Source organism: Streptomyces sp. NPDC058457 (assembly GCF_042720695.1).
Taxonomy (GTDB): Bacteria; Actinomycetota; Actinomycetes; order Streptomycetales; family Streptomycetaceae; genus Streptomyces.
Genome location: NZ_JBHXLU010000036.1, coordinates 57,672 through 100,378 on the forward strand (window position 1 = coordinate 57,672; position 42,707 = coordinate 100,378).

Consider the following 42,707-nt stretch of genomic DNA (forward strand, 5'->3'; position numbering starts at 1 on the left):
GAGCGCAGACCGGCGCAGGACGCCCACGGCGGACATGCCGCGCACCGTGGCCGAGACCGAACTGGGCCTGAGACGCGGCATGTTGCTCACCCACTGAACTCTTCCGGGCACGGCCGACCGCCCGAGCCCGGCACGCCCCCCGCCCGCCGACCGCCTCCGCGCCTCGCACCCCCTACCCCGGTTCGCCCGACTGTTCACTGGGTTCGTCATCCGGCCCATCCGCGATGCGGCCCACCGGCTCGCCAGGTCCACCCGGTGACGCCGCCATCAGGCCCGAGCGCAGGCCGGCCATTGCCGCCGGCGAGACGCGAAGCGGACATGAAGCGGGTATCGCCGGGGCATCTCGACGGCCGGCCTCGCCGCCAGCCCGCCCGTCTGAAGCACGACGCCGCCGCGGTCTCGGGCCGACGGCGAGGGGCACCGGGTGAGGCCCGAGGGCCTCCGTCAACGCACGCCCGCGTCGGCTTCCAAGTTGGACAGCTGGTCCGACGCGCTGAACAGGCTCGATGCCGGCGAAGATGCCGCCTGGATGGAGATGAGCAGGGGGGCGTCCCTCTTCATCCGACTCACTGGCGAGCGTGGCTGTCCGGAGGTGGTCGTAGCGGACGAGTCGGGATCCATGGTCACCGTGCGCGTGCCCATCGACCTGCCCGACGACTGGATCGCCGACCATCGACAGCGTCTGCACCAGCTGACGAAGTACTGGGTTCCACTGCTCTCAGCGTAGAAAGGCAAGCCGCCGTCGGCAGACATCCAAGGGTGAGGAAAGCCTCGGGGATGTCGTCCCCTATCTCCTGGCGGGTCCGCAGGCGGCGGAACCAGTGCAGGTGGGCTAAGTCGCGCTCCGCAACCCGGCGTTGGGTGCCCGATCCGGAGCCGTGCTCGGTGCCGCAGTGGGCGATCACTGGTCCTTCGCGCTGCGCGAGGCGATTCGGGCTGTGCCGTTGGGCGTGATGCTGCCGGTCCGGCTGTGCAACCGGGCGGATCGGCAACATCGATCAGGCGAGTCAGCCGGGGTTCTCGGGTAGTTGTCCGTCGACCAAGGCGTGGCCCAGGGCGGTGCGCAGGGATGTGGTCTCTCGGCCGGTTCGTCTGCTGACCACGAGGCCGGCCGCCCGCAGGAGCGCCAGGTGCTGCGATACCGCGCCGGGAGTGATGCCGAGCTGCTCGGCGAGTTCGCCCACCGTCGCCGGACGTTCGAGTATCTGGAGCAGGCGGGCGCGGTTACGCCCCAGCACTGCCTGGAGTGCATTGCCCGATGAGGTGCGGGAGCGCTGCCACAGTGAGCCGAAGCCCCGGGCCGGGTAGCAGAGCGCGATCCGGTGCGGGGTGTATCTCAGGTAGACGTCGGGCCACACGAACGCGGAGGGCACGAACACCAGGTCGCGGTCGTTCGCGGGACGGGCGGTTGCCCGCGCCGGGTCACCGATCACGATCGAGCCGGCGACCCACCGGACCGAGTCGTGCAGCCGGGGCACCACGTAGGAGACGCCGAACTCCACCAGCTGTGCGGCGCGCCATTCGACGTCGCCTTCCAGTACGCCCGCGAGCCGCGGCCATATCGGTGTGATCAAGGCATCGTGACAAGCCGCGAGCCGTTCGCCGAGTCTCCGGCAGGTGTCCTCGGGCCGCTCTGCGGCCGCACGGACGGCCGCGGGGAGTTCGTCGTCACCGAAGGCAGACTCGAGGGCCGCGCGCACCCGCACGGCCGGAGTGGCGATCACGGCGTCGATCTCGGTGGCGATGGACACCGAACGCAGACCCGGTGTGACGACCAGGAATTCCGGCACTTCGGGTCCTGAGGTCAGCAGCCAGAGAAGGAGCCGGAACCACCGGTCGCCCCGCAGGTTCGTGAGCTGTTCGTCGGCCCAGGCCGTCCACCGCCCGTAGACGGCTTGGCGCCGGTGGCGGGCGAGAACGCGGAGCCCGGACACCGTCTCCCACAGCGGCGACACCGAGAACCGCGTTCCCTCGGCGACCTGGCCGGTGAGAGCGACAGATTGCTGCTGTGCACCCGACTGTTCAGCCACAGATGAAATGTAGGGACGACCGATGCTCTTCGCGACCATGCCCCTATGGGGAAAACCGCTGTACGACCATCGGCCTGGCGCGACTTGCAGGGCATCGCCCTGGGCGCATCCAGCGCGGAGGGGTTGCTGCTCACCGCCTTGCCGGTGATGGCCGTGACCGTCACCACCGACCCCAGGAGCGTCTCGCTGGTGACGGTCGCGAGCCAGGCACCGTGGCTGATCCTTCCCTTGGCCGTCGGGGTGGCCATCGACCACGTCCGCAGGTCAACGCTGCTCGGTGTCGCTTTGGGCATGCAGACGGCCGGATACCTGGGCCTCGTGGTGGCCGTCCTCACCGACACCGCGTCACTGCCGGTACTGATGGCCGTGGCATGCGTGGTCGTCGCAGGTCAAGTGGTCGGCGAAGGCACACGCGGAACCCTGGTGCCGTGGGCGGTGGGACCGGCCGGCCTGGACGCCGCGAACGCGCGGCTGCTGTTCATCGACGTGGGGGTCGTGCGTTTTCTGATCCCACCGCTGGCCGGCTTCCTCGCGGTCTGGCGCCCGGCCTCCGTCGGCTGGGCGGCGTTGGCCGCCGCAGCGGCGACCATGCTGCTCACGAAGCGGCTGCAGGCCCCCGCTGCCCGGTCCGCTGCCCCGCGCCTGCGCCCGGTCCACGAAGTCCGGCTGGGCCTGCGCTGTCTTGTCGGCAACCGGCTGCTCCGGTCGATCACGATCGAGGTCCTGGCCGCGTCGTTCGCCTGGTTCATGGGATACGCGACGCTTGCGCTCTATGTCGAGCAGATCCTCCATCTCGACCGCTGGTGGTACGGCGTACTGCTGGCCTGTACGGCCGCGGGCTTCGCCGCCGCGGCCCCGTTATGCGCCCGTCTCGTCGCCCGGCTCGGCTATCCCACGGCGATGCGCGCCGCGATCGTCGGCGAGGTCACCTGCAAGCTGCTGCTCGGGGTGATCCCGGCCCACTGGGCCGCCGTGGGGACCGTGCTGGCCATTCACTCGTTCGCGACATTCGTCTGGAACGTCGGCTCGCAGTCGAGCAGGCAACGGTTCACACCACCGGAGCTGCTGGGGCGGGTGCTGACAAGCCATCGGGCCCTCTCGTGGGGCGTCGCACCGCTCGGCGCTGCAGCGGGCGGCATCATCGCGGCGGCATGGGGCTACGACACCGTGTGGGCCGCCGCGGCCACCGTCCAGGCCGTAGGCGCCGCGCTGGTGTGGCGATGCCTCTCGGCTCGCGCATTCGACGAGGCCCGCCTCAGCCCCCTGAGCGAGGACGACCGCGTCAAGAGCCCGTGATCATATCCGTTGGCACGTGAAGACCGCTGTGCACCAAAGCTGTTGTACGAGTACGTGGGCCGCCGAGGGCGTCATGGCGCGAGGCGGCGGATGAACTCGGGCCAGATGACCGGGTCGTGCCCCGGAACCAGCTCGTACCCCTTCTCCTCCGCCAGCCGCTTGAGATGCCGGATGGGTTCCAGGGTCGCCTCCGCGAGGACGCCGATCGACGTGCCGGCGGGGCGCTCCTCGACGATGTTCTCGGTCAGGTCGGCGGCGTCGCAGGCGAACACGTACCCGCCGCCGTCGGCGAGGTCCACCACGAAACTCTGATGGCCGGGGGTGTGTCCGGCGGTCAGGACTGCCGTGACGCCCGGTGCGATCTCCCGGTCGCCGTCGGCGAGCCGCCAGTCGATGCGGGGGTCGTCGAAGTCCACCCGGAAGATCGTCTCGCGCTCCACCCCGGGCCGTCCCGACAGCCCGAACTCCAGCTCGGCGCGCTGGATGTGCACGGGCACCCGGCCCGCGAAATGCTTCAGCCCACCGGCGTGGTCGGCGTGCAGATGACTGACGGCGACGGCCGTGATGTCCTCCATCGAGAGTCCGACGGCGGTCACCGCTTCCGGCAGCGGCTCACCGGGACCGGGAAGTTCCGGCTGGTAGGAGGGGGAGGGGTAGTAGCGCCGGCGCAGCGCGGGGTCGCGCAGCAGGGCCGTGTTGAATCCGGTGTCCAGCAGCAGCCACCCCTCCTCGGTCTCCAGCAGCACCCCCGGCACGGGCTCCCGCACCCGTTCCCCGTACGGCGCGCCGTGCACCGACACCGATCTGGGCAGGTCCTCCCAGCCGAGGAGAAGGGGCAGGACGCGCCGTACACCGCGTCGGGTCATAGTGCTCCGTCCGTCGTCGGGGAGTTCGGGGAGTTCGGGGATCCGGGGGATTCAGAGGTCGAGTTCGAGGAGGGGCGTGGCGGCGCGGCTGACGCAGATCATCATCGTCCTGGCGGTCGCCCGTTCCTCGGGCGCGAGCACCGAGTCCCGGTGGTCGGGGGTGCCCGCCAGGACGGGCGTCTCACAGCTGCCGCAGTAGCCCTCCTCGCAGGAGTAGGGCACGTCCGGCACTCGGTCCCGGACGACCTCCAGCACCGACCGGTCCGCAGGCACCGCCAGCCGCAGCCCCGACCGGCGCAGCACGACGTCGAACCGCCCCCGTTCCGTGTCCTGCGGCGCGTCGGCGGCCGGGCCGAACCGCTCGATGTGCAGGGGACGCGGCGGTACGGCCGTCCGGCACAGCTCGGCCACCGCGTCCAGCATCGCCGCGGGCCCGCACGCGTATACGGCGTGGCCGGGCGGGGCGGCGGCGAGTTCCGCGGCGAGGTCGGGCAGGCCCGCCTCGTCCTGGGGGACCAGCCGGACCTGGTCGCCGCCGAGCGCCGTCAGTTCCTCGGCGTAGACGAGCCGGGAGCGGTCCCGGGCGCCCAGGACGAGCCGCCACGGCAGATCACCGGCGGCCAGCGCCCGGGCCATCGGCAGCAGCGGGGTCACGCCGATGCCGCCGGCCAGCAGGAGGTACCCGGGGGCGGGGAGCAACGGGAACCGGTTGACCGGTCCGTCGACCGTCAGTTCCCGGCCGACGAGTGCCGTTCCGTGGAGCTCCCGGGAGCCGCCCCGGCTGTCCGGCGCGCGGCGCACGGCGACCGTCCAGACGGCGCGCTCCCGCGGATCCCCGCACAGCGAGTAGGAGCGCCGCAGGCCGGAGGGCAGGGTCAGCTCCACATGGGCGCCGGGCTCCCACGGGGGCAGCGGCAGCCCGTCCCGCCGGGTCAACCGCAGCTCGACGACGTCCTCGGCGATCCAGCGGACCTGGCGGACCAGAAGGCGCGCGGAGTCCCGAGCGCGCAGGTCAGAAGACACGGAAGTACTCCCGTTGTTCCCAGTCGGTGACCTCCTGGTCGAAGCGGGCGATCTCGGCCCGCTTGACGCTCGTGTAGTAGGCCACGAAGTCCTTGCTCAGCCGGTCGGTAAGCTCCCGGTCGCCGTCCAGCGCGTCGAGCGCCTCGCCGAGGGAGCGGGGCAACGGCTCCGCCCGGGTCGCGTACGGCTCGTCGGCCGCCGGACCCGGGTCCAGACCGCGCGCCACTCCGTCCAGACCGGCCGCGAGCTGGGAGGCGAGATAGAGATAGGGGTTGGCGGCCGGTTCCCCGATGCGGTTCTCCAGCCGGGAGGACGACGGACCGTCACCCAGCACCCGCACCATCGCGCCCCGGTTGTCCCGCCCCCACACCGCGCGGTCGGGCGCCAGCGACAGCGACCGGAATCGCTTGAAACCGTTGAGGGTGGGCGTCGACAGCGCGCTGGTGGCCCGCGCGTGGCGCAGCAGCCCGCCCAGGAAGGCGTTGCCGTACGGCGACAGCCCCGGCCCGCCGACGACAGGACCGGCACCGGCATCGGTCCCGGCCCGCGCATCGGCCTCCGGGGCGAAGACGCCCACGTCGCCGCGGACCATGCTCTGGTGCAGGTGCCAGCCGCTGGAGAACACCCCGGGCAGATGGGGCCGGCACATGAAGGTCGCGTGGTGGCCGTGGCGCGCGGCGACCTGCTTGACGGCGCTGCGCAGCAGCACCATCGCGTCCGCCGTGCCCAGTCCGTCGGCGGGCCGCAGGGTCAACTCGACCTGGCTCGGCCCGAACTCGACCTCCAGGGTGCGCAGCGGCAGCCCCAGCTCTTCGAGCGTGCCGCGCAACACGTCGAGCATCGGGTCGAGTTCGTCGTAGCGCAGCTCGCTCAGGTACTGGTAGCCGTGGTTGAGCATGCCCACCTCGGGTGCCGCGCCCGGCTGACCCAGGTCGGCCGCACCCAGTCTGGGATCGTCCAGCCGGAACAGGTGGAACTCCACCTCCAGGCCCGTGCGGTAGGTGAGCCCGTCCGCCTGCGCCAGCACCGAGCGCAGCAGCCCGCGCGTGCACAGCGGGACCGGGGCACCGGAGGTGAACCGCAGGTCGCACAGCAGCCAGCCGGTGCCCGGCGACCACGGCAGCATCCGGAAGGTGAGCGGGTCGGGCACCATCACCATGTCGGCCGCGCCGCGCAGTTCGGGCAGCCCGAGCGGGGTCTCCCGGGTGAACAGCGGGAACACGGTACGGCCCGAGGTGTCCTTGGCCAGCAGGGACGAGGCGATGCCGGTGCCCTCGCGCAGCACGGCGGGCACCTCGGAGGCGGTGACGGTCTTGCCGCGCAGCAGCCCGTGCTGGTCGGCGAAGACCACCCGCACCACCTTCAGCCCGCCGCCCGCGGCACGGTCGCGGATCTCCTCGGCGGCGGCCGACTGCCCGGCCGTCCACCCCGCGTGACGCTCGACGAAGTCCACCGCGGTCAGCCGTCCGTTCCGGCCGTCTGCGCCCAGCCGCTCTCGGCCCGCTGTTTCGCGGTCACGGCGGCCCAGTGCTCGGCCCAGCCCTCGGTGGGACCGATGCCGTCCAGGGTGACCGGACCGCGCAGTCCGGCCGCGCGCTCCGCGGGCAGCACCAGCGGCGGGTCCTCGCCCCGCTCGACGGCGGCTATCGCCTCGCCCAGCATGCGCCGGTACAGCACGATCGCCTTGTCGGAGCGGCCCAGGTGCTCGCGGGTGCGGTCCTGGATCGCGCCCTGGCCCTCCACCGCCCACTGGTCGTGCACGTTGATGTCGGTGCCGAGCCCGGTGTACGTCGTGGCCAGCTGCTCGACGGGGTCGTAGCCGTAGCCGTTGGAGCGGCCGAAGCGCGGGCGGTAGTCGGGCAGGGTGACCGCGTCGACCCGCTGCCGGCGCATCTCCGCACGGTCGACGGGGCTGCCGACGCTGGTGAACTGGGCGTACCAGTAGCAGGAGGTGTCGTCGATCGGCACATGCCACTGGGTGATCGCGGTCTCGGCGTCCAACGGGATGTGGAAGCCGTGCGGGAACACCTGGTGGGTGACCCGGACATGGGTGCGGCTGCCGTCCATCGGGCGGCCCTCGGTGTCGGTGCCGTCCAGCGTGCGCAGCGCCGTGATCCGGATGCCGTACGGGGTGCGGACGGCGTCGATGTCGGGGCGGCCGTACTCCCGCAGGATCTTCGTCATCGGCAGGTCGGTGCCCCGGGAGGCGGCCCGGAACTGCTTGCCGTAGCTCTCCGAGGGGTCCTCGTCCTGGAAGAAGCGGTGCAGGTACGAGGCGTGCGCGGGGTCGATGCCGACCTCCAGGGCCTGGAGCCAGTTGCACTCCAGCAGCCCCTTCCAGGCGAAGGTGTGGCCGGCGGGGGCCTCGAAGCAGTCCAGCGCGGGCAGTTCGGGCGGCTCGCCGGGGCCGAGGTAGCCCCAGATCACGCCGTTGATCTCGCGCACCGGGTAGCTGCCCAGCCGGACCCGGGCGGCGAGGTTGCCGCCGGCCGGTTCGGCCGGGGTGTCCAGACAGGTGCCGTCCCGGCCGAAGAGCCAGCCGTGGAAGCAGCAGCGCAGGCCGCCGTCCTCCAGCCGGCCCAGTGCCAGATCGGCTCCCCGGTGCGGACAGCCCCGGTCGACCAGACCGAGCTCACCGTCCCCGTCCCGGAACAGGACGAGGTCCTGCCCCAGCACCTTCGGGGCCACCAGGGGCCGTACGCCGTCGAGTTCCTCGCTCAGGGCGACGGGCTGCCAGTAGCGGCGCATCCAGGCCCCGGCGGGCGTGCCCGGGCCCGTCCTGGTGAGCCGCACGTTCTCTTCCTCGCGCATCTGACGCCTTTCTGTCCCGGTCACAGAGACCGTAGCGATGGAAGGATCCAGAAGGCCAATAATTGGATCCAATATTTACGTGGGCGTAACAGCTCTTCCGGCGGCGGACGTCGAGCACGCACGCCGCCGCCATGGCCGCGTCGGCGGACGCCATCAGCAGGCCCGCCGCGCCCCGTCCGTCGGCCGCCATCAGCGCGGCCAGCGGGAGCACGGCCAGGTGCGCGACGAGGAACGGGCCGCGCGGGGCCACCGGGTGACGGCAGAGCAGCACGCCCGCCGTCACCCAGGAGAACGAGCGGGCGAGTTCGATCCCCGGCCCGTCCAGCCCGTGCAGTGGCGGCAGGTGCCAGGCGTACGCCGACACCGCCCAGACCGCCGCCCCCAGCCGGGCCCCGCCGCGCTCCCCAGCGGACGGCGGCCCGGTCGCGGCGACGGCGCGCGCCAGCAGGACCGGTCCCAGCACCGCCAGCGACTCGAAGCGGACCATCGCCCACACATGCGCGTCCGTCCCGTCCGGCGCCCGCACCAGCAGCAGCGGGACGGCGAGCACGGCCGCGGCCGCCGCGGCGGTGAGCACACACCGCCCGGTCAGCCGCCGCGCCCCGGGCGTCAGCACGACCCGGAGGGCGGGCCACGACATGGCCAGCGTGACCGCGAGCACCGCACCCACCCGGCCGACGGCGACCGTCGGATCCGCCGAGCCGTACCCGGCGTCCACCGCCGCGTGCCCCGCGTGTCCGCCGCCGACCGAGGAGGCACCGGCGGTGTGAAGAGCCACGCCCGTCACGGCCAGCACCATGAGGGCGGCGAGCGGCTGGTGTGCCGGGGCCGTACGTACGGCGATCGACCGGTGCACCGGGAGCGCGAACGCGGTGGCCGACCGCTGTGCGTGGGCGGTGCGCGCGGTTGGTCGCAGGTGTGCCTGTGGCGGGTGTGCGGTGGGTCCGCGGTGCGCCGTGGGTGTGGTGACGGTGGTGGTCATCCGGAGCAGCAGTGCCCGCTGTCCGCGTCTGCCACGGTGGCCGGCGGGTGACAGGAGACCGGTGCCGGGACGTCCAGCGCGGGGTTGCGGTCGAAGAAACCGTCCGGCTCCAGCCGCAGCCTGGCCCGGGCCACCGGCATCACCGGCCACTCCTCGGGACGCGGGAAGTGGTGCGAGCCGACCGTCGCCCACAGCACCAGCTCCGTGCCGTCCAGCGAACGGTCCTCCTCCTGCCAGCGGTGCACCCCGTCCGCGCCGGGCTCGGCCTGATTGGGGTACTCGCCCGCCACGAACCGCCGCGCCGGGTCGTACTCCGTCGCCCACAGCTGCTTCGCCACGAACGGCGCCCGCCGCGCGCACACGCTGTCCGGACGCACCGGCAGCACCGCCGTGTTCTCCACATGCACCCGGTACGCGGTCGGCTCACCCATCCGGTTGCGCGCCCCGGTGCTCTCCACCCGCCAGTGCAGGGCCCGTGAGGGGTCCGTGGACCGCCCGCCCTCCGCCTCGCTGAGCACCGGCCGCAGCACGGTCCGCGCCGCGTTGCCGTACGGGTCGAGCGCCGGGTCGCTCTCGTGCTCGGCGGTCACCTCGACCAGCCGGTTGGCCGTCCCGTCCACCGCCATGTCCAGTCGTACGGCGAAGAAGTGCTGGTGGTTGGTGACCGCCACGTTCGGGGCCACCCGCCGGGCGTACGGCGTCTCCTCGTCCGCCGTGACACCGGTCGCGGACAGGATGCCGGTCATCTTGATCTCCAGCATGACCGAGCCGTCCTGGTACAGGGACCAGTAGAAGCCGTAGTCGTAGTTGGCGACCGTCGCGAACGCCGAGATGATCAGCCGGCGAGAGCGGCGCACCTCGGTGCGGCCGGTGCGCCCGTCGTGGTGCTTCCAGAGGATCCCGTCGTCCTCCTCGTGCATGCAGACCGCGTTGGGGATGACCCGGGGCACCCCGTCGCCGCCGAGCACCGCTGCGTCGAAGTAGTGGATGACACCGAGGCAGTCGCAGCCGAGGGCGAGGGAGTTGGTGAGCGGACCGGCGCCGTACTCGCCCCAGTCGAAGAAGTTCTTGCGGTACTGGGTGGAGGCGGTGTCGAAGTACGGCACGTACATCTCGTTGACCGAGGCCCGGCGGATCACCTCGCGCGGCCCCCTGCCGCCCGCGTCGAAGCTCAGGTCGTGCAGCACGAGGCCCTCGCGGTGGCTGAAGCCGACCCGTACCGACCAGCCCTGCCAGTCCACCCGCTGTCCGGTCACGGTGAAGCTCGGCCCTTCGGGCTGGACCACCTCCAGCGGCTTCAGACCCGCCCGCTCGGGCACGCTCCCGGCGCTGAACACGCCGGACTCCTCGGAGAGCGGGACGACGCCGTGGTCCTCGATGTACAGCACCTCCATCGACTCCATGTCGATGATCGGCACCACGCCCTGCACGGGCCGCGCGTAGCCGTTGTCGTCCTGCGACTCGCGGTGCCACACACTGCCCCAGGTCAGCCGGCGGCCCGGGGACTCGGGCGGCTCGAAGCCGCCGATCGACTCCGGGTCGACCATCACCAGCGACACGTCGTGGATGCCGCGCAGCGCGAGCACCTCCCGGAACCGCGGGTCCGCCCGGCACGCCGCGGCGGCCTGCCGGGCCTCCTCCGAGGAACAGCCGGGACTGCGCACGTCCAGCTCGCGCCAGGTCGTCGCACGCGGCTCCGCACCGAGTTCCAGGTCGACCTCGTACCCGAGGTGCGCGGAGGGGCAGATCACCACCGCGCGGGCCCGCCGGGCCTCGCCGGGGCGGGCGGTGCGCGCGTGGTGCTCGTCCAGGGCGACGCCCCAGAACCGGACGTCCTCGGTGACCCGGACGTCGGCCTTCAACACCTTTACAGCGACGGCCAGTTCGGCGGCGGACAACGGATCCAGCGGGTGGGGTGCGGCAGCCGACTCGGGGCGGGGAGCGAGGGTGCTCATACTGGGGTTCCTTCCGGGGCGTTGCCGGTGGTGCGGGCGGTGCGGGTAGTACGGGCGGTGCGAGGCGCGGCGGGCGTGGCGGCTGCGAGGTGGGCCGTGCCGCCGTCGGCGCGGGGATCGGAGGCGGCGTCCAGGCGGCCGTCGTGGGTGAGCCGGACCACCTGGACGTGTCCGGCCAGATCGCTCGGACCCGGTGCGACGACCACGGGAAGTCCCGGTGACACGGCGGGCGCCGACTCCGGTGCCGAACCGGGCTCGGCGAGCAGGGTCTGCTCCTCGAAGCCGATGTCCCGGGCGCCGATCACCCAGCGCGGGGCCGCCAGTACGGCGTCCGGGTCGGAGTCCGGGCCGGCCAGCGCGGGCAGGGTCTGGGCGAGGATCTGCGGCTGGGCCCGGCCGCCCTGGCAGCCGGCCGCCAGCAGCAGCGCGGGGGAGCGGCCGATCACCGGACACAGCGTGTGCGGCGGGCGCGCGCCCGGGCGCAGCAGGCCGGGATGTCCGGGCAGCAGACTGAACGCCGAGCCCCGGTTGTGCAGCACGATCCCGGTGCCCGGGTCGCACAGTCCGGAGCCGAAGGTCTGGTAGACGCTCTGGATCAGCGAGACCGCGAGCCCGGAGGCGTCCACGGCCGTCACCGCGACCGTGTCACCGGCCGGCCGGAACGACGGCCGGGGCGGGAGGGCGCCGGCCAGCGGCGCCGGGTCGAGCAGCCCGTCCAGGTCGAGCCGCTGCCCGTGCGGGTCACCGAGCAGCCGGTCGCGGGCGGCCGCGGCGTCCTGGCAACGGGCGGCCAGCACCCGGGTGCGCTCCACCCCGGAGCGGCCCGCGGCACCGGCCACCGCGGACAGCAGGGCGGGCAGCACGGCACCCTGACTGGGCGGGGGCGCGGCCCACCAGCGCACACCCACCGCCCCGGCTCCCACGAGCTCCACTTCCACCGGATCGGCGAACTCGGCCCGGTGTGCGGCCAGGTCGGCCGCGGTGAGCGGGCTGCCGAGGTCGTGCAGACCGGTGGCGAGGGTCTCGGCGACCGCGCCCCGGTAGAACGACGAGGGATCGGCGGCGAGTTCGTCGAGGACCTGCGCCAACCGGGGCTGGGGCAGCGGGTCGCCCTCCGTCACCGGGCGGCCGTCCGGACCGGTCAGCAGCGTGGACAGGCCCGGGTCGGCCTTGACGCGCGCCTCGTTGTCCCGTATCGCGCGTGCCAGTCCGGCCGAGACCGTCGCCCCCTCCGCGGCGAGCGCGGCGGCGTCCCGCAGTGCGGCGGCGAGCGCCCCCGGCATGCCGTACGCCTCGGCGAGCGCCGCCCAGCCCGCCACCACGCCCGGCACGGTGACGGTCTGCGGACCCTGGGCCGGCATCCGGGAGTCCGCCGCGCGCAGTGCCTCGACGTCGGTGCCCGCCGCGGCCGCCCCGACGGACAGCACCGCGCGCACGGTGCCGTCCGGCGCGTGGACCAGGGCGATCAGATCGCCGCCGAGAGAACACTGGTGCGGGTACACGACGGTCAGTGCGGCCGCGGCGGCCAGCGCCGCGTCCACCGCGTTGCCGCCGCGCCCGGCCGCCCGCCGGGCCGCGGTGAGCGCCGCGGGGTGCGGGGCGGCCAGGGCCAGTGCGCCGGCCGGGTTCACGCGGCGTCCCGGGGGAGCAGCAGAGTGCGCGAGGGGGCCGCCTCGGCGCCCTGGAGGGGCACGGGCAGCGACAGCATGTCGTAGACCCCGGCCGGGGTGTGCAGCAGGTCGACCACTTCCAGGATCAACACGTCGGCACCGCACAGCAGTTGGTGGGTCTCCCAGTGCGTGGTGTAGGCGACCGCCTCGATGCTGAGGTAGTCGATGCCCGCTGTGCGCACCCCCGCCTCGATCAGCCGTTCGGCGCCGTCCGGGGCCAGGCCGACCCACTGCCGGGCCTTCCACGGACTGCGCAGCACACCCGCCGAGTTGCTGGTGCGCAGCAGCACCCGCTCCTCCGTGCCGAGCCCCGCCGCGTCGAGGTCGGCCGCGGTGATCTGCTCCTTGACATGGGTCAGGTCCAGCACCCGGGCCGTACCGTTGAGGGCCGACAGGTCCAGCCGGTCCACGGTCTTCCCGCCGTCGACGAAGTGGGCAGGGGCGTCGATGTGCGTCCCGGTGTGCGCCCCGATGCGCCAGCGGCTGACGTTGGACGGATCGCCCGCCGTACGCGACTCGACGACCTCCACCTCGGGCCGCCGGCCCCAGTGCAGCATGCCGGGGTGGATCGGCACCGAGACATCGATGGCCTTGGTCACATCGAGATACATGACACGCTCCTATTGGATGCGGATAGTCTGTAAGTGGATCCAATGTCGATGAACAGTGGACGGCGGCGGCGTGGCAGACTGCTCCACCACCGCGCGGCTCCCGTCAGCCCCCGAGAAGGATGAGACCCACTCCGATGACGCCCCAGACCGACGAAGGCGCCCTCGTCGACGACATCGCTGCCCGTATCCGTGCGCGGATCATGGACGGGGAGCTCCCGATCGGGAAACCGCTGCGCCAGGCGGCGCTGGCCGCCGAGTTCGGGGTCAGCCGCACTCCGGTGCGCGAGGCGCTGCGCCAGCTGCAGAACGGCGGACTGATCGAGATGCAGCCGCACCGCGGCGCGGTGGTGCGGGTGCCGGCGCCCTGGGAGGTGCGTCAGGCCTACGAGGTGCGTGCCGAGCTGGAGGCCCTGGCCGCCCGGCGCGCGGCCGCCCGGATCACCGACAGTCAGCTCGCCGCGCTGCGCCGCCATAACGACGTACTGCGTGCGGCGGTGGAGGGCGCCGGTGCGTCCGGCGCCGGCGCCCCGGACACCACCCGGGCCAACGACTGCTTCCACACCGTGGTCTGCCAGGCGGCGGACAACCCCTGGCTGAGCCGGATGATCGACCGGATCAACGAGAGCTTCCCGCGCAACGTGTCCTCGCTGGCCCTGACCGGTGACGAACGCCACCGTCAGCTGAACGTCCGTCAGCACGACGCCGTCGTGGCCGCGTTGACCGACCGGGACGAGGACCGGGCGCAGGAGGCGATGCGCGAGCACGTCATCAGCGCCGGTGAACACCTGACCGCCTGGTACGAGCGCCGTTCCCAGACCGTCTTCCACGGCTGACCCGTACCCGTACCCGCACCCGCGCCCGCACCCGTCCTCGGCCCGGGCCGCCCCGGTGGCGGCCTTCACCGGGCACCGTCGGCGACCAGCCGCGCGGGGGAGAGGAAGTCCAGGTCCGGGCGCGGGAGTTCGCACACCAGGTCGGCCAAGGCGGCCCCGATCGCCGGGCCGAACTTGAAGCCGTGCCCCGAACAGGCCGAGGCCAGCAGCGCCTGCGGCACCCCGGGCACCTCACCGACCAGGAACCGTCGGTCCGGTGTCATGGTGTACAGACACGTCAGGCTCTCCGTGACCGGGCCCGCACCGGGCAGCACCCAGGCCACCGCCCTTGTCAGCAGGGCCAGTTCGTCGGCGGTCGCGGCGGGTCTGGCCGCATCCGGATCCCACGCGGGACCGGCGTCCAGGCCGGCCTTCAGCCCCCGGCGGTCGGCGGCCGGAAAACCGTAGAGCAGCCCCTCCGGCAGATCGACCGAGAAGCTGCCGAGCCCGCCGGGCCCGAGCGGCCCCGCCGGATCCGCGGCGAAGTACGCGTTCACGATCCGGGTGACCGTCAGGTGCGAGGCCAGCGACGGCACCAGGTACGGCGTCCACGGCCCGGCGCACAGCACCAGCCGCCGGGCCCGCACCTCCCCGGCCGTCGTCCGGACGACGACCCCGTCGCCGTCCGGACGCCAGCCCGTGACCCGCGTGCGGTCGGCGATCGTGGCCCCGGCCCGCTCCGCGAGGGCGAGCTGGGCGCGCAGGGTCGCGGGGGCGTCGATGATCCCGGCGGCCGGGTCGTGGACCGCCGTGAAGCCCTCGGGCAGCCGCAGCCCCGGGAAGATCCGGGCCGCGGCCGTCCGGTCCACAGTCCGGCAACCCGGACCGCGCAGCGGATCGGGCCGCTCCCCGGGGGCCGCGTAGAGCCCGCCGGTGACGTCCAACAGCCGGGTTCCGGCGGCCTGTTCCAGCTCGTCCCAGGCGCGGTAGGCGGTGTCCACCAGTCCGTCCCAGTCGGGGTGCGGATAGGCCCGGCGGATCATCCGGGTGGCGCCGTGCGAGGAGCCCCGGTCGTGCCCCGCCGCGAACTGCTCCATCCCGAGCACGTCCAGCCCCCGCTCGGCGAGCTGCCGCAGCGCCGCGCCGCCGTGCACACCGAGCCCGACCACCACGGCGTCCCGGCGGCCGCCCCCCGCCGCCCGGACGGGCGTGGTGCGCGGGCGGGGGGTGCGGGTCCGGGAAGTGTCCGCCGCAGTCCCCGTGGCATCGGTGGCCGACGCCGACGCCGTTCGGTCCCTCCCACCGGTGTCCGCCGCGATCTCCGCGATCGCCTCCACCAGGGCGTCCAGGTCGCCGTCGTCGGTGTACACGTGCACCGACGCCCGCACCACCTCGGCCAGTCCGCGCGGGTCCATGTCCCAGCGGCCGTGGTCGGCCGGTACGGCGATCAGGTACACCCGCCGCAGCGCCAGGCGCCGTTGGACCTCGCTCGCGTCGAGCCCCTGCACCACGAAGGTGACGATCGCCCCGCCCGCCGCCGGCGGGTCGGTGAGCCGTACCCCGGGGACCGCGCCGAGCCGCTCGCGCAGTCGTGCGGCGAGGGCGGAGAGGCGGGCGAAGACGGTCGCGGGGCCGAGTGCGTGCAGGCCGGCCAGGGCCGAGCCCAGGCCGAGCCGCAGCGCGTGGGCGGCCTCCCACAGCTCGAACCGCCGTGCGTCGGGGGCCAGTTCCCAGCTGCGCTCGGCCGTCCAGCGGGCCCCGCGGACATCCGGCGCCTGGGGTGCGAGCCGTTCCAGGAGCGGACGGCGTACCGCGAGCAGGCCCGTGCCGCGCGGACCGCGCAGGAACTTGCGGCCGGTGCCGATCAGCAGATCGCAGCCGAGGGCGGGCATGTCGACGGGCAGCTGTCCCAGCGACTGGGTGGCGTCCAGCAGGAACGGCACCCCGTGCTCGGCGCTCAGCGCGCCGATGCGGGCGGCCGGTTCGACAAGGCCCGACGAGGTCGGCACGTGCGCCGCGGTCACCAGCGCGGCGGGACCGGTGCGCAGCGCCCGCTCCAGGGCCTCCAGGTCGGTCGCGCCGTCGGGCCCGTTGGGCAGCACCTCCACCCGTACTCCCGTGTCGCGCTCGGCGGCCAGCAGGTGCAGGGCGCTGCTCACATAGCTGGAGCGGGCCGCGAGCACCCGGTCCCCGGGCCGCAGCCGCAGCGCCGACACGATGCGCTGCCAGCCTGCGGTGGCGCTCTCGACCAGGGCGATCTCGTCGGCGTCGACACCGAGCAGGCGGCCGGTACGGGTGTAGACGGCCGCCAGGTCGTCGGCGGCGAGCCGGGCGGCCTCGTAGCCGCCGTGCAGACTCTCGGCGCGCAGCTGGGCGATGACCGCCTCGACCGTGTCGGAGGCGAGGAGCGCGGCCCCGGCCGCGTTGAAGTGGTGTCCGGTCGCGCAGCCCGGGGTGCGGGCCCGTTCGGCGGCCACGTCGAATCCGGCGGGGGCCGGCGGCAGCGCCGTCACGGGGGCGCTCACAGCGCCATCGTGATGCTCTTGGGCTCGGTGAACCCGTCGACCGCCGCGTCGCCGAGATCCCTGCCCAGACCGGACTGCTTGCTGCCGCCGAACGCCACGGCGGGGTCGAACTCGTTGTAGGTGTTCACCCACACGGTGCCTGCCTGGAGCGCCGCCGCGGCGCGGTGCGCGCGCCCGAGGTCGGTGGTCCACACGCCCGCCGCGAGACCGTAGTCGCTGTCGTTGGCGAGCGCGATCGCCTCCTCCTCGGTGTCGAAGGGGAACACCGCGGCGACCGGTCCGAAGATCTCTTCGCGGGCGATCCGCATGTCGGGCGTGACGTCGGTGAACACCGTGGGCCGTACGAACCAGCCGGATCCTGGCAGGGGTTCGCCGCCGGTGGCCGCCTTCGCGCCCTCGGCGAGTCCGAGGTCCAGGTAGCCCATGACCCGGTCGAACTGCTCCTGGGAGACGAGCGGGCCGATGTTGATCCCGCCGGAGAGCCCGGGGCCGATCCGCAGCGCCTCGACGGCCGGCAGCATCCGGTCCAGGAACTCCGCCAGCACCGTGCGCTGCACCAGCAGCCGGCTGCCCGCCGTGCACATCTGTCCCGAGTGCCCGAACACGGCCCGTACGGCGGCCGGTACGGCGGCGTCCAGGTCGGCGTCGGCGAACACCATGTTGGCGGATTTGCCGCCCAGTTCGAGCGTGAGCCGCTTGACGGACGGCGCCGCCGCGGCCATGATCAGCCGCCCGACGTCGGTGGATCCGGTGAACGACACCTTGGCCACGTCGGGATGCGCGACCAGCTCCGCCCCGGTGCGTCCGTCGCCCGTCACCACGTTGACGACGCCTTCCGGCACACCGGCCTCCAGGCACAGCGCGGCCAGCCGCAACGCGGTCAGCGGGGTCTGCTCGGCGGGTTTGACGACCACGGTGCAGCCGGCGGCCAGCGCCGGGGCGAGCTTCCAGGCGGCGATCATGAAGGGGAAGTTCCAGGGGAGTACGGCGGCCACCACGCCCACCGGCTCCCGCACGCTGTACACGTGCCGGCCGGGCCCGGCGGGGTGCACCGTGCCGGTCAGCCGGGCCGGGGCGCCCGCGAAGTGCCGGATCGCCTGGAGACCCAGCTCCACGTCACCGCGGGCCCGCTCGATCGCCTTGCCGTTGTCCAGGGTGTCCAGGACCGCCAGCGCCTCGGCGTCCCGCTCCACCAGGTCCGCGAGCCGCAGCAGGACGTCCCGCCGGTCCCGGGGCGGCAGCGCGCGCCAGCGGCCGTCGCGGTGCGCCGCCGAGGCGGCGGCCACCGCCGCGGCCACGTCGGTGGCGTCCGCCTGGGCGATCGTGGTCAGCGGCTCGCGGGTGGCCGGGTCGAGGACCGGGATGCGCCGGTCCGAGGCGCCCGTGGTCCAGGTGCCGCCGATGAGCATGGGCTCGCAGGCGGGCAGCCTGGGCAGGGTGATGCTGGGGTCCAAGGGGGTTCTCCTTGTCGTTCGTGCAACGGGCGGCGCGGTTCCGCGGGCGCGATGGCTCAGGCGCGAGACCTCGGAGGCTCACGCCGGACGGCTCAGGCCGGATCGCCGGGCCGGTGGGCCGCGCTGGGCCAGGGCTCGCGCACGGCCGCCGAGACCGCGCGGGCGGTGGTGAGCACACAGCGGTCGAACTCCGCCCGCCCGTGGGCCGCGTTCGCCTCGGTGACGTCCCTGCCCCACACGCCGGTCTCGCTGACCTGGTCCATGCGGTAGTCCCAGAAGGAGTCGACGTCGACGTGCGAGGTGGCCCGCTCCATCCGTACCAGGTCGGGCGCCAGGTGCAGCATCACCGAGGTCTCGAAGTAGTTGGCGTGCATCAGCGCACGCCCGTACGTGACATGGCCGTCGACCTCGGGCCCCGGGTACATCGTCACGTACCCCAACGCCCGTACCCGGGCGTCCCGGTGACGCACCCTCAGTTTCTCGGCGGACACGTCGAGCGCGCCGTTGTTCCAGATGTGGCCGTTGAGCAGGACGAACTGCCGTACGCCGCTGGAGTACAGGGAGTCGATGACGTCCTCGACGACGGCGATCAGCGTCTCGGGACGCAGCGCCACCGTCCCGGCGAAGCCGCCGTGCGAGGCGGACACGCCGAAGGCCAGCGGCGGCAGCACCGGCACGCCGGTCAGCGCGGACACCCCCAGGGCGACCGCCTCGCAGATCCGGGTGTCCACGGCCAGCGGCAGATGGGGGCCGTGCTGTTCGGTGGCGCCCACCGGGATGATCACGGCGTCACCGCCGGCGACCGTGGTCCCGGCCTCCGGCCAGGTCAGCTCCTCCCACGGCAACGGCGTTCCGCTGCCGCCCAGTTGCGCGGCGAGCGCGGGCACGTCGAGCCCGGTGGGGACGCTCAGGCCGCCTGGCCCTGTGATGACGGACGGCATGTCTCTCCTGTCCTCGGGGATACGGGGGTCTGGTTCGCTGTCACCAGCGACGCCGGCTCTTCTCCGGCAGCAGGTCCAGCGCGCGTGCCGGGACGGGGCGGTCGCCGTCGACCGTGGTGATCCACACGACGGCGTCCGGGCTGTAGTCGCTGATGAGTTCGCGGCACACCCCGCACGGCGCGATGATCCGGAACTGTCCGGCGGGCTTGATCTGCACCGACACCACCGAGGTCACCGCCAGCGGCGCACCGGGCGCGAGCGCGCCGCGCGCGGTTCCCAGGGCGACGCCCTCCGCACAGACCGAACTGCGCCGGCAGGAGCCCTCGACATGGACGCCGGTGTGGATCCGGCCGTCCGCGGTGCGCAGCGCGGTGGCCACCTCGTGCCGGTCCCGCTGCCACACCCGCTCCAGCAACGCCTGTGCCACGGAAAGGAGTTCGGCGTCCTGCTCGGTCATCTCCGGCGGGACGGCCACGGGTGCGGCGGTCATGCGTCGAGCCCCAGCAGGCGGGCCATGTTGCCGCCCTCGACCAGCGCCCGGTCCTTCTCGTCCTCGATCGCCTTGGCGATCTTCATGCGCTCCAGGTCGAAGTCCGAGCCGGGCCACTCGCTGCCCATCAGGATCTGCCGGGGGCCGAGCCGGGCGTAGGCCCGCTTCACGTCGCTCATCAGCGTCGCGGACGTCTCCAGGTAGATGTGCGGCTGCCGTTCGGCCACGATGATCGCCTCCGGCACGTTCCACACCGCGCCCATGTGCGCGATGATCGTCGGCACCTCGGGGTGGTCCCGGGCGATCTCCTCGATGGCCAGCGGCGCGCAGAAGGCGTCGTCCAATGCGTTGACCAGCACCAGCAGCCCGCGCCTGGCGCAGGCCTCGAACACCGGGTCGAGGAGCCCGTGGTCGGCGACGTGGTAGCCGTGCAGACTCGGGTGCAGCTTCAGCCCCACCAGCCCGGCGTCGGCGATCCGGTCGATCTCCTCGATCGCGTCGTCCGCCTGCGGCAGCACCTGGCCGAAGCCGAAGAACCGGTCCGGGTGCGCGGCCACCAGCGAGGCGATGAAGTCGTTCTCGATGCGCTGCGCGAGCGAGCACACCATCGCCATGTCGACCCCGGCGGCGTCCATCCGGTCGAGGATGCGGCGCGGCTCGAAGGGCTTGTAGGGCGGCGGCGCCTCGCCCTTGCGGGCGCCCGTCAGGTAGTCGGAACGGCCGCGCACGTCCTGGGTGGTGTTGTAGGCGTCGATGATCAAAGCTGGTCCTCACTCACGGGCACGGGCCCCAGGGGCAGGTGGCAGCGGACGCGGCGGCCGGGTGCGATCTCGCGCAGTTCCGGGTGCCGGGTGCGGCAGAGGTCGGTGGCGAACGGACAGCGGGTCCGGAACAGACAGCCCTCCGGAGGGTCCGCGGGGTCCGGCAGTTCGCCCTCCAGGGGCTGCCGTTCGACCGGCGGTCCGGGCCGCAGCTCCGGCACGCTGGCCAGCAGCGCGGCGCTGTACGGATGGGCCGGGCCGGCGAAGAAGTCGTCCCGGGAAGCGGTCTCGATGATCTCGCCCAGGTACATCACGGCGACCCGGTCGGCGATGTGCCGCACCACACCGAGGTCGTGGGAGATGAACAGCATCGTCAGGCCCCGGTCGCGCACCAGGTCCGACAGCAGGTTCAGCACCTGGGCCTGGATGGACACGTCCAGCGCGGAGACCGCCTCGTCGGCCACCACGAACCGTGGCGAGGACGCCAGGGCCCGGGCGATGCCGATGCGCTGGCGCTGCCCGCCGGAGAACTCGTGCGGCTTGCGCCCGCCGGCCTCGGCCCCCAGCCCGACGAGTTCGAGGAGTTCGGCGACGGCACGTTCCGCCTCGGCGCGGCTCGCGCCCCGGGCGCGCAGCAGCGGCTCGGCGACGATGTCGGCGACGGTGCGGCGCGGGTTCAGCGAGCCGAAGGGGTCCTGGAACACCATCTGGAGCTCGGCCCGGGTCCGCTTCAGCGCCCGGCCGCGCAACCGGGTCAGATCGGTGCCGAGGAAGTCGATCCGGCCCGCCGACGGCTCCACCACGCGCAGCAGCGCCCGCCCGAGCGTGGACTTGCCGCACCCCGACTCACCGACCAGACCCAGCGTCTCGCCCTCGGCGATGTCCAGATCGACGTCCCGCAGCGCCCGCACCCGGCCACCGGCCCGGCCGGCGTACTCGACCCGCAGCCCGCGGGCGCTCATCAGGACCTCGCTCATACAGCGGCTCCCGCTGCCTGGGCCGCCCGAGCTCGCACCCGGGCCTCCGCGGTGAGCACACAGGCGTCCAGATGGGCCGGGCCGCCATGACGCCGCCGCAGCTCCGGACGGCTGTCGCAGCCGTCGTGGGCGAACGCGCAGCGCGGCCGGAAGCCGCAGCCGGGCGGCCGTCCGACACCGGCGGGCGGCGCGCCGGGGATGGCCGGCAGCCGCTCGGGCACCGGCCCGCGCAGCGGGGGCACCGAGCCGAGCAGGCCCATCGTGTACGGGTGCTGCGGGTCGAACAGCACCTCGTCACGGGTGCCCTGCTCCACGATCCGGCCCGCGTACATCACCGCCACCCGGTCCGCGACCTCCGCGACCACCCCCAGGTCGTGCGTGATCAGCAGGACGGACGTGCCGTGCTCGCGCTGCACCCGCTTCAGCAGCGCCAGCACCTGGGCCTGGATGGTCACGTCCAGCGCCGTGGTCGGCTCGTCCGCGATCAGCACCGCCGGGTCGTTGGCCAGCCCCATCGCGATCATCACGCGCTGACGCATGCCGCCGGAGAGCTGGTGGGGATAGGCGCGGGCGGCCCGCGCCGGGCCCGCGATGCCGACCTCGCCGAGCAGTTCGACGGCGCGGCTCGCGGCCGTGGCGCGCGGGACGTCACCATGGGCGCGGATCGTCTCCGCGACCTGCGCGCCCGCCCGGTGCAGCGGGTTGAGCGCGGCCAGCGCGTCCTGGAAGACCACCGCCACTTGCTTGCCGCGCACCCGGCGCAGCTCCCGCTCGGACGCCCCCACCAGCTCCCGGCCCCGGAAGGAGACGGATCCGTCGATGTGGGTGCGCGGACCGCGGTTCAGGCCGACCAGACTCATCGACAGCGCCGACTTGCCCGACCCGGACTCGCCGACCAGCGCGAGGATCTCGCCCCTGCGCAGCGTCAGGTCCACCCCGTCCACGGCGGGCAGCCGGCCCGCCGGCACGTCGAACCCCACCCGCAGCCCACGGACTTCGAGCACCGCCTCCGGAAGGGCCACGCCGTGCGCGCTTTCCGGCGTGGTCGAGTCATGCATGTCCTCCGGCGCTGTCGCGTCGTGCACGCCCTCCGGCGCGTTCATACGACACCGCCCACGGCCAGCGCCGCCCGGTGGATCAGCTCGGCGACCCGCTCGGGCCACACCAGGGTGGTGTAGTGGCTGCCCGGCACGTGCTCGACGGACGCCTTCATCCGCTCGGCCATGAAGTTCTGTATCTCGGGGCGCAGGGTGCGGTCGTCGTCGGCGACCAGGTACCAGCTGGGCAGCGACCGCCAGGCCGGGACCCCGGTCGCCTGGGTGAAGATCAGGTTCTCGGCCTTACGGCCCTCCGCCTCGACGACCGCCCGCTGCTCCTCCGACAGGTCCGGGCCGATCTCCGCCCAGAACTCCGCGCTCGGCTCGGACTTCCACTCGCCGTTCGGGCCGCGCCGCATGTACTTGGAGATCTCCGCGGGCTCGTAGCGCTCGACGATCCCGTTGACGGTCTCGCCCTCGTCCGGCCCGAACGCGGCGATGTACACCAGCCCCGCGACCCGCGGATCGCGTCCCACGTTCGTGATCACCGCGCCGCCGTAGGAGTGTCCGGCCAGCAGCACCGGGCCTTCGGTGCCCGCGAGCGCGGCCGTGGTCTCGGCGATGTCGTCGGCGAGCGAGGTCATCGGGTTGGTGACCGTGACCAGCCGGTGGCCGTGGGCGGCGAGCAGCGGCCGGACCGCCGACCAGGTGGTGGGCCGTCCGCCGGCACCGTGGACCAGCACGATGTCCATCGGGATCATCCTTTGCGTAGACGCGGGTCGAGGACCGTGTAGAGCAGGTCGACCGCGTGGTTGACGAGGGTGAACAGCAGGGCGATCGCGAGGGCCGCGCCCTGCACGACCGGGTAGTCGCGCTGCAGCACGCCCTGCACGAGCAGCCGTCCGACGCCCGGGTAGGAGAAGACGGTCTCGGTGACCACCGAACCGCCCAGCAGGGACCCGAACTGGAGCCCGAGGACGGTGACGATGGGCAGCCAGGCGTTGCGCAGCACGTGCCGGCGCACCACCGCGCCCTCGCCGAGGCCCTTCATCCGGGCGGTGCGCACGAAGTCGTCGCCGAGCACCTCCAGGACGGAGGCGCGCACGATCCGGGTGATGAACCCGGCCATCGACAGCGCGAGCGTCACCGCGGGCAGGATCAGGTGCTGGAACCACGGCCCCACCAGTTCGGGCCGGTCCTGGAGAATCGCGTCGAGCAGGACGAAGCCGGTGGTGGGCCGGTAGTCGAGGGTGCTGGGCAGCCGGCCGAGGACCGGCAGCCAGCGCAGCCACACGCCGAACACCACGATGGCGAGCACGCCGAGCGCGAACCAGGGCAGCGAGAAACTGACCGTCGCCACGGCCCGGGTCGAGGTGTCGATCCAGCTGCCCCGGCGCAGCGCCGCGACGACACCGGTGACGACGCCGAGCAACACCGCCACCGTCATGGCGGCCAGGGTGAGCTCCACGGTCGCGGGCAGCGCGTCGCCGAGCAGGCCGAGGACGCTGTTGGAGCCGTAGAACGAGGTACCGAGCCGCAGATGGACCAGGTCGTCGAGGAAGTGGCCGTACTGGGTGAGCAGTGGCTGGTCCAGGCCGAGGGCCTTGGTGACCCGTTCCTCGTTGGCGTCGAACTGTCCGGCGGAGGCGGTGTTGCCGCCCGCCGCGAGCGAGGTGGCCGGGGAGCCCGGCAGCAGCCGTATCGCCACGAACACCAGGGAGGCCAGCGCGAACAGCACGACGGGGATCACGGCCAGCCTGCGCAGGAACACCCAGGCCGCTCCCGTCGGCCGGGGCAGACGCACCCGGGTCAGCACCCCGGTGCCCGCGCTCATGCCGTCCCCCGTGGGTCGAGTGCGTCCCGCAGATCGTCGCCGGCGAAGTTGCAGGCCACGACGAACATCAGGGTGAGGGCCGCGGGCAGCACCACCAGCCGGGGAGCGGTGTACACGAACTCCTGCCCGGCCTGCACCATGTAGCCCCAGTCCGGCGTCGGCGGCTGGATGCCGAGGCCGAGGTAGGAGAGCCCGGCTGCGAACCCCGCCGCCACCGACAGCGTCATGACGACCTGGGCGAGCACCGGACCGCCGATGTTGGGGAGCACCTCGCGCAGCAGGATGCGGGGCGTCCCGGTGCCGCCGAGCCGGCAGGCCACGACGTAGTCCTTGGCGGCCTCGCGTGCGGTCAGGGTGCGGGCCAGCCGGGCCAGCCCCGGCGCCAGTGAGACACCGATGCCGAGGGTCAGACTGACCGTGCCCGGTCCGGCCGCCGCCACCAGCAGGATCACCAGCAGGATCGACGGGAAGGCCAGCGCCAGGTCCACGAGCCGCATCAGCGCCTGTTCGACCACACCGCCCGCGTAACCGGCGACCAGCCCGACCAGGGTGCCGACGCCGGCCGCGAGCGTGGTCGCCGCGAAGGACACCAGCAGCAGCGGGCGGGCCCCGTGCACCAGCCGGGCCAGTTCGTCCCGGCCCAGGTCGTCGGTGCCCAGGGGGTGCCCCGGCGCCCCGGGCGCCAGCAGCGCCGAGGAGGTCTGGCGCAGCGGGTCGGCCGTCACGAGCAGCGGCCCGAGCAGGGCGACCAGCACCGTGGCGGCCAGCAGCAGCCAGGCCAGCAGGGCGGGCCAGGAGCGGGCCACCCTGCGCCGGCGCAGCGCGCCCAGCAGCCGCCGTCCCGTCCCGTGCCGGACCGGGGAGGCCGCCGTACCCGGGGCCGCCGCCTCCACCGCCACGACCTCGACCGTGGCGCCGGCCTCAGACACTGGCCTTCTCCATGTAACAGCGGTGGTTGGCCAGCGCGTCGGTGTTCATGCCCTTCACGTCCGCACCGCTGACGACCAGGTTGCTGAAGCAGGCCAGCATCGACAGGACCATGTACTCCTCGGCCCACCGGCGCTGGATCTTCGTGTACGCGGCGGTGCGCTTCTTGGTGTCGGTGAGGTTCTTGGCCGTGTAGAGGTCGTCGGCCAGGGAGGCGGCACCCTTCAGGGTGTCCATCCCGGAGAGCTTGGAGCCGTAGATGCTGGTGGGGCTCGCCATCGCGCCGACCATGTCGTCGGGGTCCGGCACGTAGGTGTTGCGCTCCCAGATCATCAGGTCGTGGTAGGCGTCCTCGCCGTCCAGGAGCCGGCTGAAGTAGGTGGCCGGGTCCACCGAGGTGGTGGCCACCTTGAAGCCGACGTCGGTGAGGTTCTGGGCGATGATCTGGGCCGCCTTGGGGTGCCAGGAGTCGCTGGCGGCCATCAGCCGGATGGTGCGCCCCTTCGCGCCGGCCTCCTCGACCAGCCGCTTGGCCTGCGCGGTGTCCTGGGTGCTGAGGTCGGCGAGCGCGGTGTCGTAACCGCTCTGGGCCGGCGGGATGGCGTAGCCCCGGGGTTCGGCGCCGACGCCGTAGAACGCCTGCGCGAGGATGGCCTTGCGGTTGATGGCCAGGTTGATGGCCTTGCGCAACTTGAGCTCGGGGACCCGGCGGGCGTCGATCATCATGATGGCGTCGGCGTTGTGCGGGGTGTCGTACACCTTCACCGCGCTGTCCTTGCGCAACTGCGAGACGGCGGAGTACGGGGCGAACTGGGTCGCCGACACGTCGCCGCTGAGCAGCGAGCTGACGATGGTGGAGGGGTCCTGGACCTGGCGCAGCACCAGCCGGTCTATGGGGGGCTTGCCGAGCCGGAAGCCGTCGAAGGCCTTGAGCGTGATGGACTGCCCGGAGGTGGCGGTGGAGAAGGCGAACGGCCCGGTGCCCACGAGGTGCTTGCCGATGTCGGCGCCGTACTTGTCCAGTGCGGCCTTGGAGATGATCCGGCCGCCGATGTCGGACAGCTTGCCGAGCACGGTCCGGTCGGGCTTCTTGAGGACCATCTTCACGGTCATGTCGTCGGGCGCGGTGAGCGAGGCGACGTTGGCGCCCATGCTCGCCAGCGGGCGGGTCGCGCCCTTGGGCAGCGTCTTGTCCTCGGGGTCGAACTGGCGGCCGAGACTGGCGAGCACGTCGGCGGAGCTGAGCGTGGTCCCGTCGTGGAACTTCACCCCCTTGCGCAGGGTGAAGGTGTAGGTGAGCTTGTCGTCGGACACGGTCCACTTCTCCGCCAGGTCCGGTGTGGGCTCGTTGGTCTCGAAGGAGATGAACGTCAGACCGCGGCAGATGCAGTCGACGGCCATCCAGTCGCCCAGGGAGGTGTAGAAGGCCGGGTCGTTGACGGCGCTGGTGGCGTCGATGGCCAGCGTGAGTGTGCCGCCCTTGCCGCTGCCGCCCCCGTCCTGGGCCGCCGCGCCGCAAGCGGTGAGAAGGGCGGGCAGCCCGAACCCCACGCCCACGCCGAGCAGTCCGGCCCCCCGGAGCATCGTCCGGCGCGAGACGTCCCGCGACGCCATCGCCGACACCGATGACGGGGTGGCGGCGGCGGTCGAGGGCGATCCAGATGTTTGGTCCGGCATGGGGCCTCCTTGGGCACCGATCCTGAGAATGGATTAAATCTCCGCTGGATTGGATCCAAAAACATGCTCAGTGGCTCCCGATTCCCTCTCGTGTCCCTGGCGTTAAAGGCGTGTGAAGCGGAACCCCGAAGTACGGTCGGTCTCCCGGGGGTCGGTTCGAGCTGCCGGGCGAGGCGGTGGAGTTCGTCGCCCGGCAGGTAGAGGTGTCCGCGGAGAGCCGGGCGGGTGTGCCCGTGATCCCGGCCTCGTACCGCAACAACCTGTCAATCCCGGTTGGGCTACGGTCGATCACGATCGAGCTCGGCGGCCGACCGGGCGCCCGGCTGCGCCGACGTCTGCGGATGGCGTCGGGGTCGGGCCCGGCTGCTCGAACTGCTGCAAGCGCCGAGGGCGCAGGACTGCTCCCCGCAAGTGCTGGGAATGGAGGAGTTCGCCTTCCGCAAGCGCTGCGCCTACGGCACCATGCTGGTCGACGTCGGGGCCGGCCGCGTCCTTTGCCGGCCGTGTCGAACGCGCCCTGTCCTCAGGAACTGTGTGTGACAGTCATGGTGTCCCAGAACGAGCACTGGTGTTCCGCGGAGAACCGGGCGTCGTCGGTCAGGACACTCCTGCCCCCCGCCCGCAGCGACAGCGTCAACCCCTTGCCGCTGTGGTAGGCGGGCCAGGCGGCCTGCCGGGCGACGTGCGGCCGGCCGGTCTTCGCGAACGCGCCCCAGTACCGCGTCATCTCGCGGGCCAGCCGCCGTTCGTCGGCGTTGAACAGCGGGGCGATCGGCGTGCCGTTGTCGAAGCTGGGCCAGATGTAAGCGAGCTCCGCGGCGTGGCCGGCTCCCCAGACGTAACCGGGAATCTGCGTCAGGCCGGGCCCGGTCCGGTGGTCGAACTCGTACGAGTAGGTGGGGGTGTACCGCTCGAAGGTCCGCACGAGCGAGCGCTGCCCGCACCCGCCGATCCCGGCGATCATCCCCGAGTCGGTCATGATCGCGCCGACGAGGTACGCGGCGGTGTACGCGTCCGACGTCTCGGGCCAGGGATAGCGGGCGAGGACCTCGTCGGCACGGTCCCCGGCGACGCCCTGGACGAAGCCGACGTAGGCCTCCTTGCCCGCCCCTATGTAGCCCTGGGCGAAGGTACGGCCCTCGTCACGGTTGGCGCCGACGACCACGGGCACGCGGGCGAACCGCCCGCTGTCCACCGCCTCGCGTACGTTGACCGGGAACGTCGGCGTCCCGTCCACGAAGCTGGACGACAAGGTCGAGCTCGCATCGAGGAGCGAGCCCGCCGGAGCCGACCGCAGGCAGCCGAGGACGGTCGCCTGGTCGGTGCCGTCGCAGCCCGCCTGCCGGGCGAACGCCGTTCCGGCGGCTTCGGCCCGCGCCTGCGGCTCGCTGGGGCAGGAGCCGCTCTGGAGCACGGCGCGGGCGAACAGACCGCGCGAGCCGGGCGACACCAGATGTCCGCAGACCGACCAGCCGCCCGCGGACTCGCCGTCGATGGTGACCGCGGCGGGGTTCCCGCCGAAGGCCGCGATGTTGCGCTGCACCCAGCGCAGCGCGGCCTGCTGGTCCATGAAGCCGTAGTTGCCGGACTCGCCGCCCTCCTTGGTGAGGGCGGGGAGTCCGAGGAAGCCGAAGACGCCGAGCCGGTAGTTGAGCGAGACGCCGATGACGCCCGTCTCCCGTACGAGCTTCGACTCGTCGTTCTGTGCGCCGCTGCCGTTGGTCAGGCCACCGCCGTGGATGAACACGTGCACGGGAAGCCGGGCGCCGGCCTTCGCTCCCGCCGGCCGCCACACGTTGATGTCGAGACAGTCCTCGGTCTCGCTGCGCGGGCCGTTGCCGCTCGGCAGAACAGGGCACGGGTTGCCGAAGGCAGTCGCCTCCCGAACGCCGGACCAGCGCGCCGCGGGCCGCGGCGGCTTCCAGCGCAGGGAGCCGGTGGGAGCCGCCGCGTAGGGGATGCCGACGAACCGCTCGACGCCTTGGGAGACGGCACCGCGCACGGCGCCCTTGTCGGTGGGCACCACGGTCGCCGCTCTCGCGGACGCGGCCACGGACGTGGCCGTCGACGTCGTCGCGGACGCCGTCGCGGGCAGCAGCCCGACGGCGGTCATGGCCAGGATCAGCGCGCCGCCCAGGGCATTACGGATTCTGCTGGCAGTCATGGGGACCTCTCTGCAGGGATACGAGGGACCGGGCGGTCAGCGGGTGGCGCCGACGCTGCCGTGCAGGGGAAGCGTCCGCGACGAGGAGCCGACCCACACGTCCCGTTTCCCGGTGCCGAGCACCCAGGCGTGGGAGGACGTGTTCCAGTATTTCAGCTGCTGGGCGTCGACCCGGATGCGTACGGTCTTCGACTGCCCCGCGCGCAGCCACACCTTCTGGTAGCCGCCGAGCGAGCGCACCGCCTGCGGTGCGGTGGTCCCCGGGCTCGCTCCGACGTAGACCTGGGCGACCTCGGCACCGGCGCGGGTGCCGGTGTTCTTCAGGGTGAACGAGACGGTCAACGCACCGTGGCTCTGCCGTACCGCGAGGTCGCGGTAGGCGAAGGAGGTGTACGACAGCCCGTAGCCGAAGGGGAAAAGCGGGTCGGCCTTCTGCTTGTCGTACCAGCGGTAGCCCACGTAGACGCCCTCGGAGTAGTTCTCCTGGTCGTCCACTCCCGGGTACCTGAGGGGGTCTCCGGCCACCGGTGTGGCGGACTCGCTCGCTGGGAACGTCTGGGTGAGCTTGCCCGAGGGGTTCACGTCGCCGTAGAGCAGCGCGGCGGTGGCCTCGGCGCCGTTCTCCCCGGGGTAGTACATGTCGAGGACCGCCTTGACCTTGGACAGCCACGGCATGGTGATCGACGACCCGGTGTTGAGGACGACGATCGTGTTCGGGTTGGCGTCGGCGACGGCGGAGATGAGCCCGTCCTGGTCGGCCGGCAGGGAGAGGTTCTTCCGGTCGAAGCCCTCGGTGCCGTCGTCGTAGGCGAAGACGACGGGCGTCTTCACCTTGCGGGCCAGGGCCACCGCCTGCTCCCGCGCGGCCTGCGCCGCCTGCGGGGTGACCCAGTTCAGCCGGACCTTCGTCGGTCCGCCCTGGATCGCGAGGGCACCGGCCTCGAAGCTGTGCGCTCCCGCCGTGAGGTGCACCGCGGCGCTGCTGGAGCCCAGGAAACCGGTGATGACGCTGTTCCCGTCGATCTTCACCAGGCCGTACGCGGCGGGAAGGTCGAAGACGAAGGAGTAGTCGCCGTCGGTCGGCACGGTGAGGGTGCCGCTGTAGTAGAAGGAGGCGTCCGGTGTGACGGGGATCGTGCCGTCCGTGTCGACCGGCAGGGCGGGGCTGAGGGCCGATGCGGGGATGGGGTCACCGGTGTCGCCGCCGGCCGCGTAGCGCACCGTGGTGTGCCGGCCGGCTCGCGCGGTGATGGTGTCCAGCGGTGAGGCCGCGGAGTCCGGTACGACGTTGGAGCTGCCGCCGCCGGTGACCTTCGGTGTCCTCGCGGTCGGGCCGATGAGTCCGATGCTGGTGTCCTTGCCGGTCAGCGGAAGCGCTTCGCCGGTGTTCTTCAGCAGGACCGCGCCGGATTCGGCCACTTTCTGGGCGACTTTCGCGCCGCCTTTCGGGTCGCGTGCGGGCCGCGGGGTCGCCGCACCGTCGAGGAGGCCGAATTTCGTCATCTGCTGCAGAATGCGGGCGACCGAGTCATTCAGCTCCGAGACCGGAATGGTGCCGTCGGTAATCGCGGTCTTCAGTTCCCCGCCCAGGTAGACGCCGCTGGGCATCTCCTGGTCGAGGCCGTTCACGATGTCGGTCGTCGCGTGGGTCGCGCCCCAGTCGGACATGACCCAGCCCGTGAAGCCCCACTGCTCCTTGAGGATCGAGTCGAGCAGTTCGTCGCTGCCGCAGCCGTGGCTGCCGTTCACCGAGTTGTACGAGCACATCACCGCCCCGGCGCCGGCCTTGACGGCGGCCTCGAAGGCGGGCAGCTCGATCTGACGCAGGGTCTGCTCGTCGACGTTGACGTTCACCCCCATGCGGTTGTCTTCCTGGTTGTTCTCCGCGTAGTGCTTGACGGTGGCGATCAGGCCCTGGCTCTGGACGCCCTCGACCTCGCCCGCCACCATGCGGGAGCTGAGCAGCGGGTCCTCGCTGAAGGTCTCGAAGTTCCGCCCCGCGTACGGCACCCGGATGGTGTTCGTCATGGGGGCCAGCAGGACGTCCTGGCCGAGCGCACGGCCGTCGCGTCCGACGGTCCGGCCGAACTCCCGGGCCAGTCCGTCGTCGAAGGACGAGGCGAGCGCGACCGGCGCCGGCATCGCGGTGGCGTGCTCGTTGACCCGGACGCCCGCCGGGCCGTCGGTGAGCCGCAGTTCGGGGATGCCGAGGCGGGGCACTCCCGGGATGTACCCGGCCTGCCCGAGCGCCTTCGGATCGGTGCCGCCGTGGACGAAGGACAGCTTCTCATCCAGCGTCATCCGGGCGACGAGGGCGGCGACGCGCGGGGACACGTTGATCGTCACGCCCGTGCTGCCCGCGCCCGAGGCGCCGGGAGCCACAGCCGTGCCCCCGGCGATCAGTGCCGCGCTCACTCCCGCGATCAGCGCCGTACGGCGTAAACGGCCGCCGTGGCGTCGTACCGATCTCCGATCGAACTCCATGCGGACTCCTCACCACTGAAGTACTCGACGATTTATGTCTCCGCTGGACAGAATTCGAGTCAAAGCAGGTGGCTCTATAAAAGATCGAACGCTCATGGAGGTTAAATTCGCGCATTCGATGCGTCAACCCTCTGGAATTCCGTTCTTGCCCGACATAAATTGACGCCCTCACAGGGAGGTGACACGTGTCGGCACGTGACGAGGTCCTGGCCCATGTCCGGCGGCACGGGAGCGCGTCGCGCCCCGAACTGCAGACGGCACTGGGCCTGAGCCGTCCGGTCGTCGCGGCCGTCGTCCGCGACCTCCTCGCCGAGGAGTTGCTGACCGAGCACCAGGGGGAGACCAGGGGCGGCCGTGGGCGCCCCGGCCGCCGCCTTCGGCCGCGCTATCCGGCGGGCGCGGTCGTCGGAGCGGACGTCGGCCACCGGCATCTCACCGTCGCCGCGGCCACCCTCGACCTGACCGTCCGGGCCGAGCGGCGGGTGGCGATCGACGTGGACGCCCGGCCGACCGCGGCGCTGGACATCACGGCCGACATGATCCGCCAGACGGTCGAGGAGGTCCGGCTCACCGTCGACGGACCCGTGAGCGCGTGTGTCGTCGGCATACCGGGGCCGCTGGACATGAGCAAACGGGCGATCGCCTCGCCCACCATCCTGTCCAGCTGGTCCGGGCTCGATCTGGCGGCCGAACTGGGCTCCCGGACCGGACTGATGGTCTCCCTCGACAACGACGCGAACCTCGGAGCCCTCGCCGAACACCGGCACGGCTCCGCCGACCACCGCGGCAATCTGATCTACGTCAAGGCGTCCGACGGCATCGGGGCGGGCCTCATCGTCCACGGGATCCCGGTCAGCGGCAGCTTCGGGGCCGCGGGCGAGATCGGGCACACCCAGGTGATCCCGGACGGGGACTGGTGCCGGTGCGGCAACCGCGGCTGCCTGGAGACCATCGTCTCGGTCCGCCAGGTGCTCCAGCAGGTCCAGCACTTCTACCCGGGCGACACCGACCTGCGATCCCGGCTGCCGGAGATCGCCCACCACCCGGTGGCCCGGAAGATCTTCGCCGAATCCGGCCGTACGCTCGGCCGCGTCCTGGCGAACCTGTGCGCGCTGCTCGACCCCGCGGCCGTCGTCATCGGCGGCGAGATGAGCCAGGCGGGCGAGGCGTTCGTCGACGGTGTCCGCGACTCGATCGAACGGCTCGCCCAGCCGGGTTTCGACAACCGCGTCCTGGTCGCCGCCTCCGCCCTCGGCACCCGCGCCGAGCTGATCGGGAGCCTCACGCTCGCCCGGGACATCGCCCTGCGGGACGGAATCCGGCAAGCCGACGACTGATCGGAGGCGGACGGGCCGTACGCCACCGCCCCGCTGGCCGCTCTCCGGGACCGGCTGCGTACGCTGGATCGGCGCTCATGGTCGCTGTCGTCGAAGGCAGTGGCTCCGTCTGCGGACAGGACGGGAGCTCTCCGTACTGTCGAAGAGCGGTCGACGGGTTTCGCGGCGTGGTCTCACGCCCGCGCGTTGCCTGTCCGACGTGATCAGCAGTGCGGTCACCGACGGAGTCGGCCCGGGCCGGGAGCTGATACCAGGGACAGGCAAGGATGAGTGAACAGGGCAACCCCACCGCAACGACAGGCATGACGGCCGAGGCAGCACTCTCACCGGACAGTCCCACAGTGCGCCGCCGCCACCGCCGGGCGGTGGGGCAACTTGCCTTGTCCGCGTTCCTGCTCGTTCCCTGGACCGTCTACCTGGCCGTTTCGTTGCCCGATCGCTTCGAGGCCCGGTACTGGCCCATGGTGTGGGTGGGCTTCGACGTCATGCTGCTCGTGTCGCTGGCCGGCGCCGGGGTGGCGGTCTGGCTGAGACGGCAGGCCCTGGTGCCGATCTCCTTCGTGGCTGCCACGCTCCTGGTCTGCGATGCCTGGTTCGACGTCTCCCTGAGCTGGGGGCGAGGCGACGTGTGGGGGAGCATAGCCTCGGCCGTACTGGTGGAACTGCCGCTCGCCGTCCTGCTCATCATGCGTGCACGCCGGGTGCTGAAGATCTCGGCTCGGCTGGCCTGGCAGCGACTCGGACTGGCGGGCGAACCTCCACCGCTGTACAGGCTGCCGCTGTTTGTCGCCCTGGCGCCATCGAGCAGCCCCCAAGGGGGCCGGCAGGGAGCCAAGGACGCCTGACGGCCTGACCCACGTGGAGTCCGGCAGGTGCAGCACTCGCGGCGAGGCGGGCGATCCGCGGTGGTCCAGGACGACGGGCCTGGAGACACCGAGACCCGTGATCGCCCACATCTCCTGCTTCCGCCCTCCCGGAACCCGGTTCTCGCGGAGGGAGCTGCTGACCGGTCACGTGGCGCGTCCCGACACCCTCTGCGCTTTCCTCGTGCGGACGAGCACGTCGGGTCCGTTCACCGTGGACGCCCCGGCCGGCACCGGCAACTCACCCGTACCGGGCGGTGGGAAGGGCCACTTCGTTGTACGACACCACCGTTCGCCCTGTCCTTGGTCTGACGGCCCCACCGGCGGGCCGCGGTTTTCGGGCGGGCGCCTCGGCGCCGAGCGGGGGTCAGCTCCCCAGCGGGACGGCGATCCGCCCTGAGAAGCGTGGGGTCTGTGCCTCGTCGAGCATGGCGGCGGCGACCGACTCCCGGCTGATGCGCGCGGGGAAGAACCGCCTGGGGGTCTCGTCCAGTCCCACGGTGCGGCGGGTCGGGCTTTCCGGGCCGTTCGCGAAGGGCCCGGAGTGGAAGACGGTGCCCCCGGCTTCCAGCACGGCGCCGTCGGCGGTGACTTTGTCGGTCAGTTCCGCGCCCATCGCCTTGAGCAGGGTGCGGGTGGCGAATCCCGCGGCCTGGGCGGAGGGGCCGGTGCCGTAGGCGCCGAGCCAGATGATCCGGCCCGGGTGCGCCTCGATCACCGCGCGGGAACCGGCGGTGAGCGCGCCGGGTTTGTCCCCCTTGGCCACGCCCAGGCCCGAGAGCACGATCTCGCTGCCGTCCAGCGCTTGTGCGATGCCGGCCGGGTCGCGCACGTCGGCGGCCACACGGATCAGCCGCGGCGAATCGGGCACGTCGATGCGTGCCGGGGTGCGGGCGAGGGTGATGACGGTGTGTCCGCGTTCGAGGGCCTGGCGGGTCAGCGCGAGCCCGACGGCGCCGGAGGCGCCCAGAATGGTCACGTTCATGACAGATTCCCGGTTCTGGATGGTGTGCGGTGGCCGTGTGCCTGGTCAGGCGATCGCGGACAGGACCTGGACGGCCGGGGCGTGCAGTGCCGGAGCGGTGGCCAGGATGGTGTCGGCGCCAGGGGTCCACGGCGTGCCGTCGATCCGGGTGACCGTGCCGCCGGCCTCGGTGATCATCAGGGCGCCTGCCGCGACGCCGGGCAGGACGGGCTCGTACTGCCAGAAGACGTCGTTGTGTCCGGCACCCACCAGCAGCATCGGGAAGGTGGAGGGGACGCTGGCGCGTACCAGCAGGGCGCTGTCGAGCATCGCGGTGATCGACTGCCCGATGCGGCGGTAGGTACCGTCCTGGTCGGCTTCGGCCTGCCCGGTCACCACGATCGCGGCGTTCAGTTCGGTCTTCGCCGAGACCTTGAGCGGCGTGCCGTTGAGGTGGGCGCCGGCGCCGCGCAGTGCGGTGTAGGTCAGGTCGCCGACGGGCTGGCGCACCACGGCCAGCACCGTCTGCCCGTCGCGCACCAGCGCCACGGTCACCGCCCACTCGGGCAGCCCGTGCACGTGGTTGACGTTGCCCTCGACCTCGTCGACCACCCACCACTCGCCCGCCGGCAGTTCGGTGGTCTCGTACTCGTCGGTCAGCCAGCGGGCTTCGGGGCGCAGCGCGGTCAGGGCCGGGCGCAGGATGTCGAGCGAGACCTGCCCGTCGGCAGTGCCCGTCCGGAACATGTCGTGGCGGCCGGCAGGGCGGGCTGCGGTCGAGTACCTCGCCTCCAGGGCGCGGCCCGCCTCGGTGGCGATCTCGACCACGGCGTCGAGCAGCTTTCGGTACTGGGCCGGGGCGATCGGTGTCGCGGAGGCGTCAGCAGCGGGAGGAACGGTCATGATGCAGCCCTTTCACCTGGGGATTCGAGACCGGTCGGCCCCTCACGCCGTAAACGCTACGAGCGCGCCCATATGATTTCCAGTGCACTCTTGTAAGGCCATCAGTTACCGTGGTGCATGTGGATCTGAACCTGCTGGTCGCCCTCGACGCCTTGCTGGAGGAGAACAGCGTCGCTGCCGCCGCCGACCGCCTGCACCTGTCCCCGCCCGCCATGAGCCGCACCCTGGCTCGCATCCGCAAGGCCACCGGCGACGACATCCTCGTACGCACCGGACGCACCATGACCCCCACCCCTCACGCACTCGCACTGCGTGAGGAGACCCGGGACCTGGTCACCCGCGCCACCGCGGTCCTCACCCCCGTGACCGCACTCGACCTCGCCACACTCGAACGCAGCTTCACCCTGCGTTGCCACGACGCCCTCGTCTCGGCGCTCGCCCCGCTCCTGACCGCGGCCGTCGCCGAGGCCGCACCCAACGTCTCGATCAGACTCCTCGCCGAACCCTCGGCCGACGCCGCCGACCTCGCACGCGGACACACCGACCTGGAGGTCGCAGCCGCCGCTCCGCAACGCCCCGAGATCGCCGCCACCCGCATCGGCACCGACCGGATGGTGGCCGTGATGCGCGCGGACCACCCGCTGGCCACCGGCACACTCACCCCTCAGCGCTTCGCCGAGGCCGAGCACGTCACCGTCTCGCGCCGCGGGCGCCTGACCGGCCCCATCGACGACGCCCTCGCCGAACTCGGCCTCCGCCGACGCGTCCGCGCCGCCCTGCCCACCACCGCGGCGGCACTCGACCTCACCGCCCGCACCACCCTGCTCACCGCGGTCGCCGAACAGGTATGCCGACCGGCCTGCACCAGCCTGCGCCTGCGTGCCCGCACCCTGCCCCTCGACCTGCCCCCTGTCCCGGTCATCGTCGCTTGGCATCACCGCTACGACACAGACCCCGCCCACACCTGGCTCCGCACCGAACTCCAGACAGCGCTCCGCGCCATCCTCACCCGACCGACGCCGGACGTCGGCCCACCCCCGCTGCCCACTTGAGGCTTGCGGCCGCGAAAAACCGCACAACAGGCCAGGCACCACCGGAAAGCGTCAACCGGCACACAACCGTCCGGGCCCGACTGACCATGGATATCGGGCTGTGGGCCCTTTCCTGATCCCGGGAAGCGGTGCGAGCCACAAGCGGGCGAGGAGAAGGGCGGAGATGCCGCGTCGCCGCTGCGGGGGTGGTGTGGTAGGCAGCGGTTCAGGTTGTTGATCACGGCGCGTTTCTGTGCGGTCCGGTCGCGGGACCGCGGGCGGACGGACGCCCGGTCGGCACTCGGACCCGTCTCCGTGGACCCGTCTCCGTGGATCCGACGAGGTTCGGCAGCGCTCCGAAGGGGAGCGGGGCTGTGTCGATGTGCGCCTCCGTCGCAGGGCGCGGCCTGAGGACTTCGCCGCGCATCTCCGCGGGTGATCAGCCGGGTGAGCCGTCCGCCGCTGTAGCGGGGGGCGATCGCAAGGCCGTCCAGCTTCGGCCCGACGAGGAAGCGGGTTACAAGGTCACCGACACCGAACTGGACGACCTGCAACGGGAGATCACCCGGGACGTCACCCCAGCGACGTCGAGGGGGCCCTGCACTTCGGCTGCCTTGCAGCATATGCGGCGCGGGGAACTCCGCGACGCCGAGCACTGGATGGGCCAAGCGCCGAAGGTGAGCGGCCGGATCGACTTCTGCCGGCCTCCGGTCCCGGAGTTCCGCCCTCGTCCTCACGCCGCGGTGGTGCGGGAGGAGGTGGAGCGGCTGCAGGTCAAGGTGGTCGAGGTGGGCGAGGACATCAGGTACCACCTGCGCGATCAGCGTCTCGCGGAGCGCATCAGGGCGTTCAACACGAGGGCCGGCGTGCGCTGGCCAGGTCGCATCACCAGCAGACAGGAAGCGGTGCGTCAGATGTGTGGCCGCCGCCGTTGCTCGTTCAACTGCGCGCGTGCTGGGGATGGTTCGGGGGAGTGCTGGATAGGGGCGGCTGTGGAACCATATGGCATGGGCATACGGGGGATGCGCAAAGCAATTGGTATCGCCGTGGCCGTCGTCTGGATCTCTTTCATTACCGCGGTAGTGGTTGATCCTGAGTGGACGGAGCAACTGGGAGCAGTTTTGCTGGCCGCTCTCGGGCTTACCACGGCCGGCGTGACCAGTCTGCGCAGCCGCGTACGGGAGTCGACGGGTGGCGCATCGTCGGCGCGGGTTCTCGCCGACGCGGTCAAGAAGCAACTCGGTACTCGCCGCCGCAGGCTCCTGGGCGATTTCGGGATCGGCGCCACTCGCCCGGTGAATGTCGTCTTCCGGCGTGTCGAGGGCTCGGAACCGGCTTTCGCGTCAGGCATGGTGACTGCCGTCCGTGCCTACTACGAGTCGGTGCCCGATGGGCGGCTGGTGGTCACGGGCGGACCTGGCGCGGGCAAGAGCGTGCTCGCGGCCGAACTGGTCCTGGCGATTCTGGAGGGAGAAGCCTCGGATGGCCCCGTACCGGTCCGACTGTACCTGTCCCGCTGGGATGTGTCGGACGACCCGTCCGGCCCGGACGCCTTCGCGCGGTGGCTTCAGGAGCGCCTCGTCGACGAGTACGCGCTGGACCCTTCGGCCGCACGGGCGCTCGTCTCCGCCCACCGGATCCTCCCGGTCCTCGACGGCTTGGACCAGATGGACCCTGACGACGTCGAGGTCAGGGGCTCCAGAGCAGCGAGTGTGCTGCGTGCCCTTGACGTCTGGCTCGATGGCCGAAAGGGAGTGCCGTTTGTGCTCACCTGCCGGACGGACAGGTACGACCGCTTGCCCCAGGCAGGGCTGACCCCGTCGGGTGCCACCCGGATCGAACTCGACAAGGTGCGTCCGCACCAGGCGCTCGGGTACCTCCGCAGGACGGAAAGGAGGCACCCGCACCGATGGGACCCCCTGTTCCATGAACTCGCGACCAACCCCACAGGACTGCTCGCCACCGCCCTCGACAGCCCTTGGCGGCTGACGATGACGGCCGTTGTGTACGCCGACGACGGCGACCCCGGCGACCTCCTCCGGTTCTCTGACGCTCAGTCACTCAAAGTGCATCTGCTGGCGCACTACGTCCCGGCCGCGAGTCGCACCCACCCTGACGCGCCGGCGTCCAAGTATTCCCCCGACGCCGTACACGTCTGGCTGGCGTGGATCGCCGCACGGCTCGGCACGCAGAGCGAGTTCGCTCCCGTGCACATGTGGAAGTTCGCCCCCGAGAAACAGGTCCTGGGCATCGCGGCCGCCCTGACGGCCGCGCCCTGGCTGCTGCTGACGACCTTGTCGGTGTTCTGGGCCCAGAGCGACAGCCCTCTCAAAGTCCTGGCCATCCTCCTCAGCCTGACCGCGGCCTTACAGGTGATCCAGTACACCAGAAAGCCGGGCCTGCCTCCGGTACTGGTCGTCGTCCGGCTCCCCAGGGACGACAGCTGGCGCAAAGTGCGTGTTGCCGCGGCGTGGTGGCTGGTGCCTCTGGTTGTCCTGGTCCTGATGGCGTTCTTCTCCCTGAGAGATGCTCCGCTCCGCTCGTACATCGTCCGGGAGATTACGGACGGCTGGCGAGAGCCGGAACCCCCGGGCGCGGTCATTCCACGAGGGGCTGCTTTGTTCCTGCTGGCCTTGGTGATCGCAGGACCATTCATGGCCGTTGCCGTGATCGCCACGCTGATGTTCTTGCTGATGTTCGCCAGCGGACGCACCGTCCGGCTCGTTCCCTGTGCCGAGTCACCGCATGCGCTGCGAAACCCGAGTTTCCCGCTCGTCTACCAGAAGTGGCTGGTGCTCCTGCCGCCCGTCGTCAGCAGCATTCTCCTGGCCATTCCGCCCGGCAGCGGAACCCTGCGGCTGTTCCTGTTGCTGCCTTTCACCCACGCCCTCCTGCTCACCGTGGCCCCCGTGATGCCGCGTTATGCCGCTTTCCGTCTCTGTACTCGCGGCCGGCTCCCGCCGCGCCCTGCCGAGTTCCTGCACTGGGCCCGCGGTGCCGGTCTGCTGAGACTGGCGGGCAGCTCCTACCAGTTCCGGCACCGCGAGCTCCAAGACTGGCTCGCGGCGAATCCGACGCCGCCGACCACGTGAAGCAGCCGGCGGGGAGAGGGAATCCCGCTGGTCCGTGGCCGGCCTGGTCAGTTGCTGAAATAGAAGTAGTTCCAGGCGCCGTATGTGGTGGTGTTCACGTTGTCGCCCGAGGACGGGTCGATGTAGGAGGTGCGCACCCGGGCGCGGATGCCCGAGCTCCCGGGGTGTCCGAGGTTGACGACGGACTTGCCGTTGGTGCCGAGGGAGAAGTACTCCGAGTCCGTGGTGTACCACTTGCCGCCCGAGTAGACCTGGAGGTCCAGGCGCTCCTTGCGGCCCTTGTAGTAGGTCATCGTGGTGGTCAGGACGGCATCGGTGTTCTTGTGGAAGTAGCGGTAGCGGGTCGAGCCGATCGTGCCGGTGCGGTAGTACTTGGACAGTGAACTGGCGATCTTCACGTGCGCGTAGGCGGTGGACTTGACGGTGCGGCCGGCGTAGCGGGCGTCGCCCTTGAAGACGGCGGTCACAGCGGTGTCGCGGGACATGGTGACGGTGGCGGACAGGTTGCCGTGGGCGTCGGTCTTGCCGGTCTTGAGGAGCTTGTTCGGCTTGTCGCCGCCGTAGGGGTCGGCCCAGATCTCCACCGTGCGGTTGCTGTAGGTGGTGCCGAGGTGGGCGGTGAAGACGACGTTCTTGCCGTAGGCGTAGGTCTTCTTGTTGTTGGTGAGCGTCAGGGCGGGCGTGGCGCGGGGGACGGTGACGGTGTCCGAGGCGGATGCCGGGGTGTGCGCGGCGTCCCCGGCGTAGGCCACCGTGTAGCGCACCTTGCTGCCGGCGGGCGGCGCGTCGGTGAAGGAGAAGGTACCGTCCGCGCCCAGCGTCCTGGTGCCGAGCGACTTGCCCGAGGGGGACAGCAGGTCGGTGCGCACGACGTTCAGCGGCGTTCCGGCGGGCAGCTTCAGACCGGTCGTGAGCGTGCCCTTGACGGTGAGTGTCTTGCCGCGGGTGCCGGTGGCCGGAGCGTCGACAGTCAGGTGCGTGACGTACTTGCGGGGCTCGGCGACGGTCTGCAGCTGCCTGAAGTCCGTCGTCCCGGTCAGTACGAACAGCTCCGTGCCGTCCGCCGACCAGGCCGTCGAGTGCCCGCCCCACGGCATCCACGAGTCCGAGAGGTTGCGGATGCTGGCGGGCGCGTCGGCGCCGCCGGGGAAGACGTAGGTGTCGCCGGTGTTCTCGGTGTCGAGCGCGGTCGCCGCGACCGTGCCGTCCGGGGCGACGGAGACGGTCTCCGGCTCGTCCTTGACCGGGTACTCGTGCACCATCTGCAGGTCGGAGAGCCGGTATTCGGTGACCGCTCGGTTGCCCGGCCCGGCCACGACGATCGACTGCGCGTCCGGTGTGAGCGCGCCGTCCCGGTAGAAGCCGCCCTCGTTCGCGGCGACGCGGATGACCGGGGTTCCGGAGGAGACGTCGTAGACGATGATCGGCCCGCTGCTGATGCCGGGGTCCAGGGCGACCAGGGTGGTGGGGTTCGCCGGGTCGGCGAACAGCCTCGGCGTGCTGGCGAAGTCGTGGTCGCCGGCCAGGTCGAGGGTCACGGTGGCCGGGTCGGCGGTCAGGTCGACCCTGCCGAGCCCGGAGTCCCACTGGTCGCCGTAGCCGAACCAGATCCGGCCCTCGGTGAGGGCGATCCAGCGCGGTGCCGTCCCGGCGCCGGTCGGGTACTCGGCGGTCTGCGCGAGCGTCGTGGTGTCGAACGCGACGATCTTGTCCGCTCCGGTGACCGCGGCGTACAGGGTGGCGCCGTCCGGGCTCAGCTGGAGGTCGGACACCTGGGGCAGGCCGGTGAGCCTGTCGAGTACCTTGCCGTTGTAGCCGACGACGGAGATCGTGTTGTCGCCGCTGATGTAGAGGTGCTGGTGGGCGCCGTCGACGACGGTGTCGTTCACCGTGCCGACGCTGATCGGCACGCTGGTGTCGGCGGCCGCCGGGCCGGCCGCCGTCAGCACTGCGGAGCTGAAGAGGGCTGCCGTCGCGACGGCAGCCGGAAGTGTGCGGATACGCACGGTGATTCGAACCCCCCAAGGCGTGTGGCCGCTGTGCGCGGCCTGGACCGGCTCTGTAGCCGGTGAGCGAAGGTTAGGGCAGAGCTCTGACACCCCATCCGCCGCCCTCGGTTCTGCGCAGGCAGGCCCGCCAGGAGGCGGACGTGGACGAGGGCATCCTGGACCTGGAGGAGCCGTTCACCAGTCGGGACCACGGCCGACGAAAACCGGAAGTCCCTGCCGGCGTCCTCTCGCCAGCAGGGACTCGCGGCCGCGCGGACCGTCTACTTGCCGGAGGGCATCACATCAGGGCGGCGAGGGCGGCTGCGGCAACGGCCAAATCGATGAACACCGTGGCGTCGCCCAGGCCTGTCACCACAAGCACGAGACCGATCACGAACGCCGTGGCGGCGATGATTGTCAGGCCGTCCCGCACTACCGGGAGGCCGGCACGTACGCGGGCGCGGGCACGCTCAGCACGACGGACGCGACGGAGCCGACGCCGCTCCCGCTTCACCGTACGTGTCTGGTCGTTGAGGCAGTCCAGCCGCTGCTCGGCCTTGGCCAACAACTCGTCGCCGTCCTTGTGATTGTGGCCGCGCGGCTCAGGCATGCCTGACATGTGGGTCCTTCCATGGACGGCCGTACGCCATGCCGCCCGAAGGCTCGTAGGCCAGGTGGGCGGCGGCGCCGGTACCGTTCTTGCGCGTGCCGGATGTGAACGGGCCGGGCCCCTGAAGCGGGGTCCGGCCCGTTTGGCGTTCGCCTTATCTGCCGGATCCTCAGGCGCGCCGGGCGGTCCGGACCGACGCCGTTCAACGGCGGCAAGGGGCCGCCGAGTCCGGGCAGTTGCCGCATGGCCGCCCGTCCCCTCGAACACGTGGCAGTAGCTGCAGGCGAAGTTGGAGCAGCAGTGCCTCGTGCGTCCACCCCGTCGGCCCAGGGGGTGACCGCGTTCGCGGAGGCAGCGGCTGTCGAGGGGAGGGGCGCAGTCAGCCCCTGAGCTGGTCACCGTCTGGCACCAGCCAGCCGTCCAGCCGAAGGTGGCGCACCGGCGCACGTCATCCGTGCCCCGCCGTCGTCTCCCGGCCATCGACGGCCAGGCCCCGCCCATCGGGTTCCTGCGGCCGATGCCGCCGTTCTGCCGGCTGCGTTCCACGAACGCCCGGATCATCTCGTCGTGCCGGCCCGCCTGGTCCCGGAAG

34 protein-coding genes (1 of these 34 only partly in view) are annotated in these 42,707 nt (G+C 72.1%); 8 read left to right on the plus strand and 26 right to left on the minus strand.

All coding sequences use genetic code 11. The annotated features are described in order from the left end of the window. Window positions 1-97: the final stretch of a TetR/AcrR family transcriptional regulator gene (locus ACFWPS_RS26630; RefSeq protein ID WP_383708759.1), read on the plus strand. 527 nt of this gene lie to the left of the window's left edge; 97 of the gene's 624 nt are visible here — the last part of the coding sequence; its start codon lies beyond the left edge, outside the window; the stop codon is at window positions 95-97. Window positions 98-424: 327 nt separating this feature from the next. Then, a complete protein-coding gene (locus tag ACFWPS_RS26635) occupies window positions 425-727 on the plus strand; it encodes a DUF5959 family protein (protein ID WP_383708760.1) in 303 nt (100 codons plus the stop codon). A 280-nt stretch (window positions 728-1,007) separates the two neighbouring features. On the opposite strand, the gene ACFWPS_RS26640 is transcribed toward ACFWPS_RS26635, so the two are convergent. Continuing rightward, window positions 1,008-2,030, minus strand: coding sequence for an ArsR/SmtB family transcription factor (locus tag ACFWPS_RS26640; protein WP_383708762.1), 1,023 nt, complete (start codon window positions 2,028-2,030; stop codon window positions 1,008-1,010). Window positions 2,031-2,075: 45 nt separating this feature from the next. On the opposite strand from ACFWPS_RS26640, the gene ACFWPS_RS26645 reads away from it, so the two are divergent. Further along, window positions 2,076-3,326: an MFS transporter gene (locus tag ACFWPS_RS26645; RefSeq protein ID WP_383708764.1), complete on the plus strand. Its 1,251-nt coding sequence runs from the start codon at window positions 2,076-2,078 to the stop codon at window positions 3,324-3,326. 71 nt (window positions 3,327-3,397) lie between these two features. Here the strand turns inward: ACFWPS_RS26645 and ACFWPS_RS26650 are convergent, their stop codons facing one another. The 8 genes from ACFWPS_RS26650 to ACFWPS_RS26685 are packed head-to-tail and all read right to left on the minus strand — an operon-like array spanning window position 3,398 to window position 13,244. Next, window positions 3,398-4,192 (minus strand): N-acyl homoserine lactonase family protein, encoded by a 795-nt coding sequence (locus ACFWPS_RS26650; RefSeq protein ID WP_383708766.1) that lies wholly within the window; start codon window positions 4,190-4,192, stop codon window positions 3,398-3,400. Between the two features lie 51 nt (window positions 4,193-4,243). Continuing rightward, on the minus strand, window positions 4,244-5,215 hold the full coding sequence (locus ACFWPS_RS26655) for a PDR/VanB family oxidoreductase (protein WP_383708768.1): 972 nt from the start codon (window positions 5,213-5,215) through the stop codon (window positions 4,244-4,246). Then, the gene (locus ACFWPS_RS26660; RefSeq protein WP_383708770.1) at window positions 5,205-6,668 is read right to left on the minus strand and encodes a glutamine synthetase family protein; all 1,464 of its coding nucleotides are present in this window, start codon (window positions 6,666-6,668) and stop codon (window positions 5,205-5,207) included. The genes ACFWPS_RS26655 and ACFWPS_RS26660 overlap by 11 nt, the downstream gene beginning before the upstream one ends. A 5-nt stretch (window positions 6,669-6,673) precedes the next feature. After that, the gene (locus ACFWPS_RS26665; RefSeq protein WP_383708771.1) at window positions 6,674-7,963 is read right to left on the minus strand and encodes a Rieske 2Fe-2S domain-containing protein; all 1,290 of its coding nucleotides are present in this window, start codon (window positions 7,961-7,963) and stop codon (window positions 6,674-6,676) included. Next, window positions 7,848-9,008 (minus strand): hypothetical protein, encoded by a 1,161-nt coding sequence (locus ACFWPS_RS26670; RefSeq protein ID WP_383708773.1) that lies wholly within the window; start codon window positions 9,006-9,008, stop codon window positions 7,848-7,850. Before ACFWPS_RS26670 ends, ACFWPS_RS26665 begins: the two co-directional genes overlap by 116 nt. After that, entirely contained in the window at window positions 9,005-10,963 is a 1,959-nt protein-coding gene (locus ACFWPS_RS26675) for a primary-amine oxidase (protein WP_383708775.1), read from the minus strand. The genes ACFWPS_RS26670 and ACFWPS_RS26675 overlap by 4 nt, the downstream gene beginning before the upstream one ends. After that, window positions 10,960-12,594: a gamma-glutamyltransferase gene (locus ACFWPS_RS26680; protein ID WP_383708777.1), complete on the minus strand. Its 1,635-nt coding sequence runs from the start codon at window positions 12,592-12,594 to the stop codon at window positions 10,960-10,962. Before ACFWPS_RS26680 ends, ACFWPS_RS26675 begins: the two co-directional genes overlap by 4 nt. Then, entirely contained in the window at window positions 12,591-13,244 is a 654-nt protein-coding gene (locus tag ACFWPS_RS26685) for a cyclase family protein (protein ID WP_383708780.1), read from the minus strand. The genes ACFWPS_RS26680 and ACFWPS_RS26685 overlap by 4 nt, the downstream gene beginning before the upstream one ends. A 134-nt stretch (window positions 13,245-13,378) precedes the next feature. Between ACFWPS_RS26685 and ACFWPS_RS26690 the strand changes: the two genes are divergently transcribed. Continuing rightward, on the plus strand, window positions 13,379-14,077 hold the full coding sequence (locus tag ACFWPS_RS26690) for a GntR family transcriptional regulator (RefSeq protein WP_383708782.1): 699 nt from the start codon (window positions 13,379-13,381) through the stop codon (window positions 14,075-14,077). Window positions 14,078-14,142: 65 nt separating this feature from the next. Here ACFWPS_RS26690 and solA read toward each other — a convergent pair whose 3' ends face one another. The 13 genes from solA to ACFWPS_RS26755 all read right to left on the minus strand — a co-directional run bounded on the left by solA (window position 14,143) and on the right by ACFWPS_RS26755 (window position 31,327). Further along, complete coding sequence (solA, locus tag ACFWPS_RS26695) at window positions 14,143-16,581, minus strand: N-methyl-L-tryptophan oxidase (protein ID WP_383708784.1); 2,439 nt, start codon at window positions 16,579-16,581, stop codon at window positions 14,143-14,145. Next, complete coding sequence (locus ACFWPS_RS26700) at window positions 16,578-18,035, minus strand: aldehyde dehydrogenase family protein (protein ID WP_383708786.1); 1,458 nt, start codon at window positions 18,033-18,035, stop codon at window positions 16,578-16,580. The genes solA and ACFWPS_RS26700 overlap by 4 nt, the downstream gene beginning before the upstream one ends. Window positions 18,036-18,127: 92 nt before the next feature. Next, a complete protein-coding gene (locus ACFWPS_RS26705; protein ID WP_383708788.1) occupies window positions 18,128-18,976 on the minus strand; it encodes a creatininase family protein in 849 nt (282 codons plus the stop codon). A 40-nt stretch (window positions 18,977-19,016) separates the two neighbouring features. Next, window positions 19,017-19,466, minus strand: a complete 450-nt coding sequence (locus ACFWPS_RS26710) for a cytidine deaminase (protein ID WP_383708790.1) — start codon at window positions 19,464-19,466, stop codon at window positions 19,017-19,019. Then, entirely contained in the window at window positions 19,463-20,227 is a 765-nt protein-coding gene (locus ACFWPS_RS26715; protein WP_383708792.1) for an amidohydrolase family protein, read from the minus strand. The genes ACFWPS_RS26710 and ACFWPS_RS26715 overlap by 4 nt, the downstream gene beginning before the upstream one ends. Beyond that, window positions 20,224-21,204, minus strand: a complete 981-nt coding sequence (locus ACFWPS_RS26720) for an ABC transporter ATP-binding protein (protein ID WP_383708794.1) — start codon at window positions 21,202-21,204, stop codon at window positions 20,224-20,226. The genes ACFWPS_RS26715 and ACFWPS_RS26720 overlap by 4 nt, the downstream gene beginning before the upstream one ends. Further along, entirely contained in the window at window positions 21,201-22,262 is a 1,062-nt protein-coding gene (locus ACFWPS_RS26725) for an ABC transporter ATP-binding protein (protein ID WP_383708821.1), read from the minus strand. Before ACFWPS_RS26725 ends, ACFWPS_RS26720 begins: the two co-directional genes overlap by 4 nt. Window positions 22,263-22,303: 41 nt before the next feature. Next, window positions 22,304-22,993, minus strand: coding sequence for an alpha/beta hydrolase (locus ACFWPS_RS26730; protein ID WP_383708796.1), 690 nt, complete (start codon window positions 22,991-22,993; stop codon window positions 22,304-22,306). Between the two features lie 5 nt (window positions 22,994-22,998). Further along, the gene (locus ACFWPS_RS26735) at window positions 22,999-24,075 is read right to left on the minus strand and encodes an ABC transporter permease (RefSeq protein WP_383708798.1); all 1,077 of its coding nucleotides are present in this window, start codon (window positions 24,073-24,075) and stop codon (window positions 22,999-23,001) included. After that, window positions 24,072-25,004, minus strand: a complete 933-nt coding sequence (locus tag ACFWPS_RS26740; RefSeq protein ID WP_383708799.1) for an ABC transporter permease — start codon at window positions 25,002-25,004, stop codon at window positions 24,072-24,074. The genes ACFWPS_RS26735 and ACFWPS_RS26740 overlap by 4 nt, the downstream gene beginning before the upstream one ends. Further along, window positions 24,997-26,679, minus strand: a complete 1,683-nt coding sequence (locus ACFWPS_RS26745; RefSeq protein ID WP_383708800.1) for an ABC transporter substrate-binding protein — start codon at window positions 26,677-26,679, stop codon at window positions 24,997-24,999. The genes ACFWPS_RS26740 and ACFWPS_RS26745 overlap by 8 nt, the downstream gene beginning before the upstream one ends. 523 nt (window positions 26,680-27,202) lie before the next feature. Further along, on the minus strand, window positions 27,203-28,843 hold the full coding sequence (locus tag ACFWPS_RS26750) for a carboxylesterase/lipase family protein (RefSeq protein WP_383708802.1): 1,641 nt from the start codon (window positions 28,841-28,843) through the stop codon (window positions 27,203-27,205). 36 nt (window positions 28,844-28,879) lie between these two features. Continuing rightward, window positions 28,880-31,327, minus strand: coding sequence for a glycoside hydrolase family 3 C-terminal domain-containing protein (locus ACFWPS_RS26755; RefSeq protein WP_383708804.1), 2,448 nt, complete (start codon window positions 31,325-31,327; stop codon window positions 28,880-28,882). Window positions 31,328-31,512: 185 nt separating this feature from the next. On the opposite strand from ACFWPS_RS26755, the gene ACFWPS_RS26760 reads away from it, so the two are divergent. Next, the gene (locus ACFWPS_RS26760; protein ID WP_383708805.1) at window positions 31,513-32,664 is read left to right on the plus strand and encodes an ROK family protein; all 1,152 of its coding nucleotides are present in this window, start codon (window positions 31,513-31,515) and stop codon (window positions 32,662-32,664) included. A gap of 266 nt (window positions 32,665-32,930) precedes the next feature. Next, entirely contained in the window at window positions 32,931-33,509 is a 579-nt protein-coding gene (locus ACFWPS_RS26765; protein WP_383708807.1) for a hypothetical protein, read from the plus strand. Window positions 33,510-33,894: 385 nt separating this feature from the next. On the opposite strand, the gene ACFWPS_RS26770 is transcribed toward ACFWPS_RS26765, so the two are convergent. Together ACFWPS_RS26770 and ACFWPS_RS26775 are read right to left on the minus strand one after the other, a co-directional pair. Continuing rightward, a complete protein-coding gene (locus tag ACFWPS_RS26770) occupies window positions 33,895-34,512 on the minus strand; it encodes an NAD(P)-dependent oxidoreductase (RefSeq protein ID WP_383708809.1) in 618 nt (205 codons plus the stop codon). Window positions 34,513-34,557: 45 nt separating this feature from the next. Beyond that, complete coding sequence (locus tag ACFWPS_RS26775; protein WP_383708811.1) at window positions 34,558-35,394, minus strand: inositol monophosphatase family protein; 837 nt, start codon at window positions 35,392-35,394, stop codon at window positions 34,558-34,560. A 119-nt stretch (window positions 35,395-35,513) separates the two neighbouring features. On the opposite strand from ACFWPS_RS26775, the gene ACFWPS_RS26780 reads away from it, so the two are divergent. Together ACFWPS_RS26780 and ACFWPS_RS26785 are read left to right on the plus strand one after the other, a co-directional pair. After that, entirely contained in the window at window positions 35,514-36,446 is a 933-nt protein-coding gene (locus ACFWPS_RS26780) for a LysR family transcriptional regulator (protein ID WP_383708812.1), read from the plus strand. A gap of 1,328 nt (window positions 36,447-37,774) precedes the next feature. After that, window positions 37,775-39,517: an NACHT domain-containing protein gene (locus tag ACFWPS_RS26785; protein WP_383708823.1), complete on the plus strand. Its 1,743-nt coding sequence runs from the start codon at window positions 37,775-37,777 to the stop codon at window positions 39,515-39,517. A gap of 47 nt (window positions 39,518-39,564) precedes the next feature. Here ACFWPS_RS26785 and ACFWPS_RS26790 read toward each other — a convergent pair whose 3' ends face one another. Further along, window positions 39,565-41,523: a YncE family protein gene (locus ACFWPS_RS26790; RefSeq protein WP_383708814.1), complete on the minus strand. Its 1,959-nt coding sequence runs from the start codon at window positions 41,521-41,523 to the stop codon at window positions 39,565-39,567. 280 nt (window positions 41,524-41,803) lie between these two features. Then, window positions 41,804-42,115, minus strand: coding sequence for a hypothetical protein (locus ACFWPS_RS26795; protein WP_383708816.1), 312 nt, complete (start codon window positions 42,113-42,115; stop codon window positions 41,804-41,806). Window positions 42,116-42,707 lie beyond the last annotated feature (592 nt).

Bases quoted from the DNA above. Each gene is read 5' to 3' on its own strand.
- ACFWPS_RS26795 (WP_383708816.1), bottom strand. From the start codon at position 42,115: ATGCCTGAGCCGCGCGGCCACAATCACAAGGACGGCGACGAGTTGTTG.
- ACFWPS_RS26750 (WP_383708802.1), bottom strand. From the start codon at position 28,843: ATGACTGCCAGCAGAATCCGTAATGCCCTGGGCGGCGCGCTGATCCTG.
- ACFWPS_RS26735 (WP_383708798.1), bottom strand. From the start codon at position 24,075: ATGAGCGCGGGCACCGGGGTGCTGACCCGGGTGCGTCTGCCCCGGCCG.
- ACFWPS_RS26785 (WP_383708823.1), top strand. From the start codon at position 37,775: ATGGTGACTGCCGTCCGTGCCTACTACGAGTCGGTGCCCGATGGGCGG.
- ACFWPS_RS26710 (WP_383708790.1), bottom strand. From the start codon at position 19,466: ATGACCGCCGCACCCGTGGCCGTCCCGCCGGAGATGACCGAGCAGGAC.
- ACFWPS_RS26725 (WP_383708821.1), bottom strand. From the start codon at position 22,262: ATGCATGACTCGACCACGCCGGAAAGCGCGCACGGCGTGGCCCTTCCG.
- ACFWPS_RS26685 (WP_383708780.1), bottom strand. From the start codon at position 13,244: ATGTATCTCGATGTGACCAAGGCCATCGATGTCTCGGTGCCGATCCAC.
- ACFWPS_RS26645 (WP_383708764.1), top strand. From the start codon at position 2,076: ATGGGGAAAACCGCTGTACGACCATCGGCCTGGCGCGACTTGCAGGGC.
- ACFWPS_RS26665 (WP_383708771.1), bottom strand. From the start codon at position 7,963: ATGCGCCGCTACTGGCAGCCCGTCGCCCTGAGCGAGGAACTCGACGGC.
- ACFWPS_RS26770 (WP_383708809.1), bottom strand. From the start codon at position 34,512: ATGAACGTGACCATTCTGGGCGCCTCCGGCGCCGTCGGGCTCGCGCTG.
- ACFWPS_RS26765 (WP_383708807.1), top strand. From the start codon at position 32,931: ATGAGTGAACAGGGCAACCCCACCGCAACGACAGGCATGACGGCCGAG.
- ACFWPS_RS26675 (WP_383708775.1), bottom strand. From the start codon at position 10,963: ATGAGCACCCTCGCTCCCCGCCCCGAGTCGGCTGCCGCACCCCACCCG.
- ACFWPS_RS26650 (WP_383708766.1), bottom strand. From the start codon at position 4,192: ATGACCCGACGCGGTGTACGGCGCGTCCTGCCCCTTCTCCTCGGCTGG.
- ACFWPS_RS26670 (WP_383708773.1), bottom strand. From the start codon at position 9,008: ATGACCACCACCGTCACCACACCCACGGCGCACCGCGGACCCACCGCA.
- ACFWPS_RS26730 (WP_383708796.1), bottom strand. From the start codon at position 22,993: ATGGACATCGTGCTGGTCCACGGTGCCGGCGGACGGCCCACCACCTGG.
- ACFWPS_RS26720 (WP_383708794.1), bottom strand. From the start codon at position 21,204: ATGAGCGAGGTCCTGATGAGCGCCCGCGGGCTGCGGGTCGAGTACGCC.
- ACFWPS_RS26775 (WP_383708811.1), bottom strand. From the start codon at position 35,394: ATGACCGTTCCTCCCGCTGCTGACGCCTCCGCGACACCGATCGCCCCG.
- ACFWPS_RS26755 (WP_383708804.1), bottom strand. From the start codon at position 31,327: ATGGAGTTCGATCGGAGATCGGTACGACGCCACGGCGGCCGTTTACGC.
- ACFWPS_RS26705 (WP_383708788.1), bottom strand. From the start codon at position 18,976: ATGCCGTCCGTCATCACAGGGCCAGGCGGCCTGAGCGTCCCCACCGGG.
- ACFWPS_RS26690 (WP_383708782.1), top strand. From the start codon at position 13,379: ATGACGCCCCAGACCGACGAAGGCGCCCTCGTCGACGACATCGCTGCC.
- ACFWPS_RS26745 (WP_383708800.1), bottom strand. From the start codon at position 26,679: ATGCCGGACCAAACATCTGGATCGCCCTCGACCGCCGCCGCCACCCCG.